We start from the raw sequence: 56,108 nt of genomic DNA, 5'->3' as shown, positions 1-56,108 counted from the left end.
GCCGGGCTCGGCGCTGAAGCCGTTCATCTACGCGCTCGCCTTCGACAACGGCATCGCCCATCCCGAGACGATGCTGGAGGACCGGCCAGCCCGCTACGGCATCTATATCCCCGAGAACTTCGACATGACCTTCCAGGGCATGGTCAGCGCGCGCAAAGCCTTGCAGCTCTCGCTCAACGTGCCAGCGGTGGAGCTGCTTTCGGCGCTCGGCCCGCAACGCTTCCTCTCGCGGCTGCGCGATGCCGGCATCGCCATCGCCATGCCCAAGGACAGCGGCGCGCCCGGCCTCGCCGTCGGCCTCGGCGGGCTCGGCATCACCCTGCAGGACCTGACCCGCGCCTATGTCGGGCTGGCCCGCGGCGGCGAGCTGGTGCCGCTGCGCTTCCGGGCCGCATCCGCCACTTCCCTCGGCCCTCATCCTGAGGAGCCGCCCTCGGGTCCGGCCTTTGGCCGGCCCAAGGATGAACTCCGCGGCGTCTCGAAGGATGATCCAGCGCCCTCTGGAGCATCCTTCGAGACGCAAGGCTCACGCCTTGCTCCTCAGGATGAGGGCTCGCATGGCGGAGCTCGCCTCGTCGACCCCGTCGCGGCCTGGTACGTCGCCGACACCCTGCTCGGCGCGCCGCCCCCGCTCAACGCGGTGCCCGGACGCATCGCCTACAAGACCGGCACCTCCTATGGCTATCGCGACGCCTGGGCTGTCGGCTTCGACCGCAAGCATACGATCGGCGTCTGGGTCGGCAGGGCCGACAACGGCGCCGTGCCCGGCCTCGTCGGACGCACCGTCGCGGCACCGATCCTGTTCGACGCCTTCGCGCGGCTCGGCATCGACCCGCGTCCTTTCCCGCAGCCGGCGGATGCGATCATTGCCAGCACAGGCCATCTGCCGCCGCCGCTCAGGCATCTCAGGCAGGACGTGCCCAAAACCGTGACGGCGATGACGACGCCGACGCTCAAGCTCGCCTTCCCGCCGGATGGCGCGCGCATCGACCTCTCCGCCGCCGCCCTCGACGGCAAGGGCCAGCTCAACCTCAAGGCCGCCGGCGGCTCGCCGCCCTATACCTGGCTGGTCGACGGCACGCCGGTGACGGAACCCCAGCGCCGGCGCGAAACGCAGTGGCAGCCACCGGGCAAGGGCTTCATGCGGATTTCCGTGATCGACGGCACCGGCGCGAGCGAGAGCGTGTCCATCAGGCTGCAGTAGCGCGCCGAAAGCCCCGTCCAGGCGCGCCTGCGGGGTTTCGGGCTTGTGAGCATCCGGGGATGCGCGGAGCCTGGCGGCGTTCGCAGTCGACGGCTGCGTGCCGATGTCGAGTCGATGTCGATGGTGTCGAACAGCGACGACCTCGCGCTGCCCGGCTCCGCGCACGGGTATCTGGGGGTCCGCTTCGCTTGGACGCCCGGCGAGGGCGGAGGCCTGCCTGTTCGGCCTGTGCGAAGTCGGCACCTCCACGCCCGACGGACCCGCAACGGTCCGGCGCGCGCGAAACCCGCAATCCCCTCCGGCCTGCGATGCCTCGCGAAGCCCCCGGTCGGAAGGGACGCGGGGAGAATAGGCATGGGGCGGAGCAGCGGGGATAAGTTTGCCTGCAATCGGGAGCGTCATGCTCGGGCTTGACCCGAGCATCTCATGCCGAAAGAGGCTCTTGCGCCGTCCCGTCCGGCGATTCCCGGGTCTCCGCTACGCTTCGCCCGAGAATGACGTAGGTGCCCTACTCCGCCGGCGCGGGATGCGCCCCGTGCGCCTCGTCATGCGCGCCGTGGCGCGAGCCGTGGACCTTGCGGGCCAGGTAGCTGTAGGCGACCGGCACCACATAGAGCGTCAGCAGCGTGCCGAAGGTCATGCCGCCGACGATGACCCAGCCGATCTGCGAGCGGCTTTCGGCACCCGCGCCATGGGCGATGGCGAGCGGCACCGCGCCGAGCACCATCGCGCCCGTGGTCATCAGGATCGGCCGCAGGCGCAGCTCCGCCGCCTCGACGAGGGCGTCGATCATCTCCTTGCCCTCCTMGCGCAGCTGGTTGGTGAACTCCAGGATCAGGATGCCGTGCTTGGTGATCAGGCCGACCAGCGTGATCAGGCCGATCTGGCTGTACACGTTCATCGTCCCGCCCGTGTAGTAGAGCGCGGCGAGCGCGCCCGTGAGCGAGAGTGGCACCGAGACCATGATCACGATCGGATCGACGAAGCTCTCGAACTGCGCTGCCAGCACCAGATAGATGAAGCCCAGCGCCAGCAGGAAGACGAGGAAGATGCTCGCGCCCGACTGCTTGAACTCGCGGCTCTGGCCGGAATAATCGACCTGGACCGAGGACGGCAACACGCGGGCCGTCGCATCCTCCAGCACCTTGAGCGCGTCGCCGAGCGAGTAGCCCGGCGCCGGCAGCGCCGTGATCGTGGCCGAGCGCAGCTGGTTGAAGCGGACCAGCTCCTTGGGCGCGACGGTCTCCTCGATCCTGACCAGGCTCGACAGCTGCACCACGGCGCCGCTGCGGCCCATCAGATAGATCGATTGCAGCGCCTGCGGCGTGTTGCGCTCCGAACCGGCGACCTGCAGCATCACGTCGTACTGCTTGCTGTTCATGTTGAAGCGCGTGACCTGGCGCCCTCCGAGCAGCGTCTCCATGGTGCGGCCGATGACATCGACGCCGACGCCGAGGTCGGCAGCGCGCTGCCGGTCGATCGTGACCCGGATCTGCGGCTTGTCGAGAATCAGGTTCGTTTCGACGTTCGAGAGCGCCGGAGAGTCGGCGACCTCCCGCATCAGCTGATCGACATAGCTCTTGAGCTGCGCATAGCTCTCCGAAGAGCGCAGCACGAACTCCACCGGCTTGCTGTTGGCGTTGCCCTGGCCGAGCGAGGGCGGGTTGTTGGCGAAGAGGCGGATGCCGGGGATCTGTCCGAGCTCGCGGGTAATGTCGGCGACGAGATCCTGCTGCTTGCGCTCGCGCTCCTCCCAGGGCTTGAGCCGGGCAATGGCGATGGCGCGGGTCACGTCGGGGAAGCCGACGATGACGAGATAGGTATCCACCTCCTGGAGCTTGCTGAAATACTCCTCGACCCGCCGGGCGTAGCTCGCCGTGAAGGACATGGTCGCCCCTTCCGGCGCGACGCCGATCACGTTGATCGTGCCGCGATCCTCGACCGGCGCCAGCTCCGCGCGCAGATGCGTGAAGAAGTAATAGCCGCCGCCGGCGACGCCGACCGCGAGCAGGACGATGAGCGGGCGCACCGTCAGGGCGGCGCGCAGCGAAGCCTTGTAGCCCCGCGACAGCCCCTGGAAGCCACGCTCCAGCACGTTGTACAGCCAGCTATGCTTGTCGTGGTGGCGCAGGAGCTTGGCGCACATCATCGGCGTCAGCGTCAGCGCGACGAAGCCCGAGACCAAGACCGCGCCGGCGAGCGTGAGCGCGAACTCGATGAAGAGCTTGCCGGTGCGGCCGGTCGAGAACGCCATCGGCGCATAGACCGCCACCAGCGTCAGCGTCATCGCGACCACCGCGAAGGCGATCTCGTTGATGCCGCGGATCGCCGCCTTGGTCGGCTCCATGCCGTCCTCGATATGGCGGTGGACGTTCTCCAGCACCACGATGGCGTCGTCGACGACGAGGCCGATGGCGAGCACCATCGAGAGCAGCGTCAGCGTGTTGACGGTGAAGCCGAACGCATACATCAGCGCGAAGGAGCCGATCAGCGAGACGGGGATCGTCACCAGCGGAATCAGCGTCGCCCTGAGCGAGCGCAGGAAGACGAAGATAATGAGGACGACGAGGACGATCGCCTCGATGATCGTCTGGAACACCGCCTTGATCGAGCGGTCGATGAAGATCGAGCTGTCGTAGGAGACCGCGATCGACATACCGTCGGGCAGATCCTCGATGATGCCCGGCAGGGCTGCGCGCACGCCGGACGAGACGTCGAGCGGGTTCGCGGTCGCCTGCTTGACGATGCCGACCGTCACCGAGGGCGAGCCCTTGAACCAGGCCGCGTTGCGCTCCTCGAGCGCGCCGAGCTCGACGCGCGCGAGATCCTTCAGCTTGATCGGGAAGCCGGCGGCATCCTTCACCACGATCTCTCGGAACTGCTCCGGCGTGACCAGGCCGGTCTGCGACAGCACGGTGAACTCGCGGTCGCTGCTCTCGATCCGGCCCGACGGAATCTCGATGTTCTGGGCGCGAACCGCCGCCTCGATCTGCTGGACGGTCACGTCATAGGCCGAGAGGCGCGAGCGATCGAGCCAGATGCGCATCGCATATTGCCGCTGGCCGAGGATGCGGACCTCGGCGACGCCCGTGATGTTCTGGACGCGCTCGGCGATGAAACGATCGGCAAAGTCGGTCAGCTCGAGCGGGCTATGCCGCGTGCTGGTCAGCGACAGATAAAGGACCGGCTGCGAATCCGCCTCGACCTTGGCGATGATCGGTTCGTCGATCTCTTCCGGCATGCGCCCGCGCACACGGCTGACGCGGTCACGCACGTCCGACGCGGCGACATCGGGGTCGATGTCCGGGCGGAAGCGCACCGAGATCTGGCTGCGTTCCTGGCGGCTGGCCGAGGAGATGATCTCGATGCCCTCGATGCCGGCGATCGAGTTCTCCAGGATCTGCGTGACCTGGGTCTCGATGATCTCAGCCGAGGCACCGCGATAGATCGTCTGCACCGAGACGATCGGCTCGTCGATATTCGGGTATTCGCGGACGGTGAGGCGGCCATAGCAGACGATGCCGATCAGCATCACCAGCAGGCTCAGCACCGTCGAGAGGACGGGCCTGCGGACGAAGAGTTCGAAGAGGCTCATCAGAGCTGGCTCGTCTGGACAGGCTTTTCCTTGATGGAGATGGTGCTGCCGTCACGCAGCCGCATCTGACCGGCGGTGATGATCTGCATGCCGGGCTTCAGCCCGCTGACCACCTCGACCTTGCCGGGCAGCCGCTTGCCGAGCTCGACCGCGACGCGGCGCGCCTTGCCGTTCTCGGCCACGTAGATCATCTTGCCGACACCGTCCGGGACCACCGCCATCTCGGGGATGATCATGGCGTTCTCGCGCTGGTCGACCGTGATCGACAGCCGGGCGAAAAGGCCGGGCTTCAGGGCGAGGTCGCCGTTCGGAACGTTGGCGCGCAGGCGGATCGCGCGGCCGTTGACGTCGACGACCGGGTCGATCGCGAAGATCTGGCCCGTGAAAGTCCGGTCCGGAACGGCATCGACGCGCACCTGGACGGGCTGGCCGACCTTGACGCGGCTCAGATAAATCTCCGGCACCCGGAAATCGACCTTGATCGGGTCGATGCTGGTCAGCACGATCAGCGGCTTGCCGACGGAGACATAATCGCCGATGCCGACCGAGCGCAGGCCGACGACGCCGCTGAACGGCGCGACGATGGTCGATTGCGCGAGCTTGGCCTTGGCAAGCTGGACGCGCGCCTCGCTGGAGGCGAGCCGCGCCGTCGACTCGTCGAGCGCGACCTGCGTGCCCGAGCCGCGCTGCACCAGCGCCCTCAGCCGCTCGTTGGTGTCGCGCGCCAGCCCGAGATCGGCCAGCGCCTGCTTCAGCTCGGCATCGAGGATGGCGGTATCGAGCTTAACCAGATCCTGACCGGCCTTGACCCGCTCGCCCTCCTTGAAGCCGAGAGCGACGACGCGGCCGGCGATTTCGGAAGCGATGATCACGGATTCATCCGCGGCGAGCGTGCCGAGCGCCTCGACCTCCTCGTTGACGGTCATCGTCTCGACGGAAGCCACCTCCACCGGCACGGCGCGCGGCCCGGAAACGGCGCTGGCCTGGGCCTGCTGCGTGCCGGCACGCTGGTTGCGGTAGGCGTAATAGCCGCCGCCGGCGAGCGCCGCGACCACGACGAGGAGAACAAACCGCTTCATAAGACTGGACGCTCCGATACCGCGCGACTATCTTAGACTGGACAGTCTAGTTTGATAAGAGGCCACCTGCGCGGGGGAGCATGGCTGATACCCCTCTCCGCCGTCACCGGGCGACCTCTCTCAACGAACCGGCAGACGCCGAGGCAAGACCCGTGCCGAAACCCCTCCGGCGAAACGGCACCAAGACCCGCCTGCTCGACTCCAACCAGACCGAAACGAACCCGGCCAAATCCCCTTCCGCCGAACGCGGGCGCCCCGACAAGCACGACGCCATCACCCGCGCTGCCGCCGAAACCTTCCTCGCGGAGGGGTTCGAACGCGCGAGCCTCGACCAGATCGCCCATCGGGCCGGTGTTGCGAAACAGACGATCTACAGCCATTTCGCCGATAAGGAAGCGCTGTTCAAGGCGATTTGTGCCGGCCTCACGGAAACGTTGACTCTGCCGCTCGAGCAGGCGTCGCCCGCCGCCGATCTGCGCAGCGCCCTGGCGCGCCTGGGCGAGGACATGCTCAAGCTCATGCTGCGCCCGGCCTCCCTCGATCTGCACCGGCTCGTGGTCAGCGCCTCGCCGCGCTTTCCCGAGCTCGGCCGCGTCGCCTATGAGGCTGGCGCCAAGAGAATGAGCGCCGCGATCGTGACGCTGCTCATCGAACGGTCACGCGTCGGCGACGGCGTCGCCCGGCCGCTCGGCCTCGCCGAAGCTGATCTCCTCGCCGAGCAGTTCGTCGGCATGCTGCGCGGCCTGCATCAATTGCGCGGCCTTCTCGGGGTCAAGCCGATGCCGGCCGCCCAACGGAAAGCCTATGTGCGCGCCTGCGTCGATGCGCTGCTGAACTCGCTCTGACAAGGCCTTCGGGGCCGCCCAACCGCGCTTTCGGCCACTGTCACGCCGCTGTCATCAGCGGCCGCTAGCTCTCGTCGCCATGGAGACGCGTTGCCCCCCGGCTTGGGCCGGACGGGGCTGCGCTCATGCCCGCATCGTGCGCGAGAACCCACCACATGCTGCGTATCGAAGGTCTGACCAAGCGCTTTGGCGACAAGAACGCTGTCGACAATGTCTCGCTGTCGATCCCGAAGGGAGAGATGGTTGGCGTGATCGGCAGGTCCGGAGCCGGCAAATCAACCCTGCTGCGCATGCTGAATCGGCTGGCCGAGCCAACCTCCGGCCGGATCGCCTGCGAGGAGCAGGAGGTCACGGCGCTGAAGGGGGCCTCGCTGCGGCGCTGGCGCCGTGACACGGCGATGATCTTCCAGCAGTTCAACCTCGTCGGCCGCTTGGACGTGCTGACCAATGTGCTGCTCGGGCGCCTGAACCACCGCTCCGCCGCCCTGACCCTGGTCAAGAGCTTCTCGGAAGACGACAAGATCCGCGCCATTGCGGCGCTCGAGCGTCTCGATATGGGGCATCTGTTGGCACAGCGCGCCGAGACCCTGTCCGGCGGCCAGCAGCAGCGCGTCGCCATCGCCCGCGCGCTCGTCCAGGAGCCGCGCATCATCCTCGCCGACGAGCCGATTGCCTCGCTCGACCCGCGCAACACCCAGGTCGTCATGGACGCGCTGTTCCGCATCAATCGCGAGGACGGCATCACCGTGATGTGCAACCTGCACGACCTCGACATCGCTGCGAAGTATTGCGACCGGCTGATCGGCATGTCGGCCGGCAAGGTGGTGTTCGACGACGTGCCGCAGGCGCTGACCCGCGAGGTCGCGGCCGAACTCTACGGCATCGAGGCCAAGGATGCCGGCGCCGAGGCGCTGGATGCGCTCGACGCCATCGCCGCCTCCGAAGCGAAGCGCGCGCGCCAGAAGATCGCCTGACAAGCGAAGGATCGCCGGCGCGGCCGGAGGCCGCCGCTGCGAGAAGACCAGCCCGACAGCAACCAGGAGCAGACCCAATGCTGACCCGTCGCCATACCCTCAAGCTCGCGGCCGCCGGCCTCGCGGCCGCCGCTGCCCCGGCCTTCGCCCAGGACTGGAAGGCGAAGTATCCGGAGCTCGTCTTCGCGATCATCCCGGCCGAGAATGCCTCGGGCGTCGTCGAGCGCTACACCCCCTTCGTGAACTACCTCGCGAAGGAACTCGGCACCAAGGTGACGCTGCGCATCGCCAATGACTACGCCGCGATCATCGAGGGCCAGCGCGCCGGCAACATCCATATCGGCATGTACGGCCCGGCTTCCTTCGCCCGCGCCCGCATGACCGGCGCCAAGGTCGATGCCTTCGCCATCGAGACCAATCTCGACGGCACCAAGGGCTATCACTCGGTCTTCTACGTGAAGAAGGACTCGCCCTACCAGAAGGTCGAGGACCTCAAGGGCAAGAATCTCGGCCTCGTCGATCCGAACTCCACTTCGGGCAACAACGTGCCGCGCTTCGTCCTCAACCAGATGAAGATCGAGCCGGAAACCTTCTTCTCCAAGGTCGTCTACACCGGCAGCCACGAGAACGCGGTCATCGCGCTGCAGCAGGGCACCGTCGACATCGCCGCCAACTGGTGGAACGACGAGCAGGAATCCAACCTGCAGCGCATGGCCCGCAAGAACATGGTCAAGGCCGACGACTTCCGGATCATCTACAAGTCCGAGCAGATCGTGAACTCGCCGATGGCCTATCTCACGGACCTGCCTGATGACCTCAAGGCGAAGATCCGCGACGCGGTGCTGAACCTCGCCACCAAGGACAAGGCCGCCTTCGACAAGATCTATGAAGGCAAGCAGGGCCCGCTCGTCGCCGTCGACAACAAGGCCTACGACCCGATCATCGAGCTCAACAAGTTCGTCGACGACCTGCGGAAGAAGAAGTCGTCGTAAGCAGCACGCACGCTCGCCGTCATGGTCGGGCTTGTCCCGACCATCCACATCTTCCCTGCCTTTTGCAGCTTTCAAGACTTGGATGCTCGCCACAAGGGCGAGCATGACGGTTGCGGCGCGACTTGGCGCCCTCTCCGGTAACGGACGCTCATGACCCTCGCGATCGACCGCAACGACCCGGCCATCCGGGCCCATGCCGAGACCTATCGTCAGGCGGCCGTGGCCAAGCGCCGGCAGGCCTTGATCGGCGCCGCCGTGTTCATCGTCTGCGTCCTGCTCGCAGCGCGGGGCTCGGAAGTCGATCTCGGCAAGTTCGCCGAGAACATCCACCGCTTCCCGAAATACATCTTCGAGACGCTGCCGACGCTGCGCCTCTCCAGCCTCGGCGCCGACCTCGCCGAATGGTACTGGGGCCTGAAGGGCTGGCTGAAGCTGCTCTGGCAGACCATCCTGATCGCCTATGTCGGCACCGTGCTCGGCGTGGTCGGCGCCTTCCTGTTCTGCTTCGCCGCGGCTGCCAATCTCGGCCGGTCCGCCTGGCTGCGCTTCGCGGTCCGCCGCTATCTCGAATTCTGCCGCACCGTTCCCGAGATCGTCTTCGCGCTGATCTTCGTCATCGCCTTCGGCCTCGGCCCGCTGCCCGGCGTGCTCGCCATCGCCATCCACACCATGGGCGCGCTCGGCAAGCTCTTCTCCGAGGTGGTCGAGAATATCGATCTGAAGCCGGTCGACGGCGTCACCGCCGCCGGCGGCAGCTGGTGGCAGATCGTGCGCTTCGCGGTGGTGCCGCAGGTGCTCTCGAACTTCGCCAGCTATGCGCTGCTGCGCTTCGAGATCAATGTCCGCGGCGCCTCGATCATGGGCTTCGTCGGCGCCGGCGGCATCGGCCAGGACCTGATCGAGGCCATCCGCAAATTCTACTTCACCGATGTCAGCGCCATCCTGCTGCTCATCATCGTCACGGTGATGCTGATCGACTACGGCACCGAGCGGCTGCGCCACGCCCTCCTCAGCCTGGAGCATGGCCGATGAGCCTCGCCTTCACCCCGGCCGAGCGCGCCGATATCCTCACCCGCCACCAGGCTGCGATCCGCGGCTCGCTCAAGACGAAGCTCGCCACGATCGGCACCGTCGTCGCCCTGCTCGGCCTCTTCCTCTACGGGCTGACGACGCTCGAGACCTCGCTCTGGAAGATCCTCGCCGGGCTCGGCAATCTCGGCTCCTTCGTCGCCCTGATGCTGCCGCCCAATCCCGGTTCCTGGACCCGCGCGCTGATCTTCGTGCAGGCGCTGTTCGAGACGATCGCCATCGCCTTTCTCGGCACCGTTCTGGCGGCGACGCTCGCTTTGCCCTTCGGCTTCCTCGCGGCCCGCAACGTCGTCGCCAACCGCGTGGTGCACTTCCTTGCGCGGCGCTCGCTCGACACGGTGCGCGGCGTCGATGCCCTGATCTGGGCGCTGATCTGGGTGAACGTCGTGGGCCTCGGCCCCTTCGCGGGCATGCTCGCGATCATGACCAGCGATCTCGGCGCCTTCGGCAAGCTCTATTCGGAAGCGATCGAGGCGGCCGATCGCAAGGCGGTCGAGGGCGTCGCCTCCGTCGGCGGCGGCAAGGCGCATGAGATCCGCTTCGGCCTGCTGCCGCAGGTGCTGCCGGTGATCGCGAGCCAGGTGCTCTATTTCATCGAGTCGAACACCCGCTCCTCGACGATCATCGGCATCGTCGGCGCCGGCGGCATCGGCCTCTATCTCGCCGAGACGATCCGGACGCTGGAATGGCAGCAGGTTTCCTTCCTGATCCTGCTGATCCTCGCCGCGGTCTCCGCCATCGACTTCCTGTCGAGCAAGCTGCGCTTCGCCATCATCGGCCGCCGGGCGAGGTGAAACCCCTGCCGTCCTTCTCGGGCGCAGCGAAGCGAAGACCCGAGAATCTCTCGCCGGAAGAGGCGCCCCATCGTCCTGAGATGCTCGGGTCAAGCCCGAGCACGACGGAGCCCTTCAATCCCCGAACGGCTCGATCACCATTTCCACGCGCTCGGCGGCGAAGACGCTGCTTACGAGATGCACCGGCGTCAGGTCCGGCAAGGCATCGACCGCAGTCGAGATCATCACGGCCGCCTCCGGCGCGATCTCCAGCAACTCCGCTTCAGGCTCGTCGGCAAGCCGTGCCGTCAGTCGCGTCGACAGGCGGACATAATCCGTGATGCCGTAAATCTTGAAAGCCGCCGTGATCGAACCGCCCGCTTCGCGATAGACCTTGTCGAAATCCGGAAAGCGCTCGACCGAGAGCCAATGCGTGCCCGTGCCCATCGGCACGCCATCGGCGAGACTCACGCCCCGTACACACCAGAGCGGCGTCCCGGTCTTCAGCTTGAGTGCCGCGCAAGCCGACGCCTCCCCCACCACCACCTCGGCCGAGAGCATGCGGCTCGTGCCGGTGATGCCGAGCTTGCCCATATTGGTGCGCATGCTGACGCGCCGGCCGATCGGATAGGGCAGGCGCGGCGCCATCACCTGCGTGCCGCGGCCGCGCGAAACCGTCACCAGCCCCTGCTCGGCGAGATGGCGGAACGCCTGCCGCACCGTGTGGCGATGCACGCCATAGCGCTCGGCCAGCGCGACCGAGGCCGGCAGCGTGTCGCCGAGCTTGTACTCGCCACGCGTGATCGCCTCCGCCAGTTCGTCGGCGATGCGTCGCCAGGCCGTACCGCCATCCCTTTCCGCGAGTGCTGCGTCCGTCATCAAAATTTCATCCGAAAAGTATAGACCTTTGCCATCAACTTCCCTAGCATAGTCTAGACATTCGGAACTGACCAGCGAGCCCCAGCCGATGAGCCAGAAGACCCCGAGACAAAGCTGGATGGCGACGCTGGCGCGCGCCTCCCGCGCCGAGATCGAAAGCCTGCTCGGCGATCCACCCAACCATGACGTGCTGAAGGCGCCGGAAACCGGCACCGTGATGGTCGAGGGCCGCGCCGGTGGCGCCGGCCGCCGCTTCAACCTTGGCGAAGCCACCGTGACGCGCTGCGTCGTGCGCCTTTCCAACGGACGGATGGGTTTCTCCTATGCGCTCGGCCGCGACGGCCGGAAGGCGCGCCTCGCCGCCCTGCTCGACGCCCGCCTCCAGGACGAAGCCGAGGGCAGCGGATTGCATCGAGACGTCGCCACGCTCGCCGCCCGGCAGGCGGCCGCCCGCGACCTCGCCTCGCGCAAGGCCGCGGCGACCAAGGTCGACTTCTTCACGCTGGTGCGGGGCTCGTGATGTCGGCACAGGACCTGATCGCACCCGGCTTCTCCGAACCGGTCTTCCAGTCACAGGCCGCCTTCCGTGCACTGCTCGCCGCCCTCTCCGAGCCCGGCACGCTGCAGCGCGTGGCGGCCGAGATCACGCCGCCGGAAGGCCTGGCGACCGCGACGGCCACAGCGCTGCTGGCGCTCGCCGACTACGAGACGCCGGTCTGGCTGCCGGAAGCCCTGCGCAACGGCGCGGCCGGCGCCTGGCTGCGTTTCCATTGCGGCGTGGCGCTGGTCGACGATCCCGCGAAAGCCGTCTTCGCCGTGCTAGACGGCGCGGCCGGCGAGCCGAAGCTTTCGGCCTTCAATCTCGGCACCGACCAGTTCCCGGATCGCTCGACCACCGTGATCGTGCAGATCGCAGCGCTGGATGGCGGCGCGGGCTTAACCCTCTCCGGCCCCGGCATTCCCGGCACCCGCTCGATCGCGCCACAAGGCCTGCGCCCCGGCTTCACCGACGAGCTGCGAGAGAACGGCGCCATCTATCCGCTCGGCGTCGATGTCGTGCTCGCCCATGGCGACGGCATGATCGGCCTGCCGCGCTCGACGCAAATCGAGGAGGCTCGCTGATGTACGTCGCAGTCAAAGGCGGCGAGGCCGCCATCCATGCCACGCATGATCTCGTCGCCGAGGCGCGCCGCGGCGACCCGGCCGTGCCGGAAATCAGCGTCGCCCAGATCCGCGAGCAGCAGGCGCTGGCCTGCGCCCGCGTCATGAACGAGGGTTCGCTCTACGATCAGGACCTCGCTGCTCTCGCGCTGAAGCAGTCGCAGGGCGACGTGATCGAGGCGGCCTTCCTGATGCGCGCCTATCGCACCACGCTGCCGCGCTTCGGCTCTTCCGAGCCGGTCGACACCGCCGCGATGGCGATCCGTCGCCGGGTGTCGGCGACCTACAAGGATCTGCCCGGCGGGCAGGTGCTCGGCCCGACCTATGACTACACGCACCGGCTGTTCGATTTCGGGTTGATGGACTCCCCCGCCGTCATGGCCGGGCTTGACCCGGCCATGACGGGACGAGACGGCGGCGGAACCTCCGTGTCCGGAGATGCTCGGGTCAAGCCCGAGCATGACGACCTGAAAGCTCCGCTCGACGCGACCATGCCGCGCGTGCCCGACATCCTCGGTGCCGAGGGCCTGATGGAAGCGGAAGTACCGCCCGAGGGCGATCCGCGCCCCTTCGACCTGACGCGCGATCCCGTCTCCTTCCCGGCCGACCGCGACGTGCGCCTGCAATCCATGGCGCGCGGCGACGAGGGCTTCCTGCTCGGCCTCGGCTATTCCGTGCAGCGCGGCTTCGGCGGCACGCATCCCTTCGTTGGCGAGGTCCGTGTCGGCGAGGTCGCGGTGGAGTTCGTGCCCGAAGAGCTCGGCTTCGCGGTCGATCTCGGCGACGTCACCCTGACCGAATGCCAGATGGTCAACCAGTTCCAGGGCTCGAAAGAGGTGCCGCCGCAATTCACCCGCGGCTACGGCCTCGTCTTCGGCCATAGCGAGCGCAAGGCGATGTCGATGTCGCTGGTCGACCGCGCCCTGAAGGCGCGCGATTTCGGCGAAGCCACCAATTACCCGGCGCAGCAGGACGAATTCGTCCTCTACCACGCCGACAATGTCGAGGCGGCCGGCTTCGTCGAGCATCTCAAGCTGCCGCACTATGTCGATTTCCAGGGCGAGCTCGAACTGATCCGCCGCATCCGCCGCGAGCGCGAGGAGCGGCTTGCTCAGGAGCAGGACGGGAAAGAGCAGAACGCCATGCCGGAGGCTGCGGAATGACTATCCATCAGATGCCGGCTGACGATACCAAGCCGGCTTACAACTACGCCTATCTCGACGAGCAGACCAAGCGGATGATCCGCCGTGCCTTGCTCAAGGCCGTCGCGGTGCCCGGCTATCAGGTGCCCTTCGGCTCGCGCGAGATGCCGCTGGCCCGCGGCTGGGGCACCGGCGGCATCCAGATCACCGCCGCGATCATCGGCCCGGCCGATACGCTGAAGGTGATCGACCAGGGCGCCGACGACACCACCAATGCCGTCTCGATCCGGAGGTTCTTCGAGCGAACGGCGGACGCTCGCACCAGCGAGGCGACGGACGAGGCGACGATCATCCAGACCCGCCACCGCATCCCGGAGGCGCCGCTGAAGAGCGGACAGGTCATGGTCTATCAGGTCCCGACGCCCGAGCCACTGCGACGTCTGGAGCCGCGTGAGGCCGAGACCCGCAAGATGCACGCCTGGGCCGAGTACGGGCTGATGCAGGTCAAGCTCTACGAGGACATCGCTCGCTATGGCGAGATCACCAAGACCTATGACTACCCGGTCATGGTCAACGGCCGCTACGTGATGGCGCCCTCGCCCATCCCGAAATTCGACAACCCGAAGATGCATATGTCGCCCGCGCTCCAATTATTCGGCGCCGGTCGCGAGAAGCGCGTCTACGCGCTGCCGCCCTATACCAGCGTGAAGAGCCTCGATTTCGAGGACCACCCCTTCCGCATCCAGAGCTGGACCCAACCTTGCGGGCTCTGCGGCGCGGGCGACAGCTATCTCGACGAGGTCGTGATCGACGACCAGGGCGGGCGCATGTTCGTCTGCTCCGACAGCCATTACTGCGAGACCCGCCGGGCGGAGGGCCATCGCGGCACCATGCTGGGCGATGCTGCCGCGAGCGGCCTGGTCGATCAGCCGTCATTGCGAGGCGGCGAAGCCGACGAAGCAATCCAGGGGAACGTAGAGCGCTACGATACTGGATTGCTTCGCTCCGCTCGCAATGACGGGCAGGGAGACGCCCAATGACCATCCATATTCCGCTCCGCGAAGCCGACCTCGAACCCGCCCCCCTGCTCTCCGTCGACGGCGTCAGCCGCTTCTATGGCGAGCGCATCGGCTGCGCCGATATCTCCTTCGATCTCTGGCCGGGCGAGGTGCTCGGCATCGTCGGCGAATCCGGCTCGGGCAAGTCGACCCTGCTGCGCTGCCTCGCCGGCATCGACAAGCCCGACGAGGGCGAGGTGCTGTTCCGGGGCGGCGCCGAGCCGCTCGACATCTACTCGGTCTCCGAGCAGGAGCGCCGCCGCCTGATGCGCACGGCCTGGGGCATCGTCCACCAGAACCCGCGCGACGGCCTGCGCATGGATGTCACCGCAGGCGGCAATGTCGGCGAGCGGCTGATGGACCGCGGCGACCGGCATTACGGCCAGATCCGCGATCGCGCCCTCGACTGGCTCCAGCGCGTCGAGATCGCAGGCGCCCGCATCGACGACCGGCCGCGCCAGTTCTCCGGCGGCATGCAGCAGCGCCTGCAGATCGCCCGCGTGCTGGTCTCCGAACCGCGCCTCGTCTTCATGGACGAGCCGACCGGCGGCCTCGACGTCTCCGTGCAGGCCCGCCTGCTCGACCTGCTGCGCGTGCTGGTGCGCGATCTCGGCCTCGCCGCGATCATCGTCACGCATGACCTCGCCGTCGCGCGTCTCCTGACCGACCGTTTGATGGTGATGAAGGACGGCCACGTCGTCGAGCAGGGCCTGACCGACCAGGTCCTCGACGATCCGCACCACGCCTATACGCAGCTTCTCACCTCGGCGGTGCTGAGTGTGTGAGGAAGGTAGAGCGTCATTCTCGGGCGGAGCGCAGCGCAGACCCGAGAATCTCATGCAGGAACGGGCGCCCCTCTTTCCTGAGATGCTCGGGTCAAGCCCGAGCATGACGAGCCCTCGCCCGTCACACCCTCGTCACCTCGCCGGCACAAGGCACTGACCCCATGACCACGATGATTCAGGTCGAGAACGTCGCCAAGACCTTCACCCTGCACAACCAGGGCGGAGCGCGGCTGCCCGTTTTCGACAACGTCAATTTCCATGTCGAGGCCGGCGAGGCGCTGGTGCTGGCCGGCGCGTCCGGTGCCGGCAAGTCGAGCCTGCTGCGTATCCTCTACGGCAATTACAGACCGACGAGCGGCGCGATCCGCATCACCCATGGCGGCCGGCCCGTCGATATCGTCGCCGCCGTGCCGCGCACCGTGCTCGACATCCGCCGCCGCACGCTCGGCTTCGTCTCGCAGTTCCTGCGGGTGATCCCGCGCGTCTCGACACTCGATATCGTGCGTGACCCGCTGCTGGCGCGCGGGGCAACGCCGGAAACCGCGACCGAGCGCGCGAAGGCCATGCTCGCCCGGCTCAACCTGCCCGAGCGCCTCTGGAACCTCGCGCCGGCCACCTTCTCCGGCGGCGAGCAGCAGCGCGTCAACATCGCCCGCTCCTTCGTCGACCCCTCCGCGATCATGCTGATCGACGAGCCCACCGCCTCGCTCGACGCCGCCAACCGCGATGTCGTCGTCGAGCTCATTGCCGAGGCGCGCGCCGCCGGCTCCGCGATCGTCGGCATTTTCCATGACGAGGCGGTTCGCGAACGCGTCGCGACGCGCTATCTCGACATCACCGCTTTCCGGAAGGCCTGACGATGCAAACCGTTCTCACCAATGCCAAGCTCATCCTCGAGAACGAGGTCGTCACCGGCACCATCGCCTTCGACGCCAGCGGAATCACGGCGGTCGATCAGGGCAAGTCGTCCGTGCCCGGCGCCATCGATGTCGGCGGCGACTATGTCGCGCCCGGCCTCGTCGAGATGCATACCGACAACATGGAAAAGCACTTCATGCCGCGCCCGAAGGTCTTCTGGCCGAACGGGCTGGCAGCCGCGCTGGTCCATGATGCGCAGATGGCCGCGGCCGGCGTCACCACGGTCTATGACGCCGTCTGCGCCGGCACGCCCTTCTCGGCCAAGGACTACCGCAAGGACATCTTCGCCGACGTGATGAAGTCGCTGGCCTATGGCAAGAGCGAGAACGTCTTCCGCATCGACCACCGCATCCACATGCGCTGTGAATTGACGAGCCCGCAATTGCTGGAAGACATCGCCCCCTATCAGGACGACGAGCTGGTCCAGCTGGTATCGCTGATGGACCACACGCCCGGCCAGCGCCAGTGGCGCAACCTCGAACATCTCAAGACCTATGCGGTCGGCAACGGCAAGACGGTCGCGGAGTTCGAGGAGGACGTCGAGGTCCGTCAGCGGGAAGGCGCCGCCAATGTCGCGAAGAACTGGGCCGCCGTCGTCGACGTCTTCCGGTCGCGCGGCATCCCGCTCGCCACCCATGACGACACGATTCCCGAGCATGTCGAGGAAGGCGTCGCCTCCGGCGCCGTGATCTCCGAGTTCCCGACCACGATCGAAGCGGCCGCAGCCGCCAAGAAGCACGGCCTTGCCACCGTCGCGGGTGCGCCCAACGTCGTGCGCGGCGGCTCGCATTCCGGCGGCGTCTCGGTCTCGGAACTCGCCGAGAAGGGCCTGCTCGACGGCCTCTCTTCCGACTATGTGCCGGCGAGCCTGCTGCAGGCCGTCGTCAGGCTCAATGCCGAGCATGGCATCGCGCTGCCGGAGGCGATGGGCATGGTGACCTGGAAGGTCGCCGACATTCTCGGCCTCGGGGATCGCGGCCATCTCAAGACCGGGCTGCGCGCCGATCTCGTCCGTTTCAAGGTGCTCGGCGCCACGCCGGTCATCGGCACGGTCTGGTCGAAGGGCGAGCGCGCATTTTGAGCAAGCCGCGCTACGCCGTCTATTACGCGCCCGCTGCCGAAAGCCCCCTCTGGCGCTTCGGCAGCACGACGCTCGGCTATGACGCGCTCACCGGCGAGGAGCTGACCTTTGCCGTTCCGCCCGGCTGCGATCCGGTGCGGTGGCCGGCCTTCACCGAGGAGCCGCGCCGCTACGGCTTTCACGCGACGCTGAAGGCGCCCTTCGAACTCGCCGACGGCCGCAGCGAGGAGCAGCTGCGCGCCTTCGCCCGCAACTATGCGGCCGGCCGCGAGGGCGTGACGCTGGCGGGCCTGAGCGTCACGGCGCTCGGCTCCTTCGTCGCACTGACGCCGTCCGAGCCGAGCGAAGAGCTGCAGCGCTTCGCCTTCACGCTGGTGCAGGCCTTCGAGCCTTTCCGCGCGCCGCTAGAGGAAGCGGACCGGGCGCGACGCCTGAAGAGCCCGCTCACCCCTGCGCAGCACGCCTATCTCGAAGCCTATGGCTATCCTTATGTGGGCGACGCCTTCCGCTTCCACATGACGCTGACCGGCTCCCTGCCGGGCGAGCACGCGGCACCGGTCAAGCAGGCGCTGGAAGCCGCCTATGCGGAGACCCTTCCGGCCGGACCGGTCAAGCTCGACCGTTTCGCCCTGTTCAAGCAGGACGGCCGCGCCGGCCGCTTCCGCCTGATCGATTCCTACCCGTTCGGCTGAGGCACTCGGCTCGCCATGTCGCTCTGCCATGCCGTTTCCCCGTCATTGCGAGGAGCGGCAGCGACGAAGCAATCCAGGGGTACCGGGCTGGACATGTCACCCTGTCCTCCTGGATTGCTTCGCTGCGCTCGCAATGACGTCCCGGTTCGGGCGCTAAGCCGGCAGACGGCCCAGCCCGCGCAAAACGGCGAGCAGCTCTTCGGCCGCCTCGACGACGCTGCGATCGTTCATGATCGTCACGATCTCGGCACGTTCCGCCGTCAGCGGCGCCTCGCGCTTCAGCCGCGCCGCGATATCGGCCTCGCTCTCGCGCCCGCGCGCAGCGAGCCGTTGTGCCAGCACCGGCACCGGGGCGGTGATGTTGAGCACCACCACGCGCTCCGCCAGCCGCTCGGCCGCCGCGATGACCGCGCGGGATATGTTGACGATCACCACAGCACCCTCGGCGATGCCAGCAAGCTCCGCCGCCGGGATGCCGTAGCTCAGACCATGCGCCCGCCAGCTCAACGCGAGCCTGCCGCTGGCCTCGGCCTCCCGAAAGGCCGCCTCGTCACAGGAATCGTGATCCTCGGCGCCGGCCATGGCCTGACGCGTGATCAGCCGGCGGGCGAAGCGGAAGCGCGGGTCGCAGGCGAGCCCGGCCCGGCCCGCATCCATCAAGGTGTCCTTCCCCGCCCCGGAAGGCCCGACCACGAGGACGAGCGCGCCCGCTGCTGAAACGGGTGCCGCAAGATCAGGAGAGTGCAAGGACATGGCTGCGAAGAAGCTGGGACTCGAGGCGGTGATCGACCCGACCGCGCAGGTGAGGCAGGCGACGCTCGGGCGCTACACCGAGATCGGCGCGCGCACCGTCTTCGTCGAGTCGACGATGGGTGACTACTCCTATGTCGTGAACGACGCGAATGTCATTTACACGACGATCGGAAAATTCTGCTCGATCGCGGCGATGACGCGGATCAATCCGGGCAACCATCCGATGCAGCGGGCGAGCCAGTCGCATTTCACCTATCGCGCCTCAGCCTATTTCGAGGACGCGCAGGACGACGCCGCTTTCTTCGACTGGCGCCGGGCGCATGCGGTGACGATCGGCCACGACGTCTGGATCGGCCATGGCGCGATCGTGCTGGCCGGCCGTAACATCGGTACCGGCGCCGTGGTCGCGGGCGGCGCCGTCGTCACCAAGGACGTCGCTCCCTACACCATCGTCGCCGGCAATCCGGCCCGGCCGGTCCGGCAGCGCTTTTCCGAAGATGTCGCCGAGCGGCTGCAAGCGCTGGCCTGGTGGGACTGGGACCATGCGCAGCTGCGCGGCGCGCTGGACGATTTCCGCCACCTGCCGGTGGAGGCGTTCCTCGACACCTACGAAGCCCTGCAGCAAGGCACCTGAGACATCCGGCCGCAACCGGATTGACCGAGATCAGCGGGCTCCCTCATCGGCTGTTAACCTCGATCGGCGAGACAGCCGGAAGGTTCGGATCGTCACGGGCCACAGTTGGGAATTTCGGCTTCATGTCCGCATCGGATCACCTCGCCAGGCGGCTGGCGTTCATCGGCCTCGACAGCGCAGCGCAGGGCCATATCCGGGACGCGCGCGAGGCGTTGGGGGCAGCGATTCCGGGGGCGCTCGACGCCTTCTATTCCAAGCTCCGCGAGTTTCCCGAGACCCGGAGCTTCTTCAGCAGCGAAGAGCATATCGAGGCCGCCAAGCAGCGCCAGGTTCAGCATTGGGGCGGGATCGCCACCGGAAGTTTCGACGAGAACTACGTCAACGCCGTCACTCGCGTCGGCAAGGTCCATGCCCGGATCGGCCTCGAACCACGCTGGTACATCGGTGGCTACGCGCTGATCCTCGAGAAGATGCTCGCCAGCATCCTGGAAGCGCGCTGGCCGAAGAACGCGCTCGGCCGGCGCATGTCCGGCGCCGAGGAGCGCGCTGCTGAGGTCGGCGCCATCGTCAAGGCGGCGCTGCTCGACATGGACTATGCCATCACCGTCTATCTCGAGGCTTCGGAAGAAGCTCGCCTCAAGGCCGAAGCCGAGGCGCACGCCATCGAGCAGGCCAAGACGGCCGAGCGCGACCTGGCGATCGCCTGCGTCAGCAAGAGCATGGCCGCGCTCGCCGAGGGCGACCTGACCCATCGCATGAGCACCGAGATCCCGGCCGAATATGGCCAGATCCGCGAGCACTTCAATGCGGCGATGGCGCGTCTCCAGGAGATGGCCGCGACGATCAAGGCGACCTCGGTCGCGATCGCGGCCTCCTCGCAGGAAATCAACAGCGGCGCGCAGGACCTGTCGATGCGCACCGAGCAGCAGGCTTCCGCGCTCGAGGAAAGCGCCGCGACGACCGAGCAGCTCGCGGCTTCGGTCAAGACCTCCTCGCAGGCCTCGCGCGAATCCGTCGCGCTCGCCGACGAGGCCGCCAATGTCGCCCGCACAGGCGGCGACATCGTCAAGGACGCAGTCGACGCGATGGCGCGGATAGAGGGCGCCTCGAAGCGGATCTCCGAGATCACCGACGTGATCGACGGCATCGCTTTCCAGACCAATCTGCTCGCGCTCAACGCCGCGGTCGAGGCGGCGCGTGCCGGCGAGGCCGGCCGTGGCTTCGCCGTCGTCGCCGCCGAGGTGCGGGCGCTGGCCCAGCGCTCCGCCGACGCGGCCAAGGACATCACCAGCCTGATCGCCTCCTCCGACGCGGAGGTGGCCGAAGGGGTCAAGCTGGTGCGGCAGGCCGGCCAGACACTCGACCGGATCGTTTCCGCCTCCGCAAAGGTGTCGAGCACGGTCGAGGAAATCGCCTCCGCCGCCGGCGAACAGGCCAACGGCATCGACGAGATGAGCCAGACCGTCAGCCATATGGACGAGATCACGCAGCAGAACGCGGCGCTGGCCGAGCAGAGCGCCGCCTCCGCGCGCACGCTGCTCGACCAGATCGACCAGCTCAATCGGCTCGTCGCCGCCTTCCGGACGGAGCCGCGGCCTCAAACTGGGCGGCGCAGCGCGGCCTGAGCGCCGCGCCTCGGCGCAAGCTCCGCTTATTGATTGTGCGCGAATTCTCTTCGTTCGGCTGATCCCAGCCGAACGGAATGCGCGCTAGCCCGCGAGGCGCCAGACCGAGCTGCGCTTGATCTCGGCGTCCTCCAGCGCGCGCGTCACCGGCACTTCGTAGGTTGCGACCGTCTCCAGACGTCCCTTCGGCAGATAGCTGCGGCCGGGATCACCGATCAGCACCGTCGCGCCGCGGGCGGACAGGGCCGAGAGCCAGGCGATGACGCGCTCGGCCATGTCGCGCTCGTAGCAGACGTCGCCGGCACAGACGACCTCCCAGCCCTCGTCGCGGCCGACGAGGTCGTCTGCCCGCGCCGTCACGGGGACGCCGTTGGCCTCTGCATTGATGCCGATCGCGGCGACCGCGAAGGCATCGATATCGCAGGCTTCGACCCGCGCCGCCCCCGACTTTGCGGCAGCGATCGCCACCAGCCCGGAGCCGGAGGCGAAATCGAGGACGTGCCGTCCCGCCACGATCTGCGGGTGATCGAGCAGGTAGCGTGCCAGCGCCTGTCCCCCCGCCCAGGCAAAAGCCCAGAACGGTGGCGGCAGGCCGATGACGGCAAGCTCCTCCTCGGTCTTCTGCCAAAGCTCGGTCGCTTCCTGCGCGACATGCAGGGCGATCTCAGCGGCATGCGGCACCGGCAGCAGCCGCGTATGCGCGCGGATGAAGACCTCCCGATCGAGCTTCGACCCTGCCTCGCTCATGCGACCTTCTCCGTTGCAGGCGCGGCGAGAAGCCCCTGGTAGAGCGCTTTCACGGCATTCATCACGTCGCGCTCGGTATGGCCGTCGAGCAGGCGGGCACGGGCATTCGCCCCCATCCGCTCCGCGAGGCCCGGCGCACGAGCGAAGACAGTCAACGCCTTGGCCAGCGCCGCGGCGTCGTCGGCCGGCACGACCATGCCATCCTGTCCCTCGCGGACGAAGCTGCGGCAGCCCGGCACATCGGTCGTCAGGATCGGCCGGCCGCATGATGCGGCTTCAAGAATGGTGCGTGGCAAGCCTTCGCCGCCACGCGAGGGCAGGATACAGAGATGATGCGCCTTCCAGACCGCCTCGACATCCCGCGTCGGGCCGGCCCAGTTGATGCCGGGCCGCGCGGCCCACTCCTTCAATGTCGCCTCGGGGATCGCCTTCGGATTCGACGGATCTGGCGCCCCATGGATGGTGAGCTCGACCTTCGTCCCCTCGGCACGGGCGAGCCTCACCGCCTCGACCGCGAGATCGACGCCCTTGGACCAGAGCATGCGCGCCACCAGCGCGACCTTGAGCGGCGGCGCAGGCGGCATCGGCGACGGCATCAGAATCAGCGGATCGACTCCGGCCCCGCCGACGATCGCGACCTTGCCGGCATCCTGCGGATCGAGCCCGAGCGTAACCGGATCGTCCGGGTTCTCGAAGAGGAAGCGCACCTGCCGGCCGTCGATCGCGCCGCGCAGCCAGGCGATCGCGGCGAATCGCGCCGCAGCGGCCAAGGCCCCTTGCTTTGCGCCGAGGAAGCCAAGGCCGGTCAAGGCATAGACCCGTCGGTCGATGCCGGCGAGCTTGCCGGCCAGACCGGCGAGCGCGATCGGCTTCAGCGCGATACAATGCAGGATGTCGGGCTTTTCCGCCGCGATCAGTCGCCTCAGCGCGGCAATCTGCTTGACCAGCGCGCGCGGATCGAGGCTGCGCCGCTCCGCCTCCAACGCGATCAGCCGCGTCCCGGTCGCTTCGATCACGCGCCGATGGCTGCGTTCGCGGGCGATGACGGCAACGTCGAGGCCAAGCTCGCGCGCCGCCCGCGCCATCGGCAGGAAATGCGAGGCGAAGAACCAGTCCTCGGTGGCGACGAAGAGGAGTTTGGGGCGCGGCATTGCGCCATCAGGCCGATGCGGCGGCGCAGGTCAAGAGCGCCGATGGCCCGGAGTCCTTTCGGACACTTCCGAGCCTTCATCCTGAGGGGCAAGCGAAGCTTGCGTCTCGAAGGATGGTCCAACGGGCACGGGAGCCTCCTGAAGCATCCTTCGAGACGCCGCTGTCGCGGCTCCTCAGGATGAGGACTGGAGACGAGAGCACGGGAGCGGAAGGAGGCTGATCAGGGCCGCGCCGTCGCGACCGGCAGGACGCGCGCCAGCGCCGCCGCGGGATCGATCCGTCCGGCGCCGAAGACCGGGTCGCGCCCCTTGGAGCCGAGGTCGGTCGCGCTCTCGCCGAGGATGCGGCGGGCGCTTTCGGGGTCGAGTTCCGGCTGCTTCTCCAGCAGCAGCGCGATGAGCCCGGAGACATGGGCGGCCGCGATCGAGGTGCCCGAGGTGAAGGCGTATCGGCCCGCGGGCTCCGCCGTCAGCACGTCCACGCCCGGCGCCGCGACGGCAACGTAACTGCCGCGGTTGGCATCGATGAAGACCTTGTCGTCGGCATCGGTCGCGGTCACGGCGATGACGCTCGGGTCGGCGCCGGGATAGAGCGGTGCCGAGCGGATGCCGCCGTTGCCGGCGGCCGCCACCGTGATGACGCCGCGCTCCTTCGCCCCGGCGAGCGCCTTGGACAGCAGGCGGTCCTGCGGCCCGGCGAAGCTGAGATTGACCACCTTCGCCCGCTGCTGAACCACCCATTCCAGCGCCGTCAGGATCTGGAAGGACTTGCCGTTGGCCGAGCTCGCCTGCGGGCCGCCGAAGGCGCGGGCCACGATCAGCCGGGCGGCCGGCGCGACGCCCTGCAATTCGCCATGCGCGACGATCGCCGTCGCCATGGAGGTGCCGTGCGCGTGCGGGGTCGCCAGCCCGTCGACGGCATCGAGATAGGCGAGGACCGAGCCGCTGATCTCGGGGTGCTCCATGTCCACGCCGGAATCGATCATGCCGACGCGGATGCCGCGCCCGAGCGCAAGCTTGCGGGCTTCGCCGAGGCGCAGCTTGTCGACGACGTATTGCGGCGGCAGCACGCGCCGGACCGCGGCAGTGCCGCGCGCCGCCGTCGCGGGATCCCCGAGCCGCAGGCCCGGAGCCGGCGGTCCGCTGGCATCGGAAGACGCCGTCGTCGGCGCGGTCGAAGCGTTCGTGGCGCCGGGCCCGGCCGAGGCACCCTGCTGCAGCTCATACAGGAAGTTGGGCTGGGCGCCGGCGATGCTGCTGTCGTCGCCCATCTGGGTCAGCACGGCCCGGAGGTCGCGGCCGGCTTCGAGCTTGGCGCGGATGATGGTGACGTTGGCCAACTCGAAGCGCTGGCGGGCGATCAGGGTCGCGCCGTAGCGACGCAGCACGACGTCGGCCTCGGCGTTGGGCGCGAGCTCGAACAGCACCTCGTCCGGGACGAAACGAGTCTCCTCCGGCGCCGGGACGATGGCGCGCTGCTGGCGCATCCACGACCCCGGAGGCACGCGCATGGAACGGTTGGCCCCATTGGCGGCGGGCTGCTGGGGGGCGGTGGCGGGAGCCTGGGCGAGAGCGGTGGCGGGAGCCAACGCGACCACCCATGCGAGCAATGCGGCACCCGCCAGGCACCGCGTCAGCACCGTCCTGCTCGTGAAACCGGATCGCAGCATGGCCTGGCCCTCCTGCCGCAGAACATCATGCCATGGCGCCCGCGAGAGGCGCCAGAGCATCACGGCGCGGGCGCGACGAAGCTGACGATCGCGCTCTCGCTCTTCATCCGCGTCGCGATCGCATCGACCTGGGCAGCCGACAGCGAGGCATCTCCCACGCGCACCTTGAAGAAGCCGTTGGCGCGCGGGCCGTCGACGACCGAGGCATCGAAGCGCTTGAAGAAGGCGGCGATCTCGCCGGCCTTCGCCTCCGGAGCGAAGCTCAGCAGGACATAGCGCTCGGAAGCCCGCGAGCCCGGCGCCGAAGCCGTCTGGTAGCCGGCGCCTCCATCGTGCAGCGCAAGCCCGGTGATGGCGACGCCCTGCAGCGCAATCAGCACGATGGCGGCCGCGCTGGCATAGGCGAGCCGGCGCGGCGGCTGCGCCGCCAACAGGCCACCGAGCCAGCCAAGGAAGCCGCGGCCCATGCTGTCGGTCGCCCGCGTCAGCAGCGGCGCCTGATGGGGGGCAGTGTCGATCTCCGCCATCAGCTTTTCGAGGGCACGGTGCGACGGGGCGCCGAGGCTCTCGTTGAGCAGAACCGTCTCGGCCATGTCGTCGCGGATGATGTCGAGCCGGGCGGCGAGCTCGGCGTCGCCGGCGAGCGCGGCTTCGACGCGGCGCTTGTCGGCGTCCGAGATGCGGCCATTGGCAAAGAAGGGCAGCAGCTCCTCGAGCTCGCGGCGCTTCGGATCGCTTGCGATGCTGTCGGTCATCACGCCACTCCTCCGGCGGCTCGGCCGCACTTCATAAACGTCAACGCCTCAGGGCCAGCCACGGTCGATGCCGGCAGCCTTGAGCATCTCGCCCAGCTTCTTGCGGGCGTGGAAAAGCCGTGTCTTGACGGTGTTCTCGGGAATGCCGACGATCCGCGCGACCTCCTCGAGGGAGGTCTCGTGGTAATAGACGAGATCGACGACCTCGCGGTGCTCGGCAGAAAGGCGTTCGAGGCAGGCACGAATCGCAAGGCCCTTGTCCTGCTTCTGGAGCACGATCTCGGGGCCGTCGGATTCGTCCTCGATGCTGCCCGCGTAATCCTCGTCGAGTTCGGCATCGCGGCGCTTCCGCAGGAGCGACCACGCCTTGTTCCGGGCGATGGCGAGCAGCCAGGTCGAGACCGAGGCGCGTGCCTCGAAGCGATCCGCCTGTCGCCAGAGATCCATGAACACGTCACTGATCACATCCTCGGCAAGCGTCTCGTCGCGGACGAGCCGCAGCACGAAACGGTAGACCCGCACCTGATGCCGTGAAAACAGCACCTTCATCGCGAGCCGATCGCCCGAGGCGATCCGTTTGACGAGATCCTCGTCCGATTCCGTATGCATTGCCCCTCGAAGGCCAGGCATCCCGGCTCGCACCCATTCATCGCGGCGAGCGGGGAAAAGGTTCAACCCGGGCGCACATTAATCTGCGCGAACGGATTTGCCGATAGGTCATCAGGAGAAAGGACGCGCTTTTTTGCCCGTAAACCAGCCAATACAGGGCTGTCGAACCGCCGTCGCGGTTAAGCGGATATGAAAAGGGGCGCCCGCGGCGCCCCAGATCGCATTGATGACATGCGCGAATTCTTGGCGCCCGGCTGACATCAGCCAAGCGCAAAGTGCACGACGGCACCGGACCGAAAAGCGGAATCCACTCTTCGGAAAGATCCGATGCGATGACAGATCCACAGATCACCGTTATCGCGTCCGGCAGGACGCGCGGCGACCTAGCGGCGTTTGCCGGCCGTGCGCATCTGCATGTACTGGACCGCTTCCAGCAGCACCTTGCGCGGACGCTCGGCATCACGCTTGGCCTGCTCCGCCTTGCGGGCGGCTTCGCGGGCGATCTCTTCCTGGCGCTTCTCTTCTTCGATCCGCGCGCGCTCGAGCGCCTCGAGGCGCTCCTTCTCGGCCCGGATCTTCGCCTTCTCGGCTTCGCGCTCGGCGCGAGCCTGAGCGATGGCTTCCCGCTCCTCGCGTCGCTGCACCATGACCGGGTCATCGACCTTGGGCCGTGCCTTGAAACGCTCAAGCAGCGCCTGCTTGGCTTTGGCGGAATTGGCCTGACGGTCGGTGAAGCTGCGGTCGTTCGGGTTCTTCAAGGGTGATCTTCTCTCGGGTTGTTACGGGTTGTTTCTCGGCCCGCGCGGGCGCCTTAAGCCAGATCGAGCCAATTTGGTATCGAAATCAACGCGCGGCACCCCCGCTTCCAGCGCGGAGCGGGCGGCTTTTCGGGCGTGGCGCCGCGATCAGCCCTTCGTGGCGCGCCTGCTTGAGGGCCGCCTTGCGGGCCCGGCGCACGGCAGTGGCCTTCTCGCGGATGCGGCGCTCCGAGGGCTTCTCATAGGCCGTATGCCGTTTCACTTCGCGCATGATGCCTTCACGCTGAAGTTTCCGCTTCAGCACGCGCAAGGCCTGATCGATGTTGTTGTCGCGAACGAGAACCTGCATCGAAGCTCCTCTCTGCGGTTGATCGATCGCCGCGCGCCGATCCGGGCGCGAAGTGGCGATCAATCGCATTGGTGAAGCATAGGATTCGTCCGAAAAGTGGAATCCACTTCTCGGTCCGATGCTCCGGTCCATTTCTGTGGCGGGCCGCAGGAATGGACTATCCTGTCGTGAGTCAGTAACCGCGCATGTCTCCGAAGGCTCGCGAGACGAGGGGTCGGAACGGACGGCGCGGCCGGCAGACACTCGATATGGGCCTGACGGGGCCGTTTTTCAACGGGATCGGCCGCTACGGCATCGAACCGAGAAGTGGATTCCCCTTGTCGGAAAAATCCGATGCAGTACGAAATGGATAGATCACCGCTATCGCGTCCGATAGGGCGCCCGGCGATCCAATGCACGCGGAGCACGCCGGCCCCGATAGTCCCACCGCTTTACAATCGCCCGGTTTTCCCCAACAGGCAGGAGGCTCGCTGCAACAGATCGTGTGTCCCGTGAAGACGCCTTCGCTTTCCGATTTCCGCCGCATCGTCGTGAAGGTCGGCTCCAGCCTGCTGGTCGACCGGGCTCGCGGCCGGCTGCGCCATGCCTGGCTCGCCGCCCTCGCAGAAGACCTCGCCGAACTGCACCAACGCGGCGCTGACGTCCTCGTCGTCTCCTCCGGCGCGATCGCGCTCGGGCGCACCGTGCTCAACCTGCCCTCGGGCCCGCTGCGGCTGGAGGAAAGCCAGGCCGCCGCCGCCGTCGGGCAGATCGCGCTCGCCCGCAACTGGGCCGAGGCGCTGGCCGCCCATGGGCTCACCGCCGGACAGATCCTGCTGACGCTGGCCGATACCGAGCAGCGACGCCGCTATCTCAACGCGCGCGCGACGCTCGGGCGCCTGCTCGACCTGCGCGCCATCCCCGTCATCAACGAGAACGACACCGTCGCCACCACCGAAATCCGCTATGGCGACAATGACCGGCTCGCCGCGCGCGTCGCGACCATGGCCGGCGCCGACCTGCTGGTGCTGTTCTCCGACATCGACGGACTCTATACCGCGCCACCCGCCAAGGACCCGTCCGCCCAGCATATCCCCGTCGTCGAGAAGATAACGCCCGAAATCGACGCCATGGCCGGCGGGGCGGCTTCCGAACTCTCGCGCGGCGGCATGCGCACGAAGATCGAGGCCGGCAAGATCGCCGCCGCCGGCGGCACACACATGCTGATCGCCGATGGGCGAGCCAAGAATCCGCTGGCGAGCGTGGCTGCCGGCGGGCGCTGCACCTGGTTCCTCTCCGGCTCGACACCCGCCACCGCGCGCAAGACCTGGATCGCCGGCACGCTGGAGCCGCGCGGCACGCTGCATGTCGATGCCGGTGCGGCCCGCGCGCTACGCGGCGGCGCGAGTCTGCTGCCGGTCGGCGTCAGCCGCATCGAAGGCGAGTTCGCGCGCGGCGATGCCGTGCTGATCCGCGACCCCGACGGGCAGCTGCTCGGGCGCGGTCTCGTCGCCTATGATGCGAGCGAAGCCGCGCTCGTTCTCGGCAAGGCCTCGCGCGACATCGAAAGCGTGCTCGGCTACCCCGGCCGCGCCGAGATGATCCACCGGGACGACATGGCGCTCGGGCTAGGCTAAGCTTTCTTCCGGGCCGGCTTTTGCCGGCGGGTTTTTGGGCTGGGTGAGATGACGGGCGACAGCGCATTGCGCATCATCGCGACAAACGAGAACGGCGATGTCCGGCTCGTGATGCATGAGGTAGGCCGGCGTGCCCGCGCCGCCGCACGCAAGGTCGCGCTCAGCCCAACCGAGCAGCGCAACGCCGCTTTGATCGCCATGGCCGATGCGCTGCGTGCCCGCAGCGCCCGCATTCTCGCCGCCAATGCGCAGGATCTCGCCGACGGCAAGGCGGCAGGTCTCAGCGCCTCATTCATGGACCGCCTCGCCCTCGACGAGAAGCGCATCGCCGCCATCGCCGACGCCGTCGCGGAGGTTGCCGACCTGCCCGACCCGCTCGGCCGCGTGCTGGCGGAATGGACCCGCCCGAACGGCCTGCGCTTCGAACGCGTCGCCACGCCGCTCGGCGTCATCGCCGTGATCTTCGAGAGCCGCCCCAACGTCACGGCCGATGCCGGCGCGCTCTGCCTGAAGAGCGGCAATGCCGCGATCCTGCGCGCGGGCTCCGACTCCTTCCGCTCCTCGATCGAGATCGCCGCGGCGATGCGCGAGGGGCTGGAAGCCGCCGGCCTGCCGGGCGATGCGATCCAGCTCGTGCCGACGCGTGACCGCGCCGCCGTGGGCGAAATCCTCGCGGGCCTCAGCGGCAATGTCGACGTCGTCGTTCCGCGCGGCGGGAAAAGCCTCGTCGCCCGCGTCCAGAGCGAGGCGCGCGTGCCCGTCTTCGCCCATCTCGACGGCAACTGCCATGTCTATGTCGATGCCAAGGCCGATCTCGCCATGGCGCGCGAGATCCTGCTCAACGCCAAGCTGCGCCGTACCGGCGTCTGCGGCGCAGCCGAGACGCTGCTCGTCGACGAGGCCTGCGCCGCGACCCATCTCGCCCCGCTTGTCGCCGCCCTGCTCGATGCCGGCTGCGCCGTGCGCGGCGATGCGGCAGTACAGGCCGTCGATGCGCGCGTGACGCCCGCCAGCGAGGAAGACTGGTCGACGGAATATCTCGACACGATCATCGCGGCGAAGGTCGTGCCGGGGCTCGACGCCGCAATCGACCATATCGAGCGCTACGGCTCGCATCACACCGATGCGATCGTCACGGCCGACGCGGCCGCCGCCGCCCGCTTCCTGGCTGAGGTCGATTCCGCGATCGTCGTCCACAATGCCTCGACCCAGTTCGCCGATGGCGGCGAGTTCGGCTTCGGCGCCGAGATCGGCATCGCCACCGGCCGGATGCATGCGCGCGGCCCCGTTGGGGTCGAGCAGCTCTGCTCGTTCAAGTACCGCGTCCATGGCGCGGGCCAGACGCGCCCCTGAGCCGTGCAGCACGGATGACGAGCGAGCATCTGCGCCTGCCGCCCCATGCGCCGGGCCTGTGTATCGGCCTGTTCGGCGGCAGCTTCAACCCCGCCCATGACGGCCACAGGCTGGCGAGCTTGACGGCGCTGCGCCGCCTGCAGCTCGACCGCATCTGGTGGCTGGTCACCCCCGGCAACCCGCTGAAGGACAATGCGAAACTGCCGCCGCTCGGCGAGCGCCTGCGGCAGGCGCGCGATATCGCCGCCCATGCCCGCATCAACGTCACCGGCATCGAGGCGACGCTGCGCACCCGCTACACCGCCGATACGCTGCGCGCGCTGAAGCGGCGCTGCCCGGGCGTCAACTTCGTCTGGATCATGGGCTCCGACAATCTCGCCGGCTTCCACCGCTGGGCCGAGTGGCGGACGATCGCCCGAATGATGCCGATTGCGGTGATCGACCGGCCGGGCTCGACCCACAGCGCCATGGCCTCGCCCGCCGCCAACTGGCTGTCGCGCTGGCGCATCCCGGAGAATCAGGCCGCGAGTCTGCCGCGCACCCGGCCTCCGGCCTGGGTTTTCCTGCACGGCAAGCGCTCGACGTTATCCTCCACCATGCTGCGCCGTCAGGCCGGCCGCGATTGAATTCCACGGCCGTCCGGCTTATTTTGGCTGCATCGCGCCGAGAGCGCATCTGAATTGAGAGGATACGTCACTGAACCGTCAAACCCTTGGTGAGGCCGAGCCGAAGCCGCTTCCCCAGGCCGCTATCGCGGACAATCCCTCCGCCGATAGCATCGCCCTTGCGCGACATGTCCTCGAAGACATGAAAGCCGAGGACATCACGGTGATCGACCTCGTTGGCAAGACGTCGCTGGCCGACGCGATGATCATCGCGTCCGGCAACGTCAACCGCCACGTCGCCGCCATCAGCGAGGCCCTGGTCGAGGCACTCAAGAGTGCCGGAAAGCCGTCGCCGCAGGTCGAGGGCATGCCAGCTTGCGACTGGGTGCTGATCGATACCGGCGATATCATCGTCCATGTCTTCCGGCCCGAAGTGCGCCAGTTCTACAATCTCGAGAAGATGTGGGGCACGGACCGGCCGAACGAACGCCTCGCGAACTGACGACGCCAAGAGATGCGGCTCGCGGTCATCGCCGTCGGCCGGCTCAAGGATGGGCCGGAACGCGAGCTCTGCGAGCGCTATCGTGAACGCGGGGTCGCGCTCGGCCGCGGCATCGGGCTGAGCGGGCTCGACATCGTCGAGATCGCCGAAAGCCGGGGCCGCCGCCCCGAGGAGCGCAAGCGCGAAGAAGCGCAGGCKATCCTCGCCAAGGCGCAGCCCGGCCTGCTGATCGCGCTCGACGAGCGCGGTCGCCAGCTCGGCAGCGAAGCCTTCGCCAGCCGCATCGCCGCCGCCCGCGACGCCGGAACCGGCCATGCCAGCCTCGTCATCGGCGGCGCCGACGGCTTGAGCGAGGATATTCGCGACAAGGCCGACATCACACTCGCCTTCGGCGCGCTGACGATCCCGCACCAGATCGTGCGGGCGCTGGTGCTGGAACAACTCTATCGGGCGATGACGATCATCGCCGGGCACCCCTATCATCGCGCATGAACTTCGCCGCGCTGCTGATTCGCTCCGGGCTGCGCCGTCTGGCCCCTGCCGCCCTGCTTGCGGCGGTCTCGCTCGGCGGGGCTGCTCTTGCGCAGCCCAAGCCGGCCGATCCCGAGGCTCTGGCCCGGGAGGCGATGCAGAAGCTCGTCGAGAAACAGGAGCGTGAAGCCGAACTCAAGGCAATCGAGCAGCGCCTCGCCGGAAACGCAGAAGCCCGCGCCAGCCTTGAAAAAGAAATCGCCGCGATCCGCGCCGACCGTGCCGCGCTCAACAAGGCCCTGCTCGACGCCACCGCGAAGACACAGGCCGGCGAGGAGCGGCTGGGCGCGTTGGAAAAGCGGCTCGCGCTGCTGCAATCCAGCGAGACGGCCATCCGCCGCTCGCTCGAGGGCCGGCGCGGCCTGATCGCGGAGGTGCTGGCCGCCTTGCAGCGCATCGGCCGGGCCCCGCCTCCTGCGGTGCTCGTACGGCCGGAGGACATCCTCGAAGCCGTGCGCGCCTCGATGCTGCTCGGCGCCGTCGTGCCCGATCTGCGCCAGGAGATCGAAATTCTCGCCACGGATCTCGGCGAGCTGGTGCGGCTGCGCGACAACATCGCCACCGAGAAGCTCAAGATCGGCACGGAGATGGAGCAGTTCGTCGGCGAGCGCCAGCGCCTGGCGTCGCTGATCGAGGCCCGGCGGGACCGCGAAGCCAGCGCCGCCAAGGATGTCGAAGCCCAGCGCGCACTCGGCAACGAGCTCGCCGGCCAGGCCCGCTCGATGCGCGACTTCGTCGAGAAGATCGAGAAGGAGATTTCCGTCACCAACAGGGCAGCGGAGGCGGCGCGCCAGGCAATCGAGCAGGAAACGCGCGAGCAGCGCGAGCGCATGACGGCGCTCGCCTTCAAGGACCCGGCGCGCCTGGCCCCCAAGATCGCCTTTTCCGACGCCAAAGGCCTGCTCTCGCTGCCTGCCGCGGGATCACGATTGCGTGGTTTTGGCGACCCTGACGGCGCCGGCGGCACAATCCGCGGAATTTCACTGGAAACCCGGCCAGGCGCCCTAGTTTCGGCGCCTTCTGACGCTTGGGTGGTGTATGCGGGACCGTTCCGTTCGTTCGGGCAACTCTTGATCCTGAACGCAGGGGGTGGATACTACATTTTGCTTGCGGGCATGCAGCGGATCGATGTCGCGCTCAATCAGTTCGTCCTGGCGGGGGAGCCGGTTGCGGCGATGGGCGAAACATCGGAAGCTGCCGCGACGACAGTAGGGGTGGGAACCGGGCAGCCGGTCCTCTATATCGAATTCAGGAAAGACGGTGTCTCGGTCGACCCGACGCCGTGGTGGACGAAATGGCAAGGCGAAAAGGTTCGCGGATGATGCGCAAGGTTTCCCTCGTTCTCGCCGGCGCCATCATGGGCGCGGGCCTGACCGGACTCGCCACTCAGACCAGGCTGCTCAGCTCGACCAGCGCTGTGGCCGCTTCGGCCGAGGTCTATCGCAGCCTGAACCTCTTCGGTGACATCTTCGAGAAGATCCGCACCGATTATGTCGACAAGCCCGACGAGCAGAAGCTGATCGAGGCCGCCATCAACGGCATGGTCTCCTCGCTCGACCCGCATTCCTCCTATCTCGACGCCAAGGCGTTCCGCGATATGGACACCGACATGCGCGGCCAGTTCGGCGGGCTCGGCATCGAGGTGACGATGGAGGACGGCGTCCTCAAGGTGGCCAAGCCGATTCGGGACACGCCCGCCTCCAAGGCCGGCATCCTGGCCAACGACATCATCCGCCAGATCGACGGCACCGAGGTGAAGGGCCTTTCCCTCACCCAGGCGGTCGAGAAGATGCGCGGGCTGATCAACACCCAGGTCACGCTCAAGATCGAGCGCCCAGGCAAGACCGACCCGCTGGAGTTCACCCTGACCCGCTCGACCATCGTCGTGCCGGCGGTCGAGGAGCGCGCCGAGGGCGATATCGGCTATATCCGCATCGGCACCTTCTCCGAGCAGACCTATGACGGCCTGCGCAAGGCCATCGACAAGCTCTCGACCGAGATCGGCCAGGACAAGCTCAAGGGCTATGTCATCGACCTGCGCAACAATCGCGGCGGGCGCCTCGACCAGTCCGTGCTGGTCTCCGACGCCTTCCTCGAGCGCGGCAAGATCGTCTCGACCCGCGGCCGCAACGCCGAGGAGACCCAGGTCTTCAACGCCAAGTCGGGCGATCTGACCAAGGGCAAGCCGCTCGTCGTGCTGATCAACGGCTCCTCCGCCTCGGCGGCGGAGATCGTCGCCGGTGCGCTGCAGGACCACAAGCGTGCGGTCGTGATGGGCACGCGCTCCTTCGGCAAGGGCTCGGTGCAGACCGTGATCCCGCTCGGCTCGAATGGCGGCCTGCGCCTGACCACGGCGCGCTACTACACGCCGTCGGGCAACTCGATCCAGGCCAAGGGCATCACGCCGGACATCGAAGTCCAGCAGGACATCCCGCAGGAGATCAAGGACAAGCTCGTCGACAACAAGGGCGAGGCCGCGCTCAAGGGCCACCTCAAGGCCGGCGAGGGCGAGGAGCAGTCCGGCTCCGCTTCCTACGTCCCGAACGATCCGGCGAAGGACACCCAGCTGATCGCGGCCTTCAACCAGCTCCGCGGCATCAAGAAGGATTCCGCCCAGCTGGTCGAAAAGCCCACCGAGAAGCCAGCCGCCGAGCCCGCCCCGGCACCGGCGGCGCCGGCCACCCCGGAAGCCCCGAAGCAGCCGAACTGAGCCCGCAGGAGAGCCTTCGGGCTCGACGTCGGGCTGCTTAGGCGACAAGACTAGCGCGCGGGCCACTGATTCGGGCCCGCGACGCAACCTTGAGGACGGCTGACCTTGGCCGGAACGCCGCTGACGGAGCTCAATCGGCCGCTCGGCCAGGATAGAGCCATGCCCTCCGGCAAGCCGTGGGGCCGTTGGCTTGCGATTGCTGCCGCCGGCTGCGTCGGCAGCGTGATATTCGGTCTCGTGCTCGTCGCCGCGATACGCCGCGATCCCGATGGCGGCGAGCCGGTCGCCTATGCGGCGATCGAAAAACGCGCCGCTCCCGTTTCCTCCCTCCCGCCCAGCGCCGATGCGGCCCTATCCGCCGCGCGCGGCCCGGCAAGCGCCGCCCAGCTCGAGAACAGCGCCGGCGTGACCGTCGTGCGCGCGGGCGAGGATGCGCCGGGCGCGATCGTCATCACCGTCCCGGACGAAGCGGGCGCAATCAAGCTCACGCCAGCCCCCGACAATCGGCTGGTGGAGCGCAGCCGCTACGGCCTGCTGCCGAAGCTCGGCCCGGATGGCGCGACCCCGGCCAAGATCTATGCTCGCCCGCTCGGACCGGAGCCCTCGGTCAAACCGGCCGGGCGCATCGCCCTGCTCGTCGGCGGCCTCGGCATCAGCCAGACCGGCACGGCCGATGCCATCGCCAAACTGCCGGGGCCGGTCTCGCTGGCCTTCGCCCCCTATGGCACCGAGCTCGAACGCACCGTCCAGCGCGCCCGCGGCGAGGGGCATGAGGTATTCCTGCAGCTGCCGATGGAGCCCTTCGACTATCCCGACAACGATCCCGGCCCGCATACGCTGCTGACCGGTCCGAAGGCCTCGGACAATATCGACAAGCTGCACTGGTCGCTCGGCCGCTTCACGGGCTATGTCGGCATCGTCAACTTTCTCGGCGGCCGCCTGACCTCGGACGAGAACGCGCTGTCGCCGCTCCTGCGCGAGCTTGCCGGGCGTGGCCTCATGGTCGTCGATGACGGCTCATCGCCGCGCAGCCTTCTCGCCAGCTCCGCCACGCGTGCCCAGATCCCGGCCATCAAGATCGATCGGGTCATCGACGGCGTCACTCGCCCCGATGCCATCGACAAGGAACTCGCGGCGCTGGAGGCGCTGGCGCGCGATCAGGGCGTCGTCGTCGCCGCTGCCAGCGCCCTGCCGGTCTCGATCGAGCGGATCAATCGCTGGGCCCAGTCGCTGGAAGCCAAGAAGATCGCGCTCGTTCCCGTGAGCGCCGCCCGCGGTTTCCGCAATCCCAAGACCACCGGATCAGTTTCCGCCGGACCGCTGCGATGACCGAGAAAGCTCCCGAAGGCTACCGCCCCTGCGTCGGACTTGCCCTGTTCAATGCCGAAGGGCTCGTCTTCATCGGCCGGCGCGCCAACAAGACCCAGCGCGAGCATGTTGCGCCGGGCCATGCATGGCAGATGCCGCAGGGTGGTATCGACAAGGGCGAGACGCCGCTGGAGGCGGCTCGCCGCGAGCTGGCCGAGGAAACCAACGTCACCTCGGTCGAGCTGCTCGCCGAAGCCCCGGGCTGGCTGAGCTACGACCTGCCTGACGATATCGGCAAGGAAGCCTGGAAAGGCCGCTGGCGCGGGCAGGCGCAGAAATGGTTCGCCTTCCGCTTCGTCGGCTCCGAGGCGGAGATCAACATCCTGACGCCGGCGGGAGGGCACAAGGCCGAGTTCGACGCCTGGCGCTGGGCGCGGCTCGACGAGACGCCGGAGTTGATCATTCCCTTCAAACAGGGCGTCTACCGGCAGGTCGCCAGGCATTTCGCGCCCTTTGCGGGCGGCTGAGCCAGCCGGCGCCGCGTCAGCCCATCATGTAGACGACGCGCACGATCCAGTAGAGCTGGTAGGCGATGTGCACGGACGCCAGCGCGAGATGGACGCTGCGCCGCGCCGAAAAAAAGGCCACGAGGCAGAGCAGAAGCCCGATCGGTACCTGCACGAGATAATCGCCGCTGAGCTGGCTCCAGCGCTCGGTGCCCTTGATCAGCGTATCGACGATATCGAGCAGGAAGGCCGACGCCAGCAGGCCGAAGAACCAGCGCCGACGCTTGATGAAGAAGTCCTCGTAACCCGCATATTCGGAGATGTTGTCCGGGAAGAGCAGCGCCGCGAGCAGATAGAGCACGACGGCATAGGCGATCAGGAAGAGATAGATCCCGAAGCTCCAGGAGGGGATGCGCGAGAGGCCCAATTCCCACCACCAGAACAGCACCAGCTCCAGCAGGATCGAGCCGACCCAGAGCATATGGAGCAGCGACAGGCGATAGCGGTCGGGATGCTGGATGAAGCTGGCGATGCCCGTCAGCATCCGGGTGATGCCGAGACCGATGACCATGCCCATGACGATGCGGACATGGGGGAAGAGCTCATGCGGCGAAATCGTCTCCATGAGATCTGCTTAGGACACCGCGCCGGAAAGGGGAATCCATCGCCCTAAACGCGGTTTTCAAGAGGTTTCGGAGCAGAGGCGCTTCGACGTTCGGGCCCGACGCCGAAATGGCGTCCCGGAAGGGATTCGAACCCCTGACCTACGGTTTAGGAAACCGTTGCTCTATCCTGCTGAGCTACCGGGACGCACGGAACTTCGTGTAGCATAATCGCGATGCGGGTGAAGTCCCTTCTTGCAACTGTCATGATCGCGACCCTGCCCGGCGTGCCGGCCGCCGCAGCGTCGAACTGCACGGCGGCACCGCCGGTGGCAACCGCGGCTGTTCGGCTCGCCGATCTCAACCCTGCCGGCGATCCCGTCCTGAGCGATGGCAGGGCGCTGCGCCTGGTCGGGCTGGCGCCGCGTCAGAACGGCGAGGAGGCCGCCCGCTTTCGTGCCGGCCTGGAACCCTTCCGCGGTCGCTCGCTCGATCTCGCCATCCTCGGCGAGCCGGACCGCTGGGGGCGCTGGCCGTCGAAGCTCTTCGTCCCCGCGGATAGCCCGGGCGGCGAGCCGCAGGAGTTGGTCCTCATCCTCCAGCGCAATGGCGCGGCCCTCCCGCTGCCCGAGCCACTGGCGTCGCCCTGCCGCGCCGCCCCCGTTCAGGCAACGTTAAGTTCCACCCCCTCACCCTCCCGGCCAGTGGCCACCGACGGCCATGATCTCGCCGCTGTAAAGGCGCAGGAAGGACGCTACGTCATGCTGGAAGGCCGGATCGCCTCGGTCGGCGAACGCTCCCAGCGGACCTATCTGAACTTCTCTCGCCGCCCTGGGGAGGCTGCTTCGATCGTCGTCTCGCGGGTCCTGTGGCGGGAATTGAAGGGCGCCGGCTGGACCGCAGCCAGCCTCAGCGGTAAACGCGTGCGCGCCTATGGCGTCCTGTCGGGACCCGACGGCCTCCTGCTGGAGGCGACATCCCGTGCGGCGCTGGAATTGATCGACTGAGGATATGCTGAAGCTCTGGCGGACATCGCTCTCGCGGCATTCGAAGCGGCTGGCGGCCATCGTGCTGCCCGGCCTGCTGCTCGTCGGCTGCCTGGGCGACCAGAGCCCGCTCATGCCGGCGGGCACGAGCTCGAGCGACGAGATCGCCCCGCGCATCAACACCATCCAGCGCGCTTCGGATCAGGAGCATCAGCGCCTGCTCTCCGCCTTCGGCGGCGAATATCGCGCGCCCAAGGCCCGCGCGGCGCTGGACGAGGTCGTCCAGAGACTCGCCAAGGCCGGCGAGGGCCAGATCGGCCACTACGAGATCACCATCCTGAACTCGCCGGTGGTCAATGCCTTCGCCCTGCCCAATGGCCGGCTCTACGTCACACGCGGCCTGCTCGTGCTCGCCAACGACACCTCCGAGATCGCGTCGGTGCTGGCGCATGAGATCGCCCATGTCACCGCCCAGCACGCCGTCGAGCGCGCCGAGAAGGAGGCGGAATCGGCGCTGGTGAGCCAGGTCGTCTCACAGGTCCTCAAGGACCCTTCCCAGGGTGCTGCCGTGAAGGCCGGCTCGAAGCTCTCGCTCGCCCGGTTCTCGCGCCAGCAGGAGCTCACCGCCGACCAGATCAGCGTGCGCAACATCGCGCGGGCCGGCTACGATCCCTATGGCGCCAGCCGCTTCCTGGCGACGCTCGGCCGCAACACCGCCTTCCGCAACAGCGGCCAGAACCAGAGCGCCGACGACAAGCGGCTCGACATCCTCTCCAGCCACCCGCAGACGCCCGAGCGCATCGCCGCCGTGACCAATGCGGCGCGCCAGATCGGCGCCCCCGGCATCGGCGAGCACGATGCCAATCGCTGGCTCAACGCGATCGAGGGCCTGGCCTATGGCGACGACCCGCGCGACGGCGTGGTGCGCGGCCGGCGCTACCTCAACAGCACCCTGCGCATCGGCTTCACCGCGCCCGAGGGCTTCAGCCTGGAAGCGGCGCAGGACATGGTGATCGGCGTCAGCGCCAGCGGCTCCCAGGCGCTGCGCTTCGACTCGGTGACGTTGAAGAGCGGCCAGACGCTGGAATCCTACGTCGCCGCCGGCTGGATCGAGGGGGTCGTGACGACCGGCATCGAGAAGATCGAGATCGCCGGGCAGCCGGCCGTGATCGCCCATGGCAAGGGCACGGACTGGATGTTCCGCCTCGCCGCCGTGCAGGTCGGCGAGCGCGTCTACCGCTTCATCCTCGCCGCACGCGGCGCGAGCGACCCCGAGCGGGCGATGCGCGCCATCGCCGACAGCTTCCGCGTCCTGACCCCGGCCGAGGCCCAGGCCGTCCGGCCGATGGTCGTTCGGCTGGTCGCGGCCGAGCCCGGCGACAATGTGGCGAGCATGGCCGAGCGCATGCCGGAACAGGACCGTCCCGGCGAGCTCTTCCAGCTCCTGAACGGGCTCGACCGCAACACCGCGCTGACGCCGGGCCAACGTTACAAGATCGTCGCCGAGTAACTTTCCTTCACGAGGCTGAGAGCCATCGCGCTATTGGCCAATCTGCCGCTATGATCGGCCGCCACCGCCCAAAGGGAGACAGGAATGGCGCTCGATCGCAGGATCGTCGACCTCTACGACGAATACACCCACAAGCCGCTCGACCGACGCATCTTCATGAACCGGTTGCTGGCCATCGCCGGCTCCGCCGCCGCTGCGGAAGCGGCGCTCGCCTTGCTCGAGCCGAACTACGCGCGGGCACAGCAGATCGCGCCGGGCGATGCCCGGATCACGACGTCGCGCCTCGACACCATTGTCGATGGCGTCGCCATCAAAGGCTATCTCGCCACACCGAAGGCCGAGGCAAAGCGCGGCGGGGTGCTCATCATCCATGAGAACCGTGGGCTCAACCCGCACACCGAGGACATCACCCGGCGCATGGCGTTGGAAGGCTTCACCGCGCTCGGCCTCGATTTCCTCACCCCGCTCGGAGGCACGCCGAGCGACGCGGACGCCGCCCGCGCGCTCTTTCCGCAACTATCCACCGACGCCGTCGTCAGACAGGGCCGCGCCGCCCTGAAGTACCTCGCCACCCGCCCGGACGCGAACGGCAAGGTCGGGGCCGTCGGCTTCTGCTGGGGCGGTGGCGCGGTCAACGACCTCGCCGTCTCCGCGCCGGAGCTTGCCGCGGGCGTCGTCTTCTACGGACGCTCGCCCGATCTCGCCAAAGTACCGCTGATCAAGTCCCGCCTCCTGATCCAGCAGGCCGGACGCGATACGCGCCTCGTCCAGATGCTGCCCGACTACGAGAAGGCGCTGAAAGCCGCCGGCATTCACTACGATGCGGTCGTCTATCCGGATGTCGACCACGCCTTCATGAACGACACCAGCGCCGAGCGCTACAACGCGGCGACGGCCAAGCAGGCTTGGGCCCGGACCATCGCTTTCCTCAAGGCGGGAACGGGCACAACCTGAGCCCGCGGGCGAGCAGGCAACAAAAAACCCGGCGGTCGCCCGCCGGGTTTCGCATCCTGGAAGGAAAGACGCCGCTCAGGCAGCCTCTTCCTGCAGGTCTTCGTTGTCGTTCTCGAGCTCCCCGTCGGCGGCGTCGGCCTCGGCCTTGCTGGCGCGGCGCGGCGACTTGGCGAGCTGCCCTTCGATCTTCTTGAGCGCCTCGGTCTCGGTGACGTCGTCGACCACCGCGATCTCACGGGTCATGCGGTCGAGAGCGGCCTCATAAAGCTGGCGCTCGGAGTAGGACTGCTCGGGCTGCGCCTCGGAGCGGTAGAGATCGCGCACGACCTCGGCAATGGCGACGAGATCGCCCGAATTGATCTTGGCTTCGTATTCCTGCGCGCGGCGCGACCACATGGTGCGCTTGATGCGGGCGCGGCCGGTGAGCGTGGTCAGCGCCTTGGCGACGGATTCGGCGTCGGCGAGCTTGCGCAGGCCGACGCTGGCGGCCTTCGCGGTGGGGACTCGCAACGTCATCTTGTCCTTGGCGAAGCTGACCACGAACAGTTCGAGTTTGAAGCCTGCGACTTCCTGTTCCTCGATCGCCGTGATCTGGCCGACGCCATGGGACGGATAGACGACGTACTCGCCCGTCTTGAAACCCTGGCGCACAACAGCTTTCTTCGCAGTGGACATGCCGTTACGACTCCTGACCGGCCCGCTCAACGCGAGCACGAGATGATCTGTCTCCGTCCGGCTGGCCGGAGACTTTCCGCCTGACGCGACGCTGGAAAGGCACCGCTTCACGCTCCCTTAGTCGATCGTTTCATTTCACCCTGGATAAGAACGACAATTAAAATCCGGCACGGAGGCCGGTCATCATGTCGTCCGATCTTTTGGGGGCACCCCATTTGTGGGAATCTCGCAGGGGCATGCGGAACCAATTCGACTAGGGCTAGCTTGTAGCACAAAAAACACGCCGAATCAAAGGTAAACGCCGAGAGGCGTTCTCCCGTGAGGGCATGGCAAAGCCGTGGTTAACGCAGCGCGGGGGGCGCGAGAGGGTCTAAATCAGTCGCCTTCGCCTGGTTCGGCGGAGAACATCTCGAGCTTTCCAGGCACGCCGTCGAACTCCTTTGCGTCCGCCGGCGCCTCCTTCTTCTGGGTGATATTGGGCCAGCTCGACGCGTATTTCCCATTGAGCTGCAGCCAGCTTTCGAGGCCGGGCTCGGTGTCGGGCTTGATCGCCTCGGCCGGGCATTCCGGCTCGCAGACGCCGCAGTCGATGCACTCGTCCGGATGGATGACGAGCATGTTCTCGCCTTCATAGAAGCAGTCGACCGGGCAGACCTCGACGCAATCCATGTACTTGCACTTGATGCAGTTCTCGGTGACCACATAGGTCATGGGTCGGCCCTTCCAACGCTTCTAAACAACCCCATAAACCCTTGCCCGACGCAGGTTTCAAGGCTGTTTTGGTGATCTTCGGCAGAACGTTTTTTCATTTCGAAGGCGCCGCGGAGACGATTTCCATCCCCGGCCCGATTTCGGCGCCCGCCGATGGCAGGGCGCGGATTTAGTCCTCGCCGTCCGCCTCCGCAAGCGGCGCATCGCCGCTGCCGCCGTCGAGCCGCTCATAGAGCTGCCGCGCGGTCTCGAAAGGGCCGCGCCGCTCGGCGAAGCCCAGAACCCTCACGACCATGGTGGCGTGCGGCAGCGCGAGTGTCAGCACCGCCCCGACCCGAATGCCCTGCGCCGGATTCTCGGCACGCCGCCCCTCGATTCGGACATGACCGTCCTCCACCAGACGCACAGCGGAAGGCCGCGTCCGCGCGAAGCGCGCGAACCAGAGCCATTTGTCGAGGCGTTGGCGATGCTCCTGCAAGCGGTCAGCGCCTCCCCGATCCCGTCAGTTCTTGCTGCCTTCGAGCTGTGCCTTAAGCGCGGCCAGCTTCGCGAAGGGCGAATCCGGGTCCGGCTCGCGATTGGCGGGACGCGGACGCGGCGGCTGCTGGAAGCGCTCATTGCCGCGCTCCTCGCGCCGCGGACCGCCAGGGCGGCCTTCGCGCTTGAAGTCCGGCCGCGGGCCACGACCGCCCTCGGGACGCCCCTGCCGCGGCGGCTGGTCATCGCGACGCGGACGCTGATCCTCGCGGCGGGGACGCTCCTGGCGCTGAGCCTGCGCCCCCTCGCCCTCGGCGCGTGCGGCAGCCGGCCGCTGCTGGCCGGGGCGCTGATCCCGACGCTGACCTTCCGGACGGCCTTCGCGCTGCGGCCGTTCGCCGCGGTGCTGGTCGCCGTCGCGGCGCCCGCGCTGGGCATGCTCGGGCCGGCGCCCGCCCTGATGGCGATGCGGCCGCCAGACCTCGACGAGTTCGGGCTCGGCAGGCACGGCTTCGGCCACCGAAACTTCGGCCGCGGGAGCATCGATCGCGAGAACCTCGGCAGCTTCAGCCTCTTCGGCGGCTACCGGGAGGACCGCGAGCGCATCGGCCGGGACCGGCTCGTGCACCTGCTCCAGCTCGGTCTCGGTCAGGACCGGCGTATCGGCCGTCTCGACAGCCGGCGCTTCGACGGCGGGGGCCTCGCCCTCCGCCAGCGCATCCTCGTTCAGCGCCGCGGCAGGCTCGCTCGTGCCTTCAGCCTCTGCGGGAACCTCCGCAGTCTCGCCCGCGGCGGATGTGGTTTCGGAGGCAGCTTCAGCAGCGACAACGGGCTGTGCCGGCTCGGTCGCGGCCGGCGGCGGCGCCAGCGGCACGGTTATCGCCGGACCCGGGCGCTTCACCGAGACATAGCCGAGCGAGCGCAGGATCGAGGCGAAATCCTCGCCCGCACAGCCGACGAGCGAGGTCATCGCGCCAGTGGCGACGAAGCCGTCCTGATCGGCGGCGCCGGCGGGCGGGGTGCCCTGCGTAACGCCCGGACGATAGGCGATCGCCGGGCGAATGAGATCGGCGAGGCGTTCCAGAATGTCGACGCGCACGGCCCGCTCGCCGCAGACGCGGTAGCCCGCCGCGCGATAAAGCCCCTTCGGCACGGCCTTGTCGACCGGGAAGGAGGTCCGGCCCGACGCGGCCAGATGGGCGATGTCGTCGAGCCCGGCCGTCTCCGGCCCGCCATGCTTCAGCGCCCAGAGCTGGGCGGCAAGCGCACGCGGCGCCGGCTTCAGCAGCGCCGGCATGTAGATGTGGAAGGCACCGAAGCGAATGCCGAGCTGGCGCAGCGCGGCACGGCCCTCCTGATCCAGCGCCTTCATCTCCTCGCCGACCTTGGAGCGCTCGAGCACGCCGAGCGACTCGGCCGTCTGATAGGCGATGCCGCGCGCAATGCCGGTGACGCTCTCGGCCGCTTCGAGAATCTGGATCGCGCCGAGCAGGCGGGTGATGTGATTCTTCAGCCAGAGACTGAGCCGGCCTTCGACCTGCTCACGCGCAGGACCGGACAGATGCTCCTCAACCAGCAGGCGCAGGCGCGGCTCCAGCACCTTCTCGCCGGCAACCAGGCGCGCCACCGGCTCGCCGGTCCAGCGCACCAGCCCGTCATGCGACAGCACGAAGGCATCGTCGCCCGCCAGCACGACGCGCGCCGCTCGCGATTCGATCTCGGCGCCTAGCGCCTTCATCGCCGCCAGGTTCAGAGCCTTGACCTCGGCCCCACCCGCTTTCGGGTCCGCTGTGAAGCGGAAGCCCTGCAGCATTCCCACGTGCTGGCCCTCAACGAGCACGTCGCCCGTCGCGGTGACCTCAGCCTCCAACATCGCATTCTCCCGCAAGCGGCGCATCAGCACGCTGGTGCGCCGATCGACAAATCGGCTAGCGAGACGCTCGTGCAGAGCGTCCGACAGCTTGTCCTCTACAAGACGAGCCATCCCCTGCCAATGCTCTGGATCAGGCAACCAGTCAGGACGATTGGCAACATAGGTCCAAGTCCTCACCTGCGCGATCCTGGCGGAGAGCGTATCGATCTCGCCATCGGTGCGGTCGAGCGAGGCGAGTTGCACCGCATACCAGTCGGCATCGAGCCGGCCATGGCGCATCAGCCTGAGATACAGCGTCGTCGCGAGATCGGCGTGCTGCATCGGCGAGATCTTGCGATAATCGGGGAGGCCGCAGACCTCCCAGAGCCGCTCGACCGCAGCACGCCCATGCGCCAGCGACGCGACATCCGGGTCCCTCGACAGCACCTCCAGCGTCGTCATGTCCTCGGCGATCAGCGCCCTGGTCAGGCCGGGTTCCGAGGGCTGGATGTTGAGCGTGCCGGTGAGGCCGGCGATCGAGCGCAGGTCCAGGTCGGAATTGCGCCACTGCATCTGGCGCACCGGCTCGAAGCGATGATTCTCGATCGCCTCGACCAATTCCGCGTCGAAGGGCGGGCAGCGCCCGCTGGTGCCGAAGGTGCCGTCGCGCAGATGCCGCCCGGCGCGACCGGCGATCTGGCCGAATTCGGCCGGATTGAGCTTGCGGTAGTGATGCCCGTCGAACTTTCTGTCCGCCGCGAAGGCGATGTGATTGACGTCGAGATTGAGCCCCATGCCGATCGCGTCGGTGGCGACGAGATAATCGACGTCGCCGGACTGGTAGATCTCGACCTGCGCGTTGCGGGTGCGTGGGCTGAGCGCGCCGAGCACGACGGCCGCCCCGCCCTTCTGCCGGCGAATCAGCTCGGCGATGGCGTAGACCTCCTCGACCGAGAAGGCGACGATGGCCGAGCGCGGCGGCAGCCGGGTGATCTTGCGGTCGCCGGCGAAGGTCAGGCTGGACAGGCGCGGGCGCGAGACGACGTTGACGCCGGGGATGAGCTGCTCGATCAGCGGGCGCACCGTGCCCGCGCCGATCAGCATGGTCTCGGCCCGGCCGCGGCGGTTGAGCAGCCGATCGGTGAAGACATGACCGCGGTCGAGGTCGGAAGCGAGCTGGACTTCGTCGATCGCGACGAAATCGACCGCGAGGTCGCGCGGCATCGCCTCGACCGTGCAGACCCAGAAGCGCGGCCGCTCCGGCTTGATCTTCTCCTCACCGGTGACGAGGGCGACAGCCTCGGGGCCGACCTTGTCGACCACGCGCTGGTAGACCTCGCGCGCCAGCAATCGCAGCGGCAGCCCGATCATTCCCGTCGGGTGAGCGACCATGCGCTCGATGGCGAGATGGGTCTTGCCGGTATTGGTGGGGCCGAGCACCGCCGTCACACCATGGGCGCGGACGGCGGGCGGCAGCGAACGAAACGGAAGCAAGGCGACGGAGCCGATCATCTCGCCCGCCCATGCGGGCGGGAGCGTGGACGGGAATCAGGAACGAGCCTGGCGAGAACGACTCTGGAACGAAGCGAGGCCGAATCGCGGACGCCGGCAGAATCGGGATTTGTTCCCCTTTCGGGGCTGTCCTCCCTTCGGCATGGGCCATCCCGGCATAGCGCGCCCTCCTGCAGAACCGTCGTGGCGGCGGCGCGAAAGGCCGCTCGGCACGATTCCTATTTAAGTCCTTCCGCCCCTGAAACGAGAGGCAATCGACATTTTCGCCCGCTGCCCCACTTCAATGGCGCGCGTGGCTACACTGCCCATGATCGGCCAGCGCCTCGATGATCGCGCAGTCGCTGGCGGCGACGCCACCAGAGCAGGTGGTCGCGATCCGTTCCAGCTCCTTCTCCAGCGAACGCAATTTCGCAATCTTGTCCCGCACCTCTTCAAGGTGCGAAACCGAGATCGCATGCGCCTCGTCGCAGGCGATGCCGGGCGTATCGGAGAGTCTGAGCAGCGTGCGGATATTGTCGACGGCGAAGCCGAGATCCCGCGCATGCTTGATGAAGGCAAGCCGTTCGGCATGGCGCCGGCCGTAGCGGCGCTGATTGCCCTCGGACCGCTCCGGCGGCGGCAGGAGTCCGACCTGCTCGTAATAGCGGATCGTCTCGACCTTGACCCCGGTGCGTTCCGCCAACATGCCGATCGGCATCACGCGTTCGAGCTTGTCCGTCACGGCCATGGCGTCACCTCTAAAGCTGTAGTCTCTACAGCTTTAGATAGGTCGCAGCGTGCCCGTGGCAAGAGCATTTCGCGCGAAACGAACCGCACCGTCATTCCCGGGCGGAACGAAGCGCAGGACCCGAGAATCGCGGACAGGACAAAGCTCCGCAGTCCCCGCGCGGGGACTACGCCACGCCCATCGCCAGCAGGTCGTGGACGTGGACCAGCCCGACCGGCCGCTCCTGCTCATCGACCACGATCAGCGCGGTGATCCGCATGCGGTTGACCAGCTCCAGCGCCTCGACGGCGAGCGTATCGAGCCCGATGCGCCGCGGGTTGGCGGTCATGATATCGCGTGCGCGCAGCGAGCCGCCGCCGCCCATCGCGGCCTTGCGGCGCAGATCGCCATCGGTGACGACGCCGGCGAGCTTGCCGTCCAGATCCATCACCACGGCGCAGCCGAAACTCTTCGCCGAGATCATCGCGATGACGTCCGGCAGCAGCGTGTCGAGCCCGATCAGCGGCAGATCGGCGCCGCGATGCATGATGCTCTCGACGGTCTTGAGCTGGGCGCCGAGCTTGCCGCCGGGGTGATAGACGAAAAAGTCCTGCCGCGAGAAGCCGCGCGCTTCCAGCAGCGCCACCGCCAGCGCGTCGCCGAGCGCGATCTGCATCGTTGTCGAGGTGGTGGGAGCGAGCCCGTTCGGGCAGGCTTCCGTCGCCTTGGGCAGGACCAGCGCGACGTCAGCTTCCTTGCCGAGCGTGCTCTCGGGGTTCGACGTGAAGGCGATCAGGCCGACCCGGAATCGCCGGGTGTAACCGACGAGCGCGGCGAGCTCCACCGTCTCGCCCGACCATGAGAGCGCAATCACCACGTCCTCGGGCTGCACCATGCCGAGGTCGCCATGGCTCGCCTCGGCCGGATGGACGAAATGGGCGGGCGTGCCGGTAGAGGCCAGGGTCGCGGCGAGCTTGCGCCCGACATGGCCGGACTTGCCCATGCCCGAGACGATCACGCGCCCGGTCGCAGCCCGGATCATCGCGACGGCATCGGCAAAGGGCTGGCCGAGCCCGTTGGCGAGCGCGTCATGGAGCGTGTCGAGCCCCGCGCGCTCGGTGGCGACGGTGCGAAGGGCGGAGGCGCGGATATCGGCGATCATGGCCGGCGCTGTAGCACGGGGAGGCCCGCGATTGCCACCGCCGAGGCTAAGCAGATATTCCTTGGCAAGCCACCGAATGGTCTGCTTGGCCTTTTGTTTTATCGCAGATTCCTGTCGGAAAATCGTGAGACAGTTTTCCGGAAGCTGCCTGGCCAGGCAGCTTCGTTGACGGGTCCTTAACCCTGTTCGTTCTAACTCCGTTAACCATGCGCGCCCCTCCAGGGCGCGTGAGCTGTTGCCTGGAGCCTGGCGAACCCCGTGTCCGGTCGCACGACGATCCTGCTTCTGTCCGGCACCGCCCTAGCCGGACTCGCGTTCGGCTGGACGACGGCCGTGGCGCAGCGGGCAACCGCGCTCAGGACGGGCACGCCGGCCTATATCGCGCAGCAGCCGGCCCAGCCGGAGACGCCGCCCGCATCGACCTCCGCCGACCCCGATGCCCTGCGCGATCCGGCCGCCCCGGCCCGGAACCAGGGCTCGGCCGTCTCGGCGCGCCAGCCTTCCCGCGCCAGCCAGCCTGTCCAGGCGCCGGCCCTGCGCGGCGTTACGCAGCGCCAATTCCGCCCTCCCCCGCCCGTGGTGGCGACGCTGCCGCAGCCGGCCCCGCCTCTCCCGCCTCCGCCACCCCGGCGCCGCACCGCCGCGGAGGAGGACCCTTATGCCGCGCTGGGGGTGCGTATCGGCTCGGTGACGCTACGGCCGGGCTTCACCAACTCGATCGGCTACGACACCAACCCGCAGCGCATTGCCCCGCCCGGCGTGAAGGGCTCGCCCTTCGCCCGTTACGAGGGCGATCTCGACATCCAGTCCGACTGGAACGTGCATCAGCTCAGCGGCCGGCTGCGCGGCGGCTATTTCCAGTATTTCAGGGATAGCCAGGCCTCGCGCCCCGATGCCGAAGGCAATCTCGACCTGCGCCTGGATGCCACGCGCGACACCCGCATCCTGCTGGAATCGCGTCTGCGGCTCGATACGCAGCGCCCCGGCTCGCCCGATCTCACCTCCGCCGTCGAGGGCCGGCCGCTGGTCTGGCAATATGGCGGCTCGGCCGGCGTCAGCCATGACTTCAACCGGTTGCAGCTGACCCTGCGCGGCTCGGTCGATCGCAGCGACTATGAGAACGCGCAGCTCACCAACGGCGCCATCCTCTCGCAGCAAGACCGCAACCAGACGCAATACGGCCTGCGCCTGCGTGCCGCTTATGAGGTCACGCCGGGCTTCAGGCCGTTCATCCAGGGCGACATCGACCAGCGCGAATTCGACGACAAGATCGATTCGAGCGGCTATATGCGCTCGTCGAACGGCCTGAGCGGCCGCATCGGCTCGACCTTCGAGATCAGCCGCCAGCTCACCGGCGAGATCTCAGGCGGCTATCAGAACCGCAGCTACGAGGACCCCCGCCTGAAGAACCTGCGCGGCTTGGTCGGCGATGCGGCGGTGCTGTGGTCGCCGACGCCGCTCACGACGGTGACGCTGCGCGGCTCGGCCACGCTCGGCGATACCACCGTCGCCGGCTCCTCGGGCACGACAGTGCGCACGGTGGCGCTCGAAATCGCACACGCACTGCGCCGCAACCTCACGGTCACCGGCTTCACCGGCTTCACCCGCACCGACTATGAGGGGCAGAACCTGCGCGAGGACCAGATGAATGTCGGCGCGCGGATCGAATACAGGCTGACACGCACCTTCGCGATCCGCGCCAGCTTCACCCATGAGCGTCTGAACTCGACGTCGCCGGGCAATGATTACACCGCGAACGTCTCGATGGTCGGACTCAGGGTGCAGTTCTGAACCGCGCCGTCATGCTCGGGCCGGGCCCGAGCATCTCATGACCGGCCGTTCCTGCGGGAAATTCCCGGGTCTGCGCTTCGCTTCGCCCGGGAATGACGTTCCGCCTCACTCCATGCCTTCAAGCTCGATGATCATGCCCTCGATCATCCTGAGGCCGATCTGCCAGAAGCCGGGGTCCTTGGCATCAAGGCCGAAGGGCGCGAGCAGTTCGCCATAGGGCTTGCTGCCGCCGGCCGAGAGCAGCGCGAAGTAGCGCTCCTGGAAGCCTTCCGCGGCGTTCTGGTAGACGCCGTAGAGCGAGTTTACCAGGCAGTCCCCGAAGGCGTAGGCGTAGACGTAGAAAGGCGAATGAATGAAGTGCGGGATGTAGCACCAATACGGCTCGTATCCCGCCGTCAGCCGGATCGCCGGGCCAAGGCTCTCCGCCTGCACGCTCATCCAGATCTCGCACAGCGCTTCCGGCGTCAGCTCGCCCTCGCGGCGGGCCTGATGGACCTTGCGCTCGAAGGAATAGAAGGCGATCTGGCGCACGACTGTGTTGATCATGTCCTCGACCTTGGCCGCCAGCATCGCCTTGCGCTGCTTGCGATCGGTGGTCGAATCGAGCAGCCGGCGGAACGTCAGCATCTCGCCGAAGACGCTCGCCGTCTCGGCCAGCGTCAGCGGCGTCGGCGCCATCAGCGCCCCGTTCGGCGCCGCCAGCACCTGATGCACGCCGTGGCCCAGCTCATGCGCCAGCGTCATCACGTCGCGCGGCTTGCCCTGGTAGTTGAGCAGCACATAGGGGTGCGCCGACGGCACGGTGGGATGCGCGAAGGCGCCGGGCGCCTTGCCGGGCCGCGGCGGGGCGTCGATCCAGCGCTCGTCGAAGAAGCGCTGCGCGATCGCCGCCATCCTCGGCGAGAAAGCGCCATAGGCCGAGAGCACCGTGTCGCGCGCCTCACTCCAGGGAATGCTGCGCTGCTCGACCTGCGGCAGAGGCGCATTGCGGTCCCAGAAATCCAGCGCGTCACGGCCGAACCATTTGGCCTTGAGGCGATAGTAGCGATGCGACAGGCGCGGATAGGCCTCCCGCACCGCCGCGACCAGCGCATCGACCACCTCGCGCTCGACCCGGTTGGCGAGATGGCGGGAATCCGCGACATCCTCGAACTTGCGCCAGCGGTCGGAGATTTCCTTGTCCTTGGCGAGGGTGTTGGTGATCAGCGCGAAGGTACGCAGCTCCTTGCGGAACACTGTGCTCAGCGCCTCGGCCGCCTTGCGGCGCACCTCACCATTGCTGTCCTGCAGCTTGTTCAGCGTCAGTTCGAGAGTCAGCTCCTCGCCGTCGACGGTGAAGCGCAGCGAGGCGATCGTCTCGTCGAAGAGCCGGTTCCAGGCGGCCGCGCCCGTCATCGACTTCTCGTGGAACAGCGCCTCGATCTGGTCGTCGAGCTGGTGCGGCTTGTCCCTGGCGAGATCGTCGATCCAGGGCTTCCAATGCGCAAGAGGAGCTTCGCCCGCGACCTTGGCCATAAGCTCGGGCGCGATGCGGTTGAGCTCGAGCTCGAAGAACAGCAGCTCGGTGATCGCCGCGTTCACCTTGTCCTGCGTATCGCCATAGAACTTGGCGCGCTGCGGGTCGGTGGTGTCGCCGGAATAGACGAGGCCGGCATAGGCGCCGATCCGCCCGAGCAGATCGCTCAGCCCCTCATAGCGCTGGACCGCCTCGGCGAGCGTCTCGCTGCCGTCCGGCTGGGCGGCGAGGTCGGCCAGCTTGCCGCGATAGCGCTCGGCAAGCGCCTGTGCCTCGGCGAGCGCCCGTTCGAGATCGCTCTTGAGCTCGGGCGAACCGACACCCGGATAGAGGTGGCTGAGATCCCATTCCGGGAGTTCGCCGAGCGTGCTCGCCGGCTTGGCCGCCCCCGCCTTGGCGCCGGAGCGCCGGATCGTCTGCCAGATCGTCTGTTGGAAGCTCATTCGCTCGACACCTCGCCGCACTGACTTGCGCTCCCTCCATAGGCCGGGCTCCGCCCGCGGATCAACGCCGGTGCGCGCCGGGGTTTAAATCCCGCTTAACCCTTCTGGCCGACGATGACCCAGAACGGAACAAATGATTCCGTCGGCACAAAGCATTTCTTTCATATTGCAGCGTCTTTCGAGGTGTCATGACCGCCACCGTCCTCGTCGTCGACGACGATCCCGTCCAACGCCGCCTGCTCGACGCGATGTTGAAGCGCTTCGGCTACGAGGTGATCGTGGCCGAGGACGGCAAGGCAGCGGTCGCCCTCTTTGGCGGGCCGGACGGCGAACGGGTCGATGCCATCGTGCTGGACTTGCAGATGCCGGGCCTCGACGGCCTGGGCGTGCTGGCCAATCTGCGCGAGCGCGGCATCGAGACCCCCGTCATCGTCCAGACCGCAAACGGATCGATCGAGACCGTCGTCTCGGCGATGCGTGCCGGCGCGACCGATTTCGTGGTGAAGCCGGTAGGTGCCGAGCGCCTGCAGGTCTCGCTCAAAAACGCGCTCAAGCTCGGCGCTCTCGAGCATGAGCTGCGCCACATCAAGCACCGCGCCTTGAATACGCTGGGCTTCCGCGATCTTGCGACCAAGAGCCCCGACATGGGGCGCGTCGTCCGCCTCGCCGAGCGCGCGGCGAAGTCCAATATCCCGGTCCTGATCGAAGGCGAATCCGGCGTCGGCAAGGAAGTTCTGGCCCGCGCCATCCAGGGCTCCAGCGACCGCCGGGGCAAGCCCTTCGTCACGGTCAATTGCGGCGCGATCCCGCATAATCTCGTCGAGTCGATCCTGTTCGGCCATGAGAAGGGCGCCTTCACCGGCGCGACCGAGCGCCATCTCGGCAAGTTCGTCGAAGCCAATGGCGGCACGCTGTTCCTCGACGAGGTCGGCGAATTGCCGCTCGACGCCCAGGTCAAGCTGCTGCGCGCCATCCAGGAGGGCGAGGTCGATCCGGTCGGCGGCAAGAAATCGGTGCGCGTCGACATCAGGCTGGTTTCCGCGACCAACAAGAGCCTGCTGGATCAGGTGAAGCGCGGCGAGTTCCGCGAGGATCTCTATTACCGCCTTAACGTCTTCCCGATCACGCTGCCGCCGCTGCGCCAGCGCCGCGAGGACATTGCCGATCTGGCCCGCGGCTTCCTGGCCCGCTTCGCCGCCGAAGAGGGGCGCAAGCTCAGCGGCATCACCCGGGAGGCCCTCGCGCTGATCAGCAGCTACGACTGGCCGGGCAATGTCCGCCAGCTCGAGAACGCGGTGTTCCGGGCCGTTGTCCTTGCCGATGGCGACGAACTCGACGTCAGCGAATTCCCGCAGATCGCCGCGCAGATGGAAGGCTACGACGTCAGCATTCCGCCGGCGCCGGCCCCGTTCGCCCGCAGCGAGGCGCTGGGCGAGCCGCCGCCGCGCATCATCCAGATGCCGGTGCGCGACCCCAACGCCCTCGATCTCATCTCAGGCTCCGACATGCGCAAGCTCGACGATCTCGAGCGCGAGATCATCACCTTCGCGCTGGCGCATTACCGCGGGCACATGTCCGAGGTCTCGCGCAAGCTCGGCATCGGCCGCTCGACACTCTATCGCAAGCTCAAGGAATACGGGCTGATCGACAACGAGACCGGCCCCGATGAAACCGACGCGGCCTGAGCCGCGCAAGAGCACGCGTCGACCGGATTGCGGAGCAATCTGGTCGGGTTGCGCGTTCTCTTGAGAAAGTCGGAGGCGGATTCACCGATGAGGTCAGCTCGACCTGATCGGTTCCGGCTCCAGCCGAATGCAGCGGCGTGTTGCGCCGCCGCATCTTGTCTCAACCAACCGAGTCACGCAGGAATGGCGCGACTTCGGCAGCTATCGGGAAAGCGACCATGCGTCCTCGCCATTGGGCGAAACTGACCTCGGCATCCGCCTTGGCCATCATGATGGGATGCCTCCCGCTCCGTGCCGAAACGCCGATCCAGATCGACGCCACGCTCGGCGTTCCGCTGCCCGAGCAGCCGGAGCTGAAGCTGCTCGATTCGGAGCAACCCGCCTCCCCGCCTGCCCCGCTCGCTCATTCCGGCGCGGCTTCCGAGCCGGATATCGTCACCGGCACGGTTTCGGCCGGCAGCCGCCTGCGCGACCCGGCCAAGCTCGACGCCACCGCCCCGGCGGAGGCCGAGGAGGAGCCGGTCACGCTTGACATCCCGGCGCTCGAGATGCCCGCAACCGACCCCGCGCTGGTGCCGGCCTCCAAGGCCGTCGAGCCGGCGCCGCCAGCGCCGCAGACCGGACCGCTGCAGAGCATCGAGCCGCTGGTGCCGCCGCCCGAGATGCCCAAGGTCGTCGTCACCGTGCCGCCCGGCCTGGAGTTCGCGGCGGCCGTGGCCGAGCACCTTCAGGATGCGGTTGCGCTGCATCGGCTATCCGAGCGCGAGCGCAACGAGATCATCGCAGCCTACCAGGCGAACGAGAACAAGCCGTTCTGGATCGACGGAAAGGGCTGGAACGAGGCGGGCAAGCGCATCGTAGCGCAGCTCGGCCGTGCGGCCGAGGATGGCCTGCGCCCCAGCGACTATCCGCTCCCCGCCTTCGAGGCGAGCGACAAGGCCAAGCTCGCCGAGGCCGATATCCGCCTCTCGGCGCTGGCCGTGCTCTATGCCCGCGATGCGCGCGGCGGCCGCATCGACCCGCGCCGCCTCTCGAAGCTGATCACGCCGACCCTCTACCTGCCCTCGGCCACCGAGGTGCTCTCCGAGCTCGCCGGCGCGACCGATGCCGGCGCCGTGCTCGCCGCCTACAACCCGCCGCATGAGGGCTACCAGCGCCTCAAGGCCAAGCTCGTGGAGATGCGCGAGCATCTCGACGACACGCCGCTGGTGCGCATCCCCGCCGGCCCGCCGCTCAAGCTCGGCATGCGCGACGAGCGCGTCCCGCTGGTGCGCGCGCGTCTGGGCCTCGGCCCGAGCGAGGATCAAGTCTTCGACCGCTCGACCTCGCTGGCGCTGGCCGACTTCCAGAAGAAGGCCGGGCTGCCGGCCAACGGCATCCTGAGCGAGCGCACGCTGGCGGCGCTGGGCAAGCCGGCCACGGCACGCGGCGAGGAGGACATCGTCGCCCAGATGGAGCGCTGGCGCTGGCTGCCGCCCGATCTCGGCACCGACCACATCATGGTCAACGTGCCGGAGATGCGCGTGCGCGTCATCCGCTCCGGCAAGGTGGTGCACGAGGCCCGCACCATCATCGGCAAGCCGGAATCGGCGACGCCCATCTTCTCGCACAAGATGGACCACGTCATCGTCAACCCGTCCTGGTACGTGCCGCCCTCGATCCTGAAGAAGGAGTTCCTGCCGGGGCTGGCAGCCGATCCCGACTATGCCGCCAAGCGCGGCTACGTCGTCACCCGCACCAAGGGCGGCGGCATCTCGGTGCGCCAGCCGCCGGGCGAGCGCAATGCGCTCGGCTGGATCAAGTTCATGTTCCCGAACGAGCATGCGGTCTATCTGCACGACACGCCGAACCGCCGGCTCTTCGCCGGCGAGCGGCGGGCGCTCAGCCATGGCTGCGTGCGCGTCGAGAACCCGTTTGCACTGGCGGATCAGGTCCTCGGGCCGGAATGGACGCATGAGCGGCTGAAGCGCCTGATCGGCTCGGGAGAACGGCGAATCAACCTGCCGCAGCCGCTGGCGATCCACCTCGTCTACAATACGATCGTGGTCGGCGCCGATGGTCACATCACCCGCTTCGACGACGTCTACGGCTTCCATCGCATGGTCCGGCAGGCGCTCGAACAACGTGGCTAAATTGCGCCCGCCGCAAGGCGGGCACCTTTTTGCCACGATCCGTCTTTAGCCACCTCGTGCCAGTACTTTCTGGCGCAGTGATTGCCGGCTCGCTAACGAGCCGTTAACGCTTCTCCGCAACTGTTCGTTCACGTTCATCGTACCGCTTCGGCGGGGGCACCGAGACGGGTCAGACAGATTGGGCAGGATCAACGCCAAGCTTGCAGGATGGTTGCCGTCCGGCCTGGGGTCAGCCATGCGGCGCGTCCTGACCATCGGCATGGCCTGCACAGCCTCTATCCTGGCCGTTCGCAGCACGCAGGACGCCGTCGCCAACGGCGATACCCGCACGATCACCATCCGGCACATGCACACCAAGGAGGAGACGACCGTCACCTTCAAGCGTGACGGCCGTTATGATTCATCGGCGCTGGAGAAGCTGAACTGGGCCCTGCGCGACTGGCGCAGCGACGAGACGATTCGCATGGATCCGCGCCTGTTCGACGTCGTCTGGGAGACGCAGCGCCAGCTCGGCTCCGACCAGCCCTTCCACGTCGTCTCCGCCTATCGCTCGCCCAACACCAACGCCATGCTGCGCCGGCGCTCACGCGCGGTCGCCAAGCACAGCCAGCATATGCTCGGCAAGGCGATGGACTTCTACCTGCCAGACGTCCCCACGGCGCGCATCCGCGAGATCGGCATGCGGCTCCAGCGCGGCGGCGTCGGCTTCTATCCCAACGCCCACACGCCCTTCGTCCATCTCGACGTCGGCTCGGTCCGCTCCTGGCCGCGCATGACGCGCGACCAGCTCGTCCGACTGTTCCCGGACGAGAAGACCGTCCATATCCCGGCCGACGGCCAGCCCCTTGCTGGTTACGATCTCGCCAGGGCCGAAATCCTGTCGGGGGGTGGGTCCGTCGGCGGCTATGCGGTAGCCGATGCCGACGAGGGCGCGGTCGCGGCCTC

The 56,108-nt window shown here is 67.8% G+C and carries 51 protein-coding genes and 1 tRNA gene (2 of these 52 running past the window's edge); 32 read left to right on the top strand and 20 right to left on the bottom strand.

All coding sequences use genetic code 11. The annotated features are described in order from the left end of the window. Positions 1-1,204, top strand: partial view of a penicillin-binding protein 1C gene (gene pbpC / locus AC1DIN_RS18635; RefSeq protein WP_476810869.1) — the 3' portion only. It extends 1,070 nt beyond the left edge of the window; 1,204 of the gene's 2,274 nt are visible here — the last part of the coding sequence; its start codon lies beyond the left edge, outside the window; the stop codon is at positions 1,202-1,204. Positions 1,205-1,712: 508 nt separating this feature from the next. Here pbpC and AC1DIN_RS18630 read toward each other — a convergent pair. Further along, positions 1,713-4,799 (bottom strand): efflux RND transporter permease subunit, encoded by a 3,087-nt coding sequence (locus AC1DIN_RS18630; protein ID WP_476810868.1) that lies wholly within the window; start codon positions 4,797-4,799, stop codon positions 1,713-1,715. Next, complete coding sequence (locus tag AC1DIN_RS18625) at positions 4,799-5,878, bottom strand: efflux RND transporter periplasmic adaptor subunit (RefSeq protein ID WP_476766960.1); 1,080 nt, start codon at positions 5,876-5,878, stop codon at positions 4,799-4,801. The genes AC1DIN_RS18630 and AC1DIN_RS18625 overlap by 1 nt, the downstream gene beginning before the upstream one ends. Before the next feature lie 152 nt (positions 5,879-6,030). On the opposite strand from AC1DIN_RS18625, the gene AC1DIN_RS18620 reads away from it, so the two are divergent. The 5 genes from AC1DIN_RS18620 (at position 6,031) to phnE (AC1DIN_RS18600) (ending at position 10,572) form a co-directional block, all read left to right on the top strand. Further along, positions 6,031-6,723: a TetR/AcrR family transcriptional regulator gene (locus AC1DIN_RS18620; protein ID WP_476810867.1), complete on the top strand. Its 693-nt coding sequence runs from the start codon at positions 6,031-6,033 to the stop codon at positions 6,721-6,723. A gap of 155 nt (positions 6,724-6,878) precedes the next feature. Continuing rightward, complete coding sequence (gene phnC, locus AC1DIN_RS18615) at positions 6,879-7,697, top strand: phosphonate ABC transporter ATP-binding protein (protein WP_441472322.1); 819 nt, start codon at positions 6,879-6,881, stop codon at positions 7,695-7,697. A 77-nt stretch (positions 7,698-7,774) separates the two neighbouring features. Then, complete coding sequence (gene phnD / locus AC1DIN_RS18610; RefSeq protein WP_441472321.1) at positions 7,775-8,689, top strand: phosphonate ABC transporter substrate-binding protein; 915 nt, start codon at positions 7,775-7,777, stop codon at positions 8,687-8,689. A gap of 150 nt (positions 8,690-8,839) precedes the next feature. Next, positions 8,840-9,721, top strand: a complete 882-nt coding sequence (phnE, locus tag AC1DIN_RS18605) for a phosphonate ABC transporter, permease protein PhnE (RefSeq protein ID WP_476810866.1) — start codon at positions 8,840-8,842, stop codon at positions 9,719-9,721. Then, positions 9,718-10,572 (top strand): phosphonate ABC transporter, permease protein PhnE, encoded by an 855-nt coding sequence (gene phnE, locus AC1DIN_RS18600; protein ID WP_476810865.1) that lies wholly within the window; start codon positions 9,718-9,720, stop codon positions 10,570-10,572. The genes phnE (AC1DIN_RS18605) and phnE (AC1DIN_RS18600) overlap by 4 nt, the downstream gene beginning before the upstream one ends. A 114-nt stretch (positions 10,573-10,686) precedes the next feature. Here phnE (AC1DIN_RS18600) and phnF read toward each other — a convergent pair whose 3' ends face one another. Continuing rightward, complete coding sequence (gene phnF, locus AC1DIN_RS18595) at positions 10,687-11,430, bottom strand: phosphonate metabolism transcriptional regulator PhnF (protein ID WP_476810864.1); 744 nt, start codon at positions 11,428-11,430, stop codon at positions 10,687-10,689. Between the two features lie 88 nt (positions 11,431-11,518). On the opposite strand from phnF, the gene phnG reads away from it, so the two are divergent. The 8 genes from phnG (at position 11,519) to AC1DIN_RS18555 (ending at position 18,267) form a co-directional block, all read left to right on the top strand. Next, entirely contained in the window at positions 11,519-11,950 is a 432-nt protein-coding gene (gene phnG / locus AC1DIN_RS18590) for a phosphonate C-P lyase system protein PhnG (protein ID WP_476810863.1), read from the top strand. Beyond that, positions 11,950-12,552 (top strand): phosphonate C-P lyase system protein PhnH, encoded by a 603-nt coding sequence (gene phnH / locus AC1DIN_RS18585; RefSeq protein WP_476810862.1) that lies wholly within the window; start codon positions 11,950-11,952, stop codon positions 12,550-12,552. Before phnG ends, phnH begins: the two co-directional genes overlap by 1 nt. Continuing rightward, positions 12,552-13,754 carry a carbon-phosphorus lyase complex subunit gene (locus AC1DIN_RS18580; RefSeq protein WP_476810861.1) on the top strand — a complete coding sequence of 401 codons (1,203 nt, stop codon included), beginning with the start codon at positions 12,552-12,554 and terminating at the stop codon, positions 13,752-13,754. Before phnH ends, AC1DIN_RS18580 begins: the two co-directional genes overlap by 1 nt. Beyond that, the gene (locus AC1DIN_RS18575) at positions 13,751-14,773 is read left to right on the top strand and encodes an alpha-D-ribose 1-methylphosphonate 5-phosphate C-P-lyase PhnJ (protein ID WP_476810860.1); all 1,023 of its coding nucleotides are present in this window, start codon (positions 13,751-13,753) and stop codon (positions 14,771-14,773) included. The genes AC1DIN_RS18580 and AC1DIN_RS18575 overlap by 4 nt, the downstream gene beginning before the upstream one ends. Further along, positions 14,770-15,576 carry a phosphonate C-P lyase system protein PhnK gene (gene phnK / locus AC1DIN_RS18570; RefSeq protein WP_476810859.1) on the top strand — a complete coding sequence of 269 codons (807 nt, stop codon included), beginning with the start codon at positions 14,770-14,772 and terminating at the stop codon, positions 15,574-15,576. Before AC1DIN_RS18575 ends, phnK begins: the two co-directional genes overlap by 4 nt. Positions 15,577-15,737: 161 nt before the next feature. After that, positions 15,738-16,433 carry a phosphonate C-P lyase system protein PhnL gene (gene phnL, locus AC1DIN_RS18565; protein WP_476810858.1) on the top strand — a complete coding sequence of 232 codons (696 nt, stop codon included), beginning with the start codon at positions 15,738-15,740 and terminating at the stop codon, positions 16,431-16,433. A 2-nt stretch (positions 16,434-16,435) separates the two neighbouring features. Further along, positions 16,436-17,575 carry an alpha-D-ribose 1-methylphosphonate 5-triphosphate diphosphatase gene (locus AC1DIN_RS18560; protein WP_476810857.1) on the top strand — a complete coding sequence of 380 codons (1,140 nt, stop codon included), beginning with the start codon at positions 16,436-16,438 and terminating at the stop codon, positions 17,573-17,575. Further along, positions 17,572-18,267, top strand: a complete 696-nt coding sequence (locus AC1DIN_RS18555) for a DUF1045 domain-containing protein (protein WP_476810856.1) — start codon at positions 17,572-17,574, stop codon at positions 18,265-18,267. Before AC1DIN_RS18560 ends, AC1DIN_RS18555 begins: the two co-directional genes overlap by 4 nt. A gap of 153 nt (positions 18,268-18,420) precedes the next feature. Here the strand turns inward: AC1DIN_RS18555 and phnN are convergent, their stop codons facing one another. Continuing rightward, the gene (gene phnN, locus AC1DIN_RS18550; RefSeq protein WP_476810855.1) at positions 18,421-19,020 is read right to left on the bottom strand and encodes a phosphonate metabolism protein/1,5-bisphosphokinase (PRPP-forming) PhnN; all 600 of its coding nucleotides are present in this window, start codon (positions 19,018-19,020) and stop codon (positions 18,421-18,423) included. On the opposite strand from phnN, the gene AC1DIN_RS18545 reads away from it, so the two are divergent. Both AC1DIN_RS18545 and AC1DIN_RS18540 read left to right on the top strand, forming a co-directional pair. Next, positions 19,019-19,654, top strand: coding sequence for an LbetaH domain-containing protein (locus AC1DIN_RS18545; RefSeq protein ID WP_476810854.1), 636 nt, complete (start codon positions 19,019-19,021; stop codon positions 19,652-19,654). The genes phnN and AC1DIN_RS18545 overlap by 2 nt on opposite strands. Before the next feature lie 122 nt (positions 19,655-19,776). Beyond that, positions 19,777-21,279, top strand: coding sequence for a methyl-accepting chemotaxis protein (locus tag AC1DIN_RS18540; RefSeq protein WP_476810853.1), 1,503 nt, complete (start codon positions 19,777-19,779; stop codon positions 21,277-21,279). An 84-nt stretch (positions 21,280-21,363) separates the two neighbouring features. Here AC1DIN_RS18540 and AC1DIN_RS18535 read toward each other — a convergent pair whose 3' ends face one another. The 7 genes from AC1DIN_RS18535 to rpsU form a co-directional block, all read right to left on the bottom strand. Next, the gene (locus tag AC1DIN_RS18535; RefSeq protein ID WP_476810852.1) at positions 21,364-22,026 is read right to left on the bottom strand and encodes a class I SAM-dependent methyltransferase; all 663 of its coding nucleotides are present in this window, start codon (positions 22,024-22,026) and stop codon (positions 21,364-21,366) included. Continuing rightward, a complete protein-coding gene (locus tag AC1DIN_RS18530) occupies positions 22,023-23,177 on the bottom strand; it encodes a glycosyltransferase (protein ID WP_476810851.1) in 1,155 nt (384 codons plus the stop codon). Before AC1DIN_RS18530 ends, AC1DIN_RS18535 begins: the two co-directional genes overlap by 4 nt. 221 nt (positions 23,178-23,398) lie before the next feature. Further along, positions 23,399-24,847 (bottom strand): S8 family serine peptidase, encoded by a 1,449-nt coding sequence (locus AC1DIN_RS18525; protein ID WP_476810850.1) that lies wholly within the window; start codon positions 24,845-24,847, stop codon positions 23,399-23,401. 59 nt (positions 24,848-24,906) lie between these two features. Then, the gene (locus AC1DIN_RS18520; RefSeq protein WP_476810849.1) at positions 24,907-25,602 is read right to left on the bottom strand and encodes an anti-sigma factor; all 696 of its coding nucleotides are present in this window, start codon (positions 25,600-25,602) and stop codon (positions 24,907-24,909) included. A gap of 48 nt (positions 25,603-25,650) precedes the next feature. Continuing rightward, positions 25,651-26,211 (bottom strand): sigma-70 family RNA polymerase sigma factor, encoded by a 561-nt coding sequence (locus tag AC1DIN_RS18515; protein ID WP_441472302.1) that lies wholly within the window; start codon positions 26,209-26,211, stop codon positions 25,651-25,653. Between the two features lie 383 nt (positions 26,212-26,594). Next, a complete protein-coding gene (locus tag AC1DIN_RS18510; RefSeq protein ID WP_441472301.1) occupies positions 26,595-26,969 on the bottom strand; it encodes a DUF6481 family protein in 375 nt (124 codons plus the stop codon). 85 nt (positions 26,970-27,054) lie between these two features. Next, complete coding sequence (rpsU, locus tag AC1DIN_RS18505; protein WP_441472300.1) at positions 27,055-27,318, bottom strand: 30S ribosomal protein S21; 264 nt, start codon at positions 27,316-27,318, stop codon at positions 27,055-27,057. A gap of 482 nt (positions 27,319-27,800) precedes the next feature. On the opposite strand from rpsU, the gene proB reads away from it, so the two are divergent. The 9 genes from proB to AC1DIN_RS18460 all read left to right on the top strand — a co-directional run bounded on the left by proB (position 27,801) and on the right by AC1DIN_RS18460 (position 36,470). Beyond that, on the top strand, positions 27,801-28,934 hold the full coding sequence (proB, locus tag AC1DIN_RS18500; protein ID WP_441472299.1) for a glutamate 5-kinase: 1,134 nt from the start codon (positions 27,801-27,803) through the stop codon (positions 28,932-28,934). A 111-nt stretch (positions 28,935-29,045) separates the two neighbouring features. After that, entirely contained in the window at positions 29,046-30,287 is a 1,242-nt protein-coding gene (locus tag AC1DIN_RS18495; protein ID WP_476810924.1) for a glutamate-5-semialdehyde dehydrogenase, read from the top strand. Between the two features lie 14 nt (positions 30,288-30,301). After that, entirely contained in the window at positions 30,302-30,913 is a 612-nt protein-coding gene (locus AC1DIN_RS18490) for a nicotinate-nucleotide adenylyltransferase (RefSeq protein WP_441472297.1), read from the top strand. A 70-nt stretch (positions 30,914-30,983) separates the two neighbouring features. After that, positions 30,984-31,394, top strand: coding sequence for a ribosome silencing factor (rsfS, locus tag AC1DIN_RS18485; protein WP_441472412.1), 411 nt, complete (start codon positions 30,984-30,986; stop codon positions 31,392-31,394). 12 nt (positions 31,395-31,406) lie between these two features. After that, positions 31,407-31,886: a 23S rRNA (pseudouridine(1915)-N(3))-methyltransferase RlmH gene (rlmH, locus tag AC1DIN_RS18480; protein ID WP_476810848.1), complete on the top strand. Its 480-nt coding sequence runs from the start codon at positions 31,407-31,409 to the stop codon at positions 31,884-31,886. Then, positions 31,883-33,247 carry a murein hydrolase activator EnvC family protein gene (locus AC1DIN_RS18475; protein WP_476810847.1) on the top strand — a complete coding sequence of 455 codons (1,365 nt, stop codon included), beginning with the start codon at positions 31,883-31,885 and terminating at the stop codon, positions 33,245-33,247. Before rlmH ends, AC1DIN_RS18475 begins: the two co-directional genes overlap by 4 nt. Next, positions 33,247-34,635 carry a S41 family peptidase gene (locus AC1DIN_RS18470; protein ID WP_476810846.1) on the top strand — a complete coding sequence of 463 codons (1,389 nt, stop codon included), beginning with the start codon at positions 33,247-33,249 and terminating at the stop codon, positions 34,633-34,635. Before AC1DIN_RS18475 ends, AC1DIN_RS18470 begins: the two co-directional genes overlap by 1 nt. A 159-nt stretch (positions 34,636-34,794) precedes the next feature. Next, positions 34,795-35,964 carry a divergent polysaccharide deacetylase family protein gene (locus AC1DIN_RS18465; protein ID WP_476810845.1) on the top strand — a complete coding sequence of 390 codons (1,170 nt, stop codon included), beginning with the start codon at positions 34,795-34,797 and terminating at the stop codon, positions 35,962-35,964. After that, a complete protein-coding gene (locus AC1DIN_RS18460) occupies positions 35,961-36,470 on the top strand; it encodes an RNA pyrophosphohydrolase (protein WP_441472292.1) in 510 nt (169 codons plus the stop codon). Before AC1DIN_RS18465 ends, AC1DIN_RS18460 begins: the two co-directional genes overlap by 4 nt. A gap of 16 nt (positions 36,471-36,486) precedes the next feature. Here AC1DIN_RS18460 and AC1DIN_RS18455 read toward each other — a convergent pair whose 3' ends face one another. Then, positions 36,487-37,074 carry a hypothetical protein gene (locus AC1DIN_RS18455; protein WP_476810844.1) on the bottom strand — a complete coding sequence of 196 codons (588 nt, stop codon included), beginning with the start codon at positions 37,072-37,074 and terminating at the stop codon, positions 36,487-36,489. Positions 37,075-37,182: 108 nt separating this feature from the next. Continuing rightward, positions 37,183-37,259: transfer RNA gene (locus AC1DIN_RS18450), tRNA-Arg, on the bottom strand. A gap of 58 nt (positions 37,260-37,317) precedes the next feature. Between AC1DIN_RS18450 and AC1DIN_RS18445 the strand changes: the two genes are divergently transcribed. The 3 genes from AC1DIN_RS18445 (at position 37,318) to AC1DIN_RS18435 (ending at position 40,501) form a co-directional block, all read left to right on the top strand. Continuing rightward, positions 37,318-38,058 (top strand): hypothetical protein, encoded by a 741-nt coding sequence (locus AC1DIN_RS18445; protein ID WP_476810843.1) that lies wholly within the window; start codon positions 37,318-37,320, stop codon positions 38,056-38,058. A 4-nt stretch (positions 38,059-38,062) separates the two neighbouring features. Continuing rightward, positions 38,063-39,547, top strand: coding sequence for a M48 family metalloprotease (locus AC1DIN_RS18440; protein WP_441472289.1), 1,485 nt, complete (start codon positions 38,063-38,065; stop codon positions 39,545-39,547). Between the two features lie 84 nt (positions 39,548-39,631). Further along, entirely contained in the window at positions 39,632-40,501 is an 870-nt protein-coding gene (locus AC1DIN_RS18435) for a dienelactone hydrolase family protein (RefSeq protein ID WP_441472288.1), read from the top strand. 75 nt (positions 40,502-40,576) lie between these two features. Here AC1DIN_RS18435 and AC1DIN_RS18430 read toward each other — a convergent pair whose 3' ends face one another. From AC1DIN_RS18430 to AC1DIN_RS18405, 6 genes are all read right to left on the bottom strand, one after another. After that, on the bottom strand, positions 40,577-41,176 hold the full coding sequence (locus tag AC1DIN_RS18430; protein ID WP_476766893.1) for a CarD family transcriptional regulator: 600 nt from the start codon (positions 41,174-41,176) through the stop codon (positions 40,577-40,579). 375 nt (positions 41,177-41,551) lie between these two features. Then, on the bottom strand, positions 41,552-41,887 hold the full coding sequence (gene fdxA, locus AC1DIN_RS18425; protein WP_441472286.1) for a ferredoxin FdxA: 336 nt from the start codon (positions 41,885-41,887) through the stop codon (positions 41,552-41,554). Positions 41,888-42,056: 169 nt separating this feature from the next. Then, positions 42,057-42,365, bottom strand: coding sequence for an RNA-binding S4 domain-containing protein (locus AC1DIN_RS18420; RefSeq protein WP_441472285.1), 309 nt, complete (start codon positions 42,363-42,365; stop codon positions 42,057-42,059). Positions 42,366-42,389: 24 nt separating this feature from the next. Next, on the bottom strand, positions 42,390-45,728 hold the full coding sequence (locus AC1DIN_RS18415; RefSeq protein WP_476810842.1) for a helicase-related protein: 3,339 nt from the start codon (positions 45,726-45,728) through the stop codon (positions 42,390-42,392). Between the two features lie 280 nt (positions 45,729-46,008). Then, a complete protein-coding gene (locus AC1DIN_RS18410; protein WP_476810923.1) occupies positions 46,009-46,428 on the bottom strand; it encodes a MerR family transcriptional regulator in 420 nt (139 codons plus the stop codon). A 193-nt stretch (positions 46,429-46,621) separates the two neighbouring features. Continuing rightward, the gene (locus tag AC1DIN_RS18405) at positions 46,622-47,596 is read right to left on the bottom strand and encodes a KpsF/GutQ family sugar-phosphate isomerase (RefSeq protein WP_476810841.1); all 975 of its coding nucleotides are present in this window, start codon (positions 47,594-47,596) and stop codon (positions 46,622-46,624) included. Between the two features lie 258 nt (positions 47,597-47,854). Here AC1DIN_RS18405 and AC1DIN_RS18400 point away from each other — a divergent pair, with 258 nt between their 5' ends. Continuing rightward, entirely contained in the window at positions 47,855-49,387 is a 1,533-nt protein-coding gene (locus AC1DIN_RS18400) for an outer membrane beta-barrel protein (protein ID WP_476810840.1), read from the top strand. A 105-nt stretch (positions 49,388-49,492) separates the two neighbouring features. Here AC1DIN_RS18400 and AC1DIN_RS18395 read toward each other — a convergent pair whose 3' ends face one another. Beyond that, on the bottom strand, positions 49,493-51,346 hold the full coding sequence (locus tag AC1DIN_RS18395) for a M3 family oligoendopeptidase (RefSeq protein ID WP_476810839.1): 1,854 nt from the start codon (positions 51,344-51,346) through the stop codon (positions 49,493-49,495). Between the two features lie 188 nt (positions 51,347-51,534). Between AC1DIN_RS18395 and AC1DIN_RS18390 the strand changes: the two genes are divergently transcribed. The 3 genes from AC1DIN_RS18390 to AC1DIN_RS18380 form a co-directional block, all read left to right on the top strand. Continuing rightward, a complete protein-coding gene (locus AC1DIN_RS18390; RefSeq protein WP_441472280.1) occupies positions 51,535-53,031 on the top strand; it encodes a sigma-54-dependent transcriptional regulator in 1,497 nt (498 codons plus the stop codon). Between the two features lie 218 nt (positions 53,032-53,249). After that, entirely contained in the window at positions 53,250-55,163 is a 1,914-nt protein-coding gene (locus AC1DIN_RS18385) for a L,D-transpeptidase family protein (protein ID WP_476810838.1), read from the top strand. A gap of 235 nt (positions 55,164-55,398) precedes the next feature. Next, positions 55,399-56,108 carry the 5' end (the start) of a peptidoglycan L,D-endopeptidase MepK gene (locus AC1DIN_RS18380; protein ID WP_476810837.1) on the top strand. 1,036 nt of this gene lie beyond the right edge of the window, so the window shows 710 of its 1,746 coding nt (coding positions 1-710); it begins with the start codon at positions 55,399-55,401; the stop codon falls past the right edge of the window.

It is taken from the genome of Allobosea sp. 05T438, assembly GCF_056396025.1.
This window is presented reverse-complemented; position numbering and strand designations above follow the sequence as displayed.

Excerpts from the sequence above, each read along its gene's own strand:
- AC1DIN_RS18625 (WP_476766960.1), bottom strand. The coding sequence starts at position 5,878 with ATGAAGCGGTTTGTTCTCCTCGTCGTGGTCGCGGCGCTCGCCGGCGGC.
- phnC (WP_441472322.1), top strand. The coding sequence starts at position 6,879 with ATGCTGCGTATCGAAGGTCTGACCAAGCGCTTTGGCGACAAGAACGCT.
- phnD (WP_441472321.1), top strand. The coding sequence starts at position 7,775 with ATGCTGACCCGTCGCCATACCCTCAAGCTCGCGGCCGCCGGCCTCGCG.
- phnE (WP_476810866.1), top strand. The coding sequence starts at position 8,840 with ATGACCCTCGCGATCGACCGCAACGACCCGGCCATCCGGGCCCATGCC.
- phnE (WP_476810865.1), top strand. The coding sequence starts at position 9,718 with ATGAGCCTCGCCTTCACCCCGGCCGAGCGCGCCGATATCCTCACCCGC.
- phnF (WP_476810864.1), bottom strand. The coding sequence starts at position 11,430 with ATGACGGACGCAGCACTCGCGGAAAGGGATGGCGGTACGGCCTGGCGA.
- phnG (WP_476810863.1), top strand. The coding sequence starts at position 11,519 with ATGAGCCAGAAGACCCCGAGACAAAGCTGGATGGCGACGCTGGCGCGC.
- phnH (WP_476810862.1), top strand. The coding sequence starts at position 11,950 with ATGTCGGCACAGGACCTGATCGCACCCGGCTTCTCCGAACCGGTCTTC.
- AC1DIN_RS18580 (WP_476810861.1), top strand. The coding sequence starts at position 12,552 with ATGTACGTCGCAGTCAAAGGCGGCGAGGCCGCCATCCATGCCACGCAT.
- AC1DIN_RS18575 (WP_476810860.1), top strand. The coding sequence starts at position 13,751 with ATGACTATCCATCAGATGCCGGCTGACGATACCAAGCCGGCTTACAAC.
- phnK (WP_476810859.1), top strand. The coding sequence starts at position 14,770 with ATGACCATCCATATTCCGCTCCGCGAAGCCGACCTCGAACCCGCCCCC.
- phnL (WP_476810858.1), top strand. The coding sequence starts at position 15,738 with ATGACCACGATGATTCAGGTCGAGAACGTCGCCAAGACCTTCACCCTG.
- AC1DIN_RS18560 (WP_476810857.1), top strand. The coding sequence starts at position 16,436 with ATGCAAACCGTTCTCACCAATGCCAAGCTCATCCTCGAGAACGAGGTC.
- AC1DIN_RS18545 (WP_476810854.1), top strand. The coding sequence starts at position 19,019 with ATGGCTGCGAAGAAGCTGGGACTCGAGGCGGTGATCGACCCGACCGCG.
- phnN (WP_476810855.1), bottom strand. The coding sequence starts at position 19,020 with ATGTCCTTGCACTCTCCTGATCTTGCGGCACCCGTTTCAGCAGCGGGC.
- AC1DIN_RS18540 (WP_476810853.1), top strand. The coding sequence starts at position 19,777 with ATGTCCGCATCGGATCACCTCGCCAGGCGGCTGGCGTTCATCGGCCTC.
- AC1DIN_RS18535 (WP_476810852.1), bottom strand. The coding sequence starts at position 22,026 with ATGAGCGAGGCAGGGTCGAAGCTCGATCGGGAGGTCTTCATCCGCGCG.
- AC1DIN_RS18530 (WP_476810851.1), bottom strand. The coding sequence starts at position 23,177 with ATGCCGCGCCCCAAACTCCTCTTCGTCGCCACCGAGGACTGGTTCTTC.
- AC1DIN_RS18525 (WP_476810850.1), bottom strand. The coding sequence starts at position 24,847 with ATGCTGCGATCCGGTTTCACGAGCAGGACGGTGCTGACGCGGTGCCTG.
- AC1DIN_RS18520 (WP_476810849.1), bottom strand. The coding sequence starts at position 25,602 with ATGACCGACAGCATCGCAAGCGATCCGAAGCGCCGCGAGCTCGAGGAG.
- AC1DIN_RS18515 (WP_441472302.1), bottom strand. The coding sequence starts at position 26,211 with ATGCATACGGAATCGGACGAGGATCTCGTCAAACGGATCGCCTCGGGC.
- rpsU (WP_441472300.1), bottom strand. The coding sequence starts at position 27,318 with ATGCAGGTTCTCGTTCGCGACAACAACATCGATCAGGCCTTGCGCGTG.
- AC1DIN_RS18495 (WP_476810924.1), top strand. The coding sequence starts at position 29,046 with ATGCATGAGGTAGGCCGGCGTGCCCGCGCCGCCGCACGCAAGGTCGCG.
- AC1DIN_RS18490 (WP_441472297.1), top strand. The coding sequence starts at position 30,302 with ATGACGAGCGAGCATCTGCGCCTGCCGCCCCATGCGCCGGGCCTGTGT.
- AC1DIN_RS18475 (WP_476810847.1), top strand. The coding sequence starts at position 31,883 with ATGAACTTCGCCGCGCTGCTGATTCGCTCCGGGCTGCGCCGTCTGGCC.
- AC1DIN_RS18470 (WP_476810846.1), top strand. The coding sequence starts at position 33,247 with ATGCGCAAGGTTTCCCTCGTTCTCGCCGGCGCCATCATGGGCGCGGGC.
- AC1DIN_RS18465 (WP_476810845.1), top strand. The coding sequence starts at position 34,795 with ATGCCCTCCGGCAAGCCGTGGGGCCGTTGGCTTGCGATTGCTGCCGCC.
- AC1DIN_RS18460 (WP_441472292.1), top strand. The coding sequence starts at position 35,961 with ATGACCGAGAAAGCTCCCGAAGGCTACCGCCCCTGCGTCGGACTTGCC.
- AC1DIN_RS18455 (WP_476810844.1), bottom strand. The coding sequence starts at position 37,074 with ATGGAGACGATTTCGCCGCATGAGCTCTTCCCCCATGTCCGCATCGTC.
- AC1DIN_RS18445 (WP_476810843.1), top strand. The coding sequence starts at position 37,318 with ATGATCGCGACCCTGCCCGGCGTGCCGGCCGCCGCAGCGTCGAACTGC.
- AC1DIN_RS18440 (WP_441472289.1), top strand. The coding sequence starts at position 38,063 with ATGCTGAAGCTCTGGCGGACATCGCTCTCGCGGCATTCGAAGCGGCTG.
- AC1DIN_RS18435 (WP_441472288.1), top strand. The coding sequence starts at position 39,632 with ATGGCGCTCGATCGCAGGATCGTCGACCTCTACGACGAATACACCCAC.
- AC1DIN_RS18430 (WP_476766893.1), bottom strand. The coding sequence starts at position 41,176 with ATGTCCACTGCGAAGAAAGCTGTTGTGCGCCAGGGTTTCAAGACGGGC.
- fdxA (WP_441472286.1), bottom strand. The coding sequence starts at position 41,887 with ATGACCTATGTGGTCACCGAGAACTGCATCAAGTGCAAGTACATGGAT.
- AC1DIN_RS18415 (WP_476810842.1), bottom strand. The coding sequence starts at position 45,728 with ATGATCGGCTCCGTCGCCTTGCTTCCGTTTCGTTCGCTGCCGCCCGCC.
- AC1DIN_RS18405 (WP_476810841.1), bottom strand. The coding sequence starts at position 47,596 with ATGATCGCCGATATCCGCGCCTCCGCCCTTCGCACCGTCGCCACCGAG.
- AC1DIN_RS18395 (WP_476810839.1), bottom strand. The coding sequence starts at position 51,346 with ATGAGCTTCCAACAGACGATCTGGCAGACGATCCGGCGCTCCGGCGCC.
- AC1DIN_RS18390 (WP_441472280.1), top strand. The coding sequence starts at position 51,535 with ATGACCGCCACCGTCCTCGTCGTCGACGACGATCCCGTCCAACGCCGC.
- AC1DIN_RS18385 (WP_476810838.1), top strand. The coding sequence starts at position 53,250 with ATGCGTCCTCGCCATTGGGCGAAACTGACCTCGGCATCCGCCTTGGCC.